This is a genomic window from Mycobacterium sp. 852014-52450_SCH5900713 (assembly GCF_001667075.1).
Lineage (GTDB): Bacteria > Actinomycetota > Actinomycetes > Mycobacteriales > Mycobacteriaceae > Mycobacterium.
This window is the reverse complement of the sequence record NZ_LZIL01000050.1, coordinates 227,213-282,500: the sequence shown is the minus strand read 5'-3', so window position 1 is coordinate 282,500 and position 55,288 is coordinate 227,213. Positions and strand designations below refer to the sequence as shown.

Here is a 55,288-nt window from a genome sequence, read left to right as displayed (position 1 = left end):
TGCCCGGCGAATGAGGGCGCGTATGCCGGCGGGAGTGTGTACCACGCCGGTGATGCCGGCGGCGGTTTGCACTCGAACGTCACCGGATTAAACGACATGTTGTGATCGCACTGCGCCGAACTGATTCCGGGCGTCGCGATCACCGCGACCGCCATCGCCACGAAGGCGACCGCGACGACGGCGGTCAGACGACGAGCAAACCATCTCATGGTGGGCCTCCCGGTGGGGCCATCCTGGCCTTGGCGGTCTCAGTTTATTCCCTTGAAACCGTCATGACCAGGTAAGAGCCGCGGTCACGACGCGATTCCGAACGGACCTGTCCTGCCATGTTCCTTCAGCGGGGAGTTATGCTGCCAACCGGCATATCAAGTACTTCACATTCGGGAGGGCTGGTTGCTCGACGCAGAAAAGATCCTGATCACCGGGGCGACGGGCAAGATTGCGTTTCCCATCGCGCGCGCTCTGGCGGCTTCAAACGAGGTGTGGGGCGCCGCGCGCCTCAAAGACCCCGCCGACCAAAGGAGGCTCGTCGACGCCGGCATCAAACCCGTCCCGCTGGACATCGGCGCGGGTGACTTCTCCGATCTTCCAGAGGATTTCACCTACGTCTTTCACGCTGCGGTGGACACCGGCGCGGGCGACTGGAACCGCTGCGTCGAAACGAATGCGCACATGTCCGGCGAACTGCTGTACCACTGCCGCGCCGCAAAGGGCTTCGTCTTCTGTTCAACTGGCTCGATCTACGCGTACCAAGGTCAGCGACCGTTGGCCGAAACCGATCCGCCGGGTGTGCCGCTGCGCGCCAACTACAGCTTCTCGAAGGTCGCGGCGGAGTCGGTGTGCACCTGGATCGCCAGGCATTATCGAATACCGTTGACCATCATCCGGGTCTGCTCAACCTATGGGCCGGAGGGCGGTGCTCCCGCCGATCGCCTCGATGCCATGTTGGCGCGCAAACCAATTCGGCTGCATCCCGATAAGCCGAACAACTACAACCCCATCTACGAGGACGACTACGTGGAGCTCGGCATCCGCGCGATGGAGGTCGCCGCGGTGCCGCCGGTCGTGGTGAACTGGGCCGGTAGCGAAACGGTCAGCGTCGAGGATTACTGCACGTTCATGGGCCAGTTGATCGGTGTCGAGCCGATCTTCGAATACACGACCGACGCGCACACGCCGCTGTGGCCGGATGTCGCCCGCATGCACGAGATGCTCGGCCGCACGAAAATGCCCTGGCGCGAAGGCTTCCGGCGCATGATCGAGAGCCGGCACCCCGAAATCGCGCTGCCCGAATACGACTCGACGAGATGGTGCGAACAGCCGTGATGCAGCTTCCCGGCACGCCATCGGACCAGGTCGCCGAGATCCTCGCCGCCGGGCGCGGAGAGATCTCCACGTTGTTCGTGTCCATGGCGACTCGCCATCCCGACGGTCTGGACGCCGAGTACCTGCGCTGGCACACCCTAGACCACCGACCCGAGCAACACCGGTTGGCGGCGGTGCGCGCCTCGTTGCGGTTGGTGTCGACGCCGGCCTGCCGCTCTGCGCGGACGATCAGCGGTGGACCGTTGGACGGGGTCGACCACGTCATGACGTACTTTTTCACCGACCCGGCCGGGCTGCGTGGGTTCAACGAACTGTCCTCGGCACTCGGAAACGCCGGCCGCAAGCTCCCGCTGCTGCCACCGGTCGAGCGCGGCGTCTACGAGGTGCGGGCCAAGACGGCCGCGCCCCGGGTCAGAGTGGGGTCGGACGTCCTGCCCTGGCTGCCCGCGCGGGGGGCGTTCCTACTGGTCGAGCGGGGATCGGCTCCGGCGGGCCCGCTGGTGGAAGTGCCCGGTGTCGCCGGCGTATGGTCTGGGACATCGCGGCAAGTCGACGCGAATCTGGCGAGTGCTCAAGCGGGCCAGACCATTACGTATTGCTTCCTCGATGACGATCCCGTCGCCGTCGGGGAACGCCTGCGGCCGGTGTTGTCGGCGCGCTGGGAGGAGCCGGGTGTCGAACCGTTGTTCGCCGCACCGTTTTTCGCGGTGGTGCCGTTTGAGTGGGACCGCTATGTGCCGTAGGCGTAGGGCCGCATCCCGATGGCGTCCAGGAGTTCGTCGCTCTGTCGGGCTTTGTGATCAGCGGGTCAACGGGTAAAGCCCCACTCCGCCTCGTTCTCCTCGGTCTTGAGGCGCTCTGCCGGGTCGTCCGCGTCGGCGAGCGGAGGGCGGGGTGTGGGGTATGTGCGCTCGCCGATCTCGGCGATGGCGTGGACCGGGCAGTCCATCAGCGCGCGCATGACGGCGTCGCGATCCGCCTCTGCCACGGTGCCATCGCCGATGAGGGACGCGTAACCCCAATCGTCGAGCGAAAAGTATCCGGGCGCGTACTTCGCGCAGATGCCGAAACCGTCGCAGACGGTGCGGTCCAGGCGGATTTTCATGCCAGCCTCAAAGTTTCGGCCTCGTAGGGACGGTCGGCGCGGAACGCGCCGCGGGCGCAGCCCTGGCACGTGCCGTCGAGATGTGCGGTGACTTCGCCCGGGAACTGTGTGAGCAGGCCGGCCGCGACGTTGGTGGCGGCGTCCAGCGTCGCGCACGCGCCCCGTCCGCGCAGCAGCACCGACCAGCGGCGCAACCGTTCGACGTCTTCGGTCGTCGCGGCGCCGTCGCGCAGCGCACCGGCGGCGGCCGCCATGGCCGCCGTTCCGTTGAAGCACGAGCCGCACTGCCCGGCGTTTTCACGGTCGAAGTAGGCCAGCACGGACGCCGCGACCGCGACGGGGCAGTCGTCGGTGAGCACCGCGATGGCGCCCGCTCCCAAACCGCTGCCGACACGTCGCATCGTCTCGTGGTCCAAGGTTGTCTCCAGCACGCTCCGGTTGAGCAGGCCGGCAAAGTAGCCGCCCATCAACGCCCCACGTACCTGGTCCGGTGAAACACCGTGCAGGGCAAGCAGGTCGGTGAACGGCAAGCCGTGCGGAAGCTCGTAGAGAACTGGCGGGCGTCCGGCCCCGGTGATGGTGGCCAGGAAGGTGCCAGAGGAGAGCGATGTGCCCTGCGAGCGGAACGCGCTCGCGCCATGCCGCTGCAGGAAAGGCAAATTGGCCAGCGTCTCGACGTTGCTCACCAGTGTGGGCCGATCATCGACGCCGGCTTCGAATGGGCGGGGCGGCTTGTCCGTCGGCTTGGCCGGCCCGCCGTTGATCGCGCGGACGGCGGCGGTCTCCTCGCCGGCCACGTATCCGGGCTGCACGGTCAACATGCTGACGGTGATATCGCCGAGCGCGTCGGAATCGAGCTCGCCGAGCGCGGTTTCGACGCTGTGCGCCGACTCCGGATCGGAGAGGTAGATGTGGGCGCGGTTCGTGCCCACGACCGCGGCGGCCAACCGCAGCCCGTCCAGGATCAGGTGGGGCCGGTTGCGCAGCAGCCAGCGGTCCTTGACCGAAGCCGGTTCGCCCTCTTCGCCATTCGCGACGACCACGGCACCGCCGGCAATGCGCCCGTTATCGCGCACCGTGCGCAACTTGATTGCCAGCGGGAACGCCGCACCACCGCGGCCGACCAACCCGCTGGCCTCCACCTCGCTCAGCAATCCATCGGCGTCGGCAAGCGGGCGGTAGCCGCCGAACCGTCGATACGTCGCGAGGCCCTCGCGGGCTTGGCCGGTTTGTTCGAAGAGCAGCCGGGGTTCCAAACCGGGAAAGTTCGCGGTGGTGATGGTGGTGGATTGGGCGGTGTTCACGGCTGGCCTGCCATCGTCTTAGTTAGGCTTGCGCACATGCGAACTGCGGTCGTGCGCGTCAATGTCGACCCGGAGAGTGTCTGCACGGTCCCACAGCTACGAGACGGCATGGCAGCGCTCCTCGGGCTTGCGCGTGCGGAGGGTGCAGACGTCGTCGAGAACGACCTCGCGTCGATGCCCGCTGGGCGCCGCGAAGTCGAATTGCTGATCGCGGCCGAAGACGTCGACGCGGCGAGAGATTTGGCGATCCGCCTGTGCGGCAGGGTGTTCGCCGCCGAACCGGTTGCGGGAGTCGTCACCTTCATCAGCCGGGGGACCGACGACGACGCCCACGGTGTGTTGTCCGGCTTCGGGCTCACCGGTGACATCGAGCGGACGCCCGGGGGCGACGGTTTCGACATCGTGTACGTAACGCTGCGCGAGAAGGACCTCGAACGCATTCCCGAGAGCCGGGTTCACACGGCTCTCGAGGCCTCGCTCAACTGCGAGGTTCACATTCGCACCGTGTAGGGACATCACGAACCCAGGAACTCGAGGATCGCGGGCGCCGCCTGCACCCACGTGTCGAACATGTTGAAGTGCTTCACCCGCCCGGCCGCGCGGTCCTCGGACGCACGCTCCCATGCGTCCTCCGGCCACGGGGGGTCGATGAGCTTTGATCCCTTGATCAAGCAGCTGACCTCCAGTGACGTTCGCTTCGGGTGATCCATATCGTTCTCGCCGCCACGAATGATCAAGGTGGGCACCTTGATCCGGTCGAACATCTCGTCCTCGACGCCCGGGATCGTCTGTCCAGGCTTGGAAACGAACGCGTTCAGCCAGCGCAGCATCACCTTGAGGAACTCGTCGGAATCGAAGTCGAGGAACCGCTGTTTGTTGTTGGGGTTCTCCCCGATGCGGTCACGCCATTCGGCCACCTTCACCACGCCGTCCATGCCGGTGCCGCGCACCGCGAGGATGCTCGGGATGATGTAGAAGGAACCGAGCACGAAGCTGCCGTAGATGCCACCGACGATGTTCCATACGACGAGCTTGGTGACCATCTCCGGGTAGAGCATCGTGGTCAGCATGGAATCCCTTGCGCCGCCGGAGCCGCCGGCCAGAATGCAGCGCTCGAAGCCCAGCCCGGTCACCAGCTTGTGCAACGTCTCGGCGCGCATGTGTGATTCACTCTGACCGTAGAACTGCACATCGGAAGCACCGCAGTTCGGCCGGTCCCACAGCAGCACGCGGTAGCCGCCGGCGGCGAGCGCGTCGGCAAGCGGACGCAAGCCCTCGATCTCCTTGCTGAACCGGCCGCCGGGCGTCAGGGCAATGAGATCGCCCGAGTCACCGAGGATTTCGTAGACGACATTTCCCCCATTGATCTCGATTGAAGGCACCGATTCTCCTGTGGTTAGGCCTGCACCAGAACGTCGTTGCCGACGATGCGCACCGGATAGGTCCGGATACTCCATTCGGGCTTGACCGCGGTGGTACCGGTCGCCAGCTCGAAACCCCATTGGTGCCACGGGCAATAGATGTACTCCAGGTCGCGCACCATGACCGAGTCTCCGGGCGCGGTCTCGTCCACTATCGTGCGGCCCCGGGCCCGGCCCGAACAGAGCGGACCGCCTTGGTGCGGGCAGTAATTCGCGATGGCATAGAAGCTGCCGTTGACGTTGTATACGCCGACGCCGTGCCGCCCGATTGGCACCAGCTTGTGCTTGCCCGGCGGGATCTCGTCCACGGTCGCAACAACATGCTCGCGGCCCTGGGCGAGACGGGGCTCGGGCCGTTTGGTTTCTTCCGTCAACTCAGAGCACCCTGGTCTGACCCTCGAGGACCGGAACGGTCTCGGGCAGGTGGTAGGTCGCGATGCCGTTCTTGTACATCACGGCGTCGCGGGCGTGCTTGGGCAGGTGCTTGACCAGCCAGCGTGGGTCATCGAACGTCCAGTGCGGGTAGTCCGAGGAGAAGAGCAGGATCTTCTCGCACTCCATCCATTCCAGCGCCCGGGTCAGCTCGGTCTTGTCTTCGGGGTAGTCCAGTGGCTGGGTGGTGAACTTGATGTGGTCCTTGACGTAATCCGACGGCTTGCGCTTGATGTCGACCCACGACTTGCGTGCCTCGTAGATCGAATCCATGCGCCACATCAGCGGCAGGATCCAGCTGAACGCGTGCTCGACGAACACGATCCGCAGCGTCGGGAACCGGTCGAACACGCCGTCGAAGATCAGGCTCATCACCTGGTTGGCGGCCAGCAGCGAGTAGGTCACCATGAAGTCGTGGTTGTAGCTGGGGAATCCCACCGGCGGGATCGGTAGCTCGTCGAACTGGCTGCGCGACAGGTGACAGCTCACCGTGATGTCGTGCTTGGTGGCGGCCGCCCAGATCGGGTCGTATTTCGGATGCCCCCAAGACGGCCGCGGCTCGGCCTTGATCAGAATCTGGGCCATGTAGGGGTGACCGGCCCACTTCTCGATCTCGCGCACGGACTCTGCCGGCTCCTCAATGGCGCAACAAATCGACCCGCGCCAGCGCTGGTGCCAGTTGTTGTGGCTGTCCAGCCAGTGATTGGCCTGCCAGTCGTTCAACGCGCTCGACATCGCGTGCTGCGCTTCGGGCAGGCGGGCCGGGTAGGCGGCCGGTTCGAGAATCGCGATGTCCGAGCCGGCCTCCATGATCAGCTGACGAAACGCCATATCCGGGTCGCTGCAAGGGAATTCGCCGTTGGCGGGGAAGGAGTCCACCCGCATCGCGTAGGAGTGGGCGTAGTCCGGGGCGTCGTAGTAAATCTGCTCACCCACGGCGCGGGTGAGGAAGTATTTGCTGCGCCATGGCTCGGGGATGTACGGCAGGAGCTCTCCGCGCTTGGGTGCGGGGTGGACATCTGAGTCGACGCATCGGACGGCTATGCGCTCGGCAGCGGGAACCCGCTCCTGCGAATGGGTCAACGTCATCTGAAACTCCTCGGTATCAGGTCGTACTTCTACTGTGCGCCCACCCCGGCGGGAATGTCTATGTTGTAGAGCTGCGCCGCGTTGCGCCAGCACAGCTTCTCGCGCTGTTCGGCGGAGAGGGCGCGCGGAAGCTTCTTGATATCGCCGCACTGCCAGTGTGGATAGCTGGAGCCGAACATCACCATGTCGTCCTTGCCGGTGAAGCCGAACCATTCGCCGGCGAACTCGGTGTCGCCAGGACCGTCGAGACTGCCCTGGACGAAATACACGTGACCGGGCAGGTAGTCGCTGGGGATCCGCGGTGCCCACGGTGTCTGCTCGAGGTGCGGACGGCCGAACGTGTCCATCCGCCAGATGAACGGCGTCACGAAGTCCGCCGCGCCGTCGCCCCAGACGAACTTCAGGCCGTCGAAGCGCTCGAACACGCCCTCGGCAATCATGTTCATCAGGTGATAGATGTAGTTCAGCGCCATGAAGCTGACGTACTGCTCGTAGGTACGGGTGTTCCCGTTGGGCGTCGGCGGAAAGGCGATGCCCGACCCGACTTCGATGTGCGCGGCAACGGGAAGTCCTGCGTCGACCGCGGCTTCCCACAGCGGCCAGAACTGTGGCTTGCCGTAGAGCTCGCGGGATTGCAGCGGAACGCCGATCTGCACCACCCGAGGGTGCCCACGCCACCTCTCGATCTCCCGCAGCGCGCCGGCGATGTCATCGGGGTTCACCCGGATGGTGCCGCGGAATCGCTCGCCGAACTCGCTGGACTCCAACCAGTCCGAGACCATCATTTCGTTGTGCGCGGCGTGCAGCGCGCTGCCCAGGTGCCGGTCGGGCATGATGCCGCGGGCCATCGGGTGCAGGACCGCAATGTCGACCCCGCGTTTCGAAAAGAGCTCATTGGCAACGAAATCCGGATCGGAACCGGGGTACTGACGATCCGGGCCCTCGGTATTGGGCGCGTATTCACCGCCTGGGGCGCCGTACCAGTCCATCTCGTAATCGGGGAAGCCTCGGCTCTTGAACGGCTCACGCAGGGTCTTCCGCAGCGCCTTGTTGGAGGGAAAGAAGATGTGCACGCTCGCGTCGATGAGCGGTGTGCTGGTTCCGTCAGCGTGTTCGATCACGAAAGCCATCCTTCGACTCGGGCACTCAGAGCGAACCCAGTCGGGTCATATGATAGATAACCTAACATTCTTCTCGGGGGCCAATCAACGGGTTTCCGGTAAGCGTTTCGTTTAATCAACGTGCCTGGTAGCGACCACTTTCGCGGTCCTCGTGCAAGTACGGTTCTTGAATTGCGATAATACCATTCTCCCGATCGCGGATAAGGGCCATCCGCCTCTATCCAGGGGGACCGGCCGGCTAGGCCGGCGAGCGGCCCACGATCACGCCGGCCGCCTTCTCGAGCGGTTTGATCACCGTCGTGAAGTCCGAGTCGGGGCCCTGGTCATCGGCGGTCGTCTCCCAGAGGCGGGCGATCGTTGTGGCGACGTCCGTTGGCACGCCAAGCGCTTCCGCTTCCTCGAGGTACAGACGCACGTCCTTGACCATCAGGCCGGTAGCGAAGCCGTAATCGAAAGTCCGGGAGAGGATCGAGCGGGGAAATTTGTCCCGGCTCGCGCTCGTCGCCCCCGAGCCGGCGTTGAGCACCTCGATCATCACACTGGGGTCGAGGCCGGCCTTCACGCCCATCACGACGACCTCGGCTGTCGCGGCCAACACGTTGGCGGCAAGGATGTTGTTGGCCAGTTTCATCGTCTGCGCCAACCCCGGTTTGTCTCCCACGTAGAAGGGCCGGCCGATCGCCTCGAGCGTGGTTCGGATGACGTCGAATTCATCGCGCGGCCCCGACACCATGACCGCGAGTGCGCCCTTCTCCGCCCCGCCGACGCCGCCGCTGACCGGGCTGTCGATCGCCACGATGTCCCGCTCGGCAAGTCGGTCAAAGATCTGCCTTGCCGTGCGGCTGCCGACGGTGGACAGGTCGACATAGCGCTTGATTCTTGCGCCCTCGATCACGCCGGCCGCACCCGTCGCCACCTCGAGTGAGGCGTTCGGCGTCGGGAGGCTGGCCATGACGGTTTCGGTACGGTCGGCAACCTCCCTCGACGATGCCGCGGGGCGCGCCCCCAGGGCGACGATGCGATCGAGGGCGGCGGCACGCGTGTCGAAGGCGACGACATCGTCGCCTCTCTCGATCAAGCGGCGCGCCACGGGAAAACCCATGTTTCCCAGCCCGATGAATCCGACCTCCATGCCCGGCCCTAGCCCTCATCCAGTTCGGCGAACGCCTCGCGCGCGATGCGGAAGCTGTCGACCGCGGCGGGCACGCCCGCGTAGATGGCCACCTGCAGGAAGACCTCGCGGATCTCGTCGCGGGTGACGCCATTCGTCAGCGCCGCCTTGACGTGCGTGCGTAATTCGTTGGGCCGGTTCAGTACCGAGATCATCGCCAGGTTGAGCATGCTGCGCGTTTTCCGGGGCAGCTCCTCGCGACCCCAAATCGCGCCCCAGCAGTATTCGGTGACGAGATCCTGCAGAGGCCGGGTGAAGTCGTCCGCGTCGGCGAGGGCCCGGTTGACGTAGTCCTCGCCGAGCACGTCGGAGCGGATGTGCAGCCCCCGCTGATAGGTTTCGCGATCCAATGGCCTTCTCCTTCGTCGTGGAGGCGCTCGTCCCCATGGGCACCCCGTAACCGGTTTGCGAGATTATTACTTCCGCGTGCGAGAATGATATTCTCGCAGCGTCGGTGATGACAGGAGGCGGCGTTCATGCTGTTGGAGTTCGATGCCGATCAGCGGCTGTGGCAGAAGACCGTTCGCGACGCCGTGGCGAAGCAGTGCCCGCCCTCGCTGGTGCGCGGCGTGGCCGAGGACGGTGTCGATCCCAGCCCGTTGTGGAAGTCGTACGTCGATCAGGGCTGGACCGAGCTGAACGATCCGGTCAGCGCCGTCGAACTTGCCATCGTCCTCGAGGAGTTGGGGCGCGCGACCGACCCCACCCCGTTCCTGGCGACGATGACCCAGTTCGCCCCCTTGGCCGCCGAACAGTTCGACCCGCACGAATCGGGCACCGCCGTGTACACCGGGGTGGCGGCACACCGGGACGCCGAGGGTTGGGTGCTGGATGGTACGGCGCGCCATGTCCTCGACGGCGATCGCGTCGACCGCCTGGCGGTGGTGACAGACGCCGGGGTGTTCATCACCGGGTCGAACCAGGTGTCGGTGCGCCGCGCCGCCGTCTTCGACCCCGTCCTGCACGTCGCCGACCTGTCGTTCTGCGGCGTACGGGTGCCCGACAGCGCCCGCCTCACGGTCGATTCCGAACGCGCGCACCACACGGCCCTGACGGGCATGGCGATCACCATGGTCGGTGCCTGCCAACGCATTCTCGATCTGGTGCTCGAACACGTCCGCAGCCGTCAGCAATTCGGTGTGCCGATCGGGTCGTTCCAGGCCGTCCAGCACAAGGCCGCGGACATGCATGTAGCGGTGGAACGGGCCCGTGCCCTGGCGTACTTCGCGGCGCTGACCATCGCGGCCGACGATCCTCGCCGCCGGCTCGCGGCGGCGATGGCCAAGGCGTCGGCGGGGGAGTGCCAGTCGCTGGTGTTCCGGCACGGTTTACAGCTTCACGGCGCAATGGGATTCACGTGGGAGAACGATCTGCAGTTCGCGCTGAAGCGAGCCAAAGCCGGTGAGCTGATGCTCGGCGGCGCCGCCGAGCACCGGGCGCGGATCGCGGAGGAATACCGTGCAGCTGACTTTTGACTCCGACGTCGAGGAGTTCCGCGCGGAGTTCGCGGCCTTCCTCGACGAGAACCTGCCTCCCGCAAGCGAAACGCTCGAGCGGCCGCGGTCGGTTTCCCACATGCCGCAGTGGGCACGCGACTGGCAGCGGCTGCTGTTCGACAACGGCTGGCTACTGCCGAGCCAGCCACCGGAGTTCGGTGGTCGCAACGCGACGGTCATTCAGCAGTTCGTCTATCTTGAAGAGCTCAGCCGACGGCGGATCTACCACAGCTTCAACCCGCAGGGCGTGAACATCGTTGGGGCTTCGCTGTTGTCGTTCGGCAGCGACGAACAGAAGCGGCGCTGGGCGGTCCCGATCCTGCGGGCCGAGATCACCGCGTCACTCGGGATGAGTGAGCCCAGCGCGGGTTCCGACCTGGCGTCGTTGCGCACCCGCGCGGTGCTGGACGGCGATCACTTCGTGGTCAACGGTCAGAAGGTATGGACTTCGGGCGCCCACGACGCCGACGTCTTGCTGACCTTTGTGCGTACCAATCCAGATGCGCCGAAGCACAAGGGAATCAGCGCGCTGATCATCCCGACCGACACCCCGGGCTTGGTGCGCCGTCCGTTCCCGTCGATCTGCGGTGCCGACGATCTTGATTTCAACGAGGTGTTCTTCACCGACGTCCGGGTGCCGGCCGAGAGTCTGGTCGGTGAGCTCGACCAGGGCTGGCGGGTCGCCAACGGATCGCTGGGGCACGAACGGACGATGATGTGGCTGGGCTTCGCCGATCGGCTCGACAACATGATCGACGACTTCCATCCCAGCACCGAGGTCGAGCGCGACCAGTACGCCAGCACGATCATGGACAAGCAGGCGTTGCGCCTGCTCGGTTCGGTGGCGCTGGCTCGCGCGTCGTGCGGCGAAGACGACGTGGCGGCAATCTCGGTGCTCAAGCTGCTCGGGTCCGAGGCCGAGTTGCGTGGCATGGAGCTTGCACTGACGTCGGCGGGCTCCGACGGGCTCGTTCACCCGGGCCTGACCGGGCCGTACGCGCACATGAACCTCGACCACTATTTCGCCAGCTGGTTCGAGCGCTACGCCCGCAGCTTTTCCGGGACGATCGCGGGGGGCACCTCCGAAATCCAGCGCAACATCATCGCCCAACGGGTGCTCGGCCTCCCACGCGGTTAGCGCAGCGGCGCGACGTCGGTTCGCGAGTTCCGCTCTGCGGCAGCGGCATCCGACGGGTCTAGACCGGGTCGAATTTGGTGATCAGCCACTGGCCGTGGACTCGGGTCAAACTCACCAGCACGCTGCTGGACGCCATCGCGGGGTCCGGGTTGTCCTTGCTGGTGGTGCTCTGGTCGACCAGCACCAGCACCACCGCCGAGTCCGGATGTAACTCCGAGACCGCGGCGCCTATCACCCGCGCGCTGGTCTTCAGCGCCTTCTGTTTGGCCGCCGGAGCGACGATCTGGTCGGTGAACTGGTTGTAATACGACAGGAAATCCCCGGAAAGGTGCGACTTTGCGGCGGCGAAGTCTTTGTCGAGAGTGTCAGGCGAATAGGACAGCAAGGCGACCGTTCCGTCCGACGCCGCACCTACGACGGCGCTCGCGACGCCGGGGTCGGTTTGCTTATCGGGCCGGTACTGCTTGAAGTACAGCCAGGTCGCCACGCCACCGGAAAGCAGCAGCAGCGAAATCAGGACGATGGGAACGGCTTTCACGTTGCGCCGCGCGCGGGGTTCGCTGCGTGCGCCGTCTTCGGTGAGTTTGGAAGACGCTTTCCCGGCGTCGCTGCCGTGGTTGTCCTCGCTCATGGAACGAACTCCAGTTTGGACATCTTGTATTGCCCGGCGTCATCCGTGACGGTCACCTTGAGCCGCCAATTGCGCGGTTCGTCTTTGGCGCCCGCGGCGTTGCTGATCCGCGACGACGCCGCCACGAGTACCAGCGCGGACTTCCCATCGATGGATTGGACGGCGGCCGCGTTCACCGTGCCCTGAGTGACCACCTTGGACTGCTCAACGACGGTGGTGAAATCTTTTGCGCGCTGCTGGAAGTCGTCCCTGAACTGGCCGGTCGAGCTGTCGATCACCCGCTGAACGTCCTCCTTGGCCCGATTGAAGTCCATCGAGAACATGTTGACGACGCCCTGTCTGGCCCCCGCGATGAAGTTGGCGGTGCGCTGGTTGCGCTCGGCGGTTTCATGACGCTCCCACATCATGTATCCGCTGGCCGCTACGAAGGCGCAGATGGCGACGACGACGGCCACTTTCCATGTCACGGACCACGATGGCACCCGCGGGCGTCGCCGCGAGCGGCCCGGCTTGGATGTTGACCCCGACTCGTCCGGGTTTTCGTCGACGTCTTCTTCTTTAAGGGCCTCCGCTTGGCCGGCCGCTTCGACGGTGTCGGTGACATCGTCCTTGGTCTCCGGCTCGTCGGAGTCGGCGGTGTCCTCGTCGGCGTCCGGCGCTTCTTCGGCGGTCTCCGCCTCCGCCTCCGCCTCCGGTTCGGCCTCGGCCTCTGCTTGGGCCTGCGCTTCACGCCGGAGCCGGGCGGCACGGGCGCGGGCGCGCGCCGCGGCGGCCAGCGCCTCGGCCTCGGCCGCTTCGGCCTCGGCCTCCTCGAGCAACGCCTGCACGTCGGCTTTCGAGGTCGCCGAATCTTGTGGTCTCTTCGACTCAGCCATCGTGCTCGCTGTCCGTCGCCCTCATCATCGACCGACTCGCTGTGCGCCTCACGCGGCTACCATCGCACGAGCGAGAACGGCCAACTGTTGGTGCCCCCCGGTCCGCCTCCGCAGCCGGTGTCGAACGTCGAGTCCACCTGACCCGCCATCGTCACCGGGTCCCACGAGTAGACGTCGTGCGAGGGAAAGAACTGGACCACGCAGCGCACACCGTCGGGCACATCGACGGCCATGGTGTAGCGGCCGTTGACCAGGTGGGCGTTGGCGTTCCAGAACGCCGCTTGCCCGTTGGGTTGCGGAACCGCCTGGATGGTCAGGCATTCCGGTCCCTGGTCGTATCGGCAGGGTCGGATGGCCCAAATCCAGCTGTGGCCGGGGTCGCGTGGCGTGTCCAGCCGGTAGTTGCCAACCTGGATGTCCGCGTGGGCGGTCGGCTCGAGGGTCAGCGCGGCCATGGCGAGCGCAAGGCTCAGCGCGAAAATCTTCACCGATGCGTCTCCCATCTGTGCACGCGGTTGCTGCAAATATAAGGCGCGGTCACGTTGAACAGGCCTACTCGTAAAAATTGCGGGGGTCAACGGCGCACTTTCGGCTGGGTAACGCGCCCGGCCGCCTGGGGTGGCTCAATCGATTACCGCGGCTTCCTTGCGTTCGGTGATCGGTCGGGCGAGTTCCTGTTCGTCGCAGATGCGCTGCAGCTTCTCCAGGGTTTCGTCCAGGCCGGCGCCGACCCTGCGGCCGGGCGTAAAGGCCGCCGGCAGTTTGCGCATGCCCTGGATGACGCCGATGGTCTCGTAGTGGACGGTGCCTTCGGGGTCGCATCGGTAGTCGGGCATCCGATCGAGCACCGCGGTGAGCATGGATTTGAACACCGTGCGTGCCACGTTCGACCCGGCGCACCGATGGACGCCCAGGCCGAAGCTGAAGTGGCGGTTGCCTTTACGGTCCAGCACGATGTCATCCGGGTCGTGGAACACGGCTGGATCGCGGTTGGCCATCGCCCACGAGATCCACAGCCGCTCACCCTCCTTGAACTGAGTGCCGTCGAGCTCGACATCGTCGGAGAATGTCCGGCCGTCGCCGGGGGCGGGGGTGAAGTAGCGCAGGAATTCCTCGGTGGCGGGGTCGAGCAGCGTTTTGCGCTCGTTGCTGAGCAGTTCCCGCTGCTCGGGATGCTCGGAAAGCCACTCCAACGAATGGGCGGTCAGGGCCGTCGTGGTGTCGAAGCCGCCGCCGATGACCAAGCCGAGGTTCCCCAGAATTTCCAGGTCCGGCGCCGGCTCCCCGTCAATGCGCATCTGCAGCAGGGCATTCACGATTCCCGGCCTCGGATTCTCGCGGATCTCGAGCATGTTGTTCACCATGTCGAGGCCCATCTGCTTGTGCATCTCGGTGACGCGCTCGATGTCGGGGGAATGTTCGGGCGTGTACACCGCGGCGTGGACCGGCTCGCTGTACATGTTCCACTTCTTCAGCGGGATGCCCATCATCGCCAACGTCAGGACGGCCGGAACGATGTTGGCCAGATCGTCGACGAAGTCGATGCTGCCGCCCTCGATCTTTTCGTCGAGGCAGGCGCGCGTCACGTCGTCGATGAACGGCTCCCAGCGCTTGACCGCTGCCGGCGACAGGTAGGGATTGAGCACGGTGCGGTAAATGCGGTGATCGGGATCGTCCATCTCCAGGATGCCGCCGCGCACCACGCTGACCCGGCTGGCGGTGGGGATCGAAATGCCTTTGTAGCCACGGCGTTCGTCGTTGATGTCGTGATCGTTGGAGACGGCCGGGCAGCGGGCCAGCTCGAAGACCTCGTGGCTGCCCGCCGCGACCCAATGCCCACCGTAGGTCTCACTCCACGCCATCGGGCACTTGGCGTGCATCTCCTTGGTGATCGACTTGAACTGCGACCGGTACTCCGGGGAATGCCGATCGAAGTGGTACCGGTTCTTTTTGCGGTCGCTGTCGCTGACGACGTCGTCGACACTCAAAGCTCTGTCTCCCTAGGTATTTCGTCGGTCAGTACCGGGATGCCGGACTCAGGCGTCGTCGGTGATGACGATGGCCTGTTCCGGGCAGGATTGAGCGGCTTCACGCACCTGGTCTTGCCGGTCTACGGGGACCACTTCGTCGATTGCAGAAGAACTGCCGTCGATGTCGCTGAGCTGAAACGACTCCGGCGCGATCATCGCGCACAGGGTGTGGCCCTGGCATCGTTCCGAATCCACCCAAACCTTCACGGGCTGTCTCCTCTCACCTGATCTGGTTTCCGGACACCGCTGACGAATCGTCACCGCTCAGGTGTTGCGACCGCCATTGACGCCCAAGAGCTGACCGGTGATGTAGCCGGCTTCGTCGGACACCAGGAAAGCGCATGCCGCCGCGATGTCTTCCGGCTTACCCATCCGGCGCACCGGGGTCCGCGCGATGGTCTCGTCGATGTCCCCCAGGAATCCGTTCTGCGCCGCGGCGCGCAGCATCGGGGTGTCGATGAAGCCCGGCGGCACCGCGTTGACGGTGATGCCGCTGGGGCCGTACTCGAGCGCCAGGGATTTGGTGAGCCCGTTGACCGCGGACTTGGCCGCCACGTAATGGCTCATGTAGGGAGCCCCGGAATGCGTGCTGGACGAAGAGATGTTGACGATGCGTCCCCACTTCGCCTCGATCATGTCGGGCAAGACCGCCTGAATGGTGTGAAAGACGCCGTTGAGGTTGACGTCGATGACCCGTTGCCAGTCTTCGAACGCGATGTTGTTGAAGCGCTTGAATCCGTCCAGGCCCGCGGCGTTGACGAGAATGGTGATCGGCCCGAGCTTCGCGCGGATCGCGGCGAAGGCCTCGTCCACCTGCGGTCGGTCGGTGACGTCCGCCGTGAAGGAATGGTCGCCGTCCGACGGCCGGAGGTCGATCGTGGCGACGTCGAGACCGTCGGCGCGCAACCGTTGCGCGACGGCAAGGCCGATGCCGGATCCGCCACCGGTGACCACCGCAGTCTTCACGTTGAGGCCTCTACTCCAAAGGTGACCGTCTCAGTCACAAAGAATCTCGCTTACAATTATGAGAACCTTACTCTCACGCCAGAGTGTGGTGCAACACACTCTGGAAACCCTGTTCGGCCTGCGTCAAACTACTCGACACGGCGGCCCGTCGACGTTCGCGTTGCTGGTCAGCCGCCCGTCCTGATTCCTGAGACTTTCTTGAATTATCGAGAGTCGAATGTAAGATTCGCCGGGGAAGAGAATCAAATTATCGTGACCGTCACCACATTAGGGGGTACGGAATGCCTGCCCAGGACACGGCAGAGCCCGCCACTGCGACTGCAGCGACCATCGCGGACGCCGCGCCTGGGTCCACCGCCGACCGCCGACTGTTGATCGGCGGCCGGCTGGTCACCACCGATAAGTCCTTCGCGTCGATCAATCCCGCCACCGGCGCTGTCATCGGGCACGCCCCGGATGCCGGTGCCGAGGAGGCCGAAGCGGCGATCGCCGCGGCCCGGGCTGCGTTCGACACCACCAGTTGGCCCACCGACGTTGAGTTGCGGATCCGCTGCCTCGACCAACTGCACCGGGCGCTGCTCGAACACGCCGACGAGCTGCGGGAACTGACCATCGCCGAAGTGGGCGCCACCCGAGCGCTGACCCAGGGCGCCCAGCTCGACGAGCCGATCGGCATCGTGCGCTTCTACGCGGATCTGCTTCGCAGCTACGCGTTCTCCGAAGACCTCGGCGAGAAAGAATCGCGCGGCATGCTCCACCACCGCTGGGTGGAAAAGGAAGCGGCCGGGGTGGTCGCCGCGATCATCGCCTACAACTACCCAAACCAGCTGGCGCTGGCGAAGCTGGCCCCCGCGCTGGCAGCCGGGTGCACCGTGGTCCTCAAGGGCGCGCCGGATACGCCGTTGGTCACGCTGGCGCTCGGTGAGCTGATTGCCAATCACACCGACATACCCGACGGCGTGGTCAATGTGCTCAGCTCCTCGGGCCCCGAAGCGGGCGAGGCGCTGACCACCAGTCCCGGCGTCGACGTCGTCACCTTCACTGGGTCAACCGCGGTGGGGCGCAAGATCATGGCCGCCGCGAGCGAAACGGTCAAGCGCGTCTTCCTGGAACTGGGCGGCAAGTCGGCCGCCATCGTGCTCGACGATGCCGACTTCGCCGGTGCGGCCATGTTCGCGGCGTTCAGCATGGTGACCCACGCGGGGCAGGGGTGTGCGCTGACCTCCCGGCTGCTGGTGCCCCGGTCGCATCACGACGAGATCGTCGGGCTGATCGCACAGAACTTCGCCAAGGTCCGCCACGGCGACCCGGCCGATCCGAAAACCTACATGGGCCCTCTCATCAACGAGCGCCAGCGGGACAAGGTCGACGGCATGGTGCAGCGGGCTGTTGCCGCAGGCGCGACGCTGGTCACCGGTGGCCGGCGGTTGGAGCCGGGCTACTTTTACGCACCGACGCTGCTGACCAACGTCGATCCCGACAGCGAGATCGCTCAGGAGGAGGTCTTCGGGCCGGTGCTCGTCGTCATCGCATTCGACGATGACGACGACGCGGTGCGCATCGCCAACAACTCGATCTACGGCCTGGCCGGCGCCGTCTTCAGCGGCGACCAGGACCGGGCGCTTGCGGTGGCGCGCCGGATCCGGACCGGCTCCTTCTCGATCAACGGTGGCAACTACTTCGGCGCGGACAGCCCGTTCGGGGGCTTCAAGCAGTCGGGGGTGGGCCGCGAGATGGGTGTGGCCGGGCTGGAGGAATTCTTGGAACGCAAAACATATGCAGTCCCGGCGGTGCGGCGGGCCACGGCGTGAGGCCGCTCGAGGGCATCCGCGTCCTGGAAGTCGCCATGTACGGGTTCGTCCCGTCGGCGGGTGCGGTGCTCGCCGAATGGGGCGCCGACGTGGTCAAAGTCGAGCATGCGGTGACCGGCGATCCGCAGCGAGGGCTGCGACAGACCGGCATGCTGCGCGTCGAAGGTGACCCCAACCCCAACATCGAGCACGCGAACCGCGGCAAGCGCAGCATCGGGCTGGACATGTCCGTGCCCGAGGGCAAGGAGGTGCTCTACGAGCTGGCCCGCCGATCGGATGTGTTCCTCACCAGCTTCCTGCCCGGCGCCCGTCAGAAGTTCGGGATCGACGTCGACGACATTCGGGCCGTGAACCCGAAGATCATCTACGCGCGCGGAAGCGCGCTCGGCCCGCGGGGCGAGGAGGCGGTCAAGGGCGGCTACGACATGACCGCGTTCTGGTGCCGGGCCGGAACCGCAGCGACGATCACCCCCGCCGGCATGCCGGGCATGATCGCGCCGCCCGGTCCGGCGTACGGCGACACCATCTCCGGCACCAACCTCGCCGGTGGCATCGCGGCGGCGCTGCTCAAACGGGAGCGCACCGACGAGCCGTCCGTGGTCGATGTGTCGCTGCTCGGCAGCGGTCTTTGGTCAATGGGGCACACGGTCGCGCTGACGAACCATCTGGGCCAGCGGCTTGAAGCGCCGCCGCCCGGGGTGCACGGCGCTCCCAACAACCCGTTGGTCGGGCTTTACACCACGTCCGACGGTCGCTATATCTCCTTCGTGATGATGCAGCCCACCAAGTTCTGGGCCGACGTCTGCCGGCATGTTGACCTGCCGGAGTTGGCCGAGGACCCGCGCTTCGAAACGGTGGAGAAGATCGCTGCCAACACGGCGGAGGCGGTGGAGATCCTGACCAAGGTCATCGCCACCCGCACGCTCGAAGAGTGGAGCGAACGCTTCGCAACGCTGGCCGGTCCCTGGGCGCCCGTGCAGGACACCCTGCAAGCCGCCAAAGACGCGCAGATCCGGGCCAACGAGTACATCGTGCAGGCAGGCGAACTCGAGTTGGTCGCTAACCCGGTCCAGTTCGACGTCGCGGCCCCACAGACCGGCCCGGCGCCCGGCTTCGCCGAGCAGACCGACGACATCTTGACGGAACTCGGACTCGACTGGGACCGCATCATCGAACTCAAGACGGCCGGCGCCGTCACCTAGAGCCGGAGGTGCCCTCAATGTTTGTGCCGACCGTCGCGTCCGTTGTGCCTCAATCGTCCTGGCTAAGCGGTGTGCTGATGGCTTGTCCGATAACGGTTATGCATTTTCCGTTCCACCCGGACTCAGCATGAGTCATAATCGCCGGACGCTTCAAGACACGGGGCCCCACGTTTTGAAGCGTCTACTCACGCAACAGAACGGAGGTCCTGGCGTGAGGATGGACAGCGCTGTCATGCCCGAGGCATATGCCGGATTCCGGTCGCCCACAGGGCCTTTCGACGTCTCCAACACGCCCCCGTGGCCGACGGTTGAGTCAAATCTACAACAGTCAGTAAGCGAGAACAAGACTGTCAGTCTCGTAACTCGGGAAAGAGCCTGAGGCCGATGGCAACTAAGGGAGCGGACCACTGGTCAGCGGGATTGCCCCAGCTGAGGCTGAAATGGGACATGTCGGGGCCTATGCAGGCCGTCGGGGCCTTGTTCGCAATGTCGGCGGATGCGGTCAAGTTCGCGTTCCGTCGGCCGTTTCAGTGGCGGGAGTTCCTGGAGCAGTCCTGGTTCGTCGCACGGGTGTCGCTGGCTCCCACCTTGTTGGTAGCCATCCCGTTTACCGTCCTCGTCAGCTTCACGCTCAACATCCTCCTGCGCGAACTGGGCGCGGCGGATCTATCCGGTGCGGGCGCCGCGTTCGGTGCAGTCACCCAGCTCGGACCGTTGGTCACGGTTTTGATCGTGGCGGGCGCGGGTGCTACGGCAATGTGTGCGGACCTGGGAGCACGAACGATCCGTGAAGAGATCGACGCGATGGAGGTGCTGGGCATCAATCCGGTGCAGCGTTTGGTCACACCGCGCATGCTGGCGTCCGGATTGGTCGCCTTCTTGCTCAACAGCCTCGTTGTGATCATCGGCGTCCTTGGCGGCTACGTCTTTTCGGTCTTTGTGCAAGACGTCAACCCGGGCGCGTTCGCCGCGGGTATCACGTTGCTCACGGGCGTGCCCGAGGTCATCATCTCGTGCGTCAAGGCAGCCCTTTTCGGCCTCATCGCCGGCTTGGTGGCCTGCTATCGGGGCCTTTCGATCACCGGCGGGGGCGCCAAGGCCGTCGGCAACGCGGTGAACGAGACCGTGGTGTACGCCTTCATGTCCCTGTTCGTCGTCAACGTGGTCGTCACCGCGATCGGCATCAAGATGACGGCGAAGTAGGGGCAGCCAATGGCGCTGAGGGCCACATATCCGCGATTAATCCGCCAATTCGAGAGGCCGGTCGCCTCGTTGGGGCGGATCGGCGACCACACGCTGTTCTACGGTAAGGCGCTGGCCGGAGTGCCCTTCGCCGCCACCCGTTACACGCGTGAAGTCGTTCGGCTGGTTGCCGAGATCAGCATGGGCGCGGGCACTTTGGCGATGATCGGCGGAACCGTTGTGATCGTCGGCTTCCTGACGCTGGCGGCGGGCGGAACCCTGGCCATTCAGGGCTACACCTCGCTGGGCAATATCGGCATCGAGGCGCTGACGGGCTTCTTGTCTGCGTTCATCAACGTGCGCATCGCGGCACCGGTGGTCGCCGGGATCGGTCTGGCGGCCACCTTCGGCGCCGGGGTGACCGCTCAGCTCGGTGCCATGCGGATCAACGAAGAAGTCGATGCGTTGGAGAGCATGGCGATTCGGCCGGTCGCCTACTTGGTGAGCACCAGGATCCTGGCCGGAATGTTGGCCATCACGCCGTTGTACGCGATCGCCGTCATCTTGTCGTTCGTGGCCAGTCAGTTCACCACGACGTTCTTGCTCGGCCAATCGCAGGGTCTGTACCAGCACTACTTCAACACGTTCCTGAACCCAATTGATTTGTTGTGGTCATTCCTGCAGGCCATCCTGATGGCGCTCACGATCCTGCTGATCCACACCTACTACGGCTATTTCGCTTCGGGGGGACCTGCCGGTGTCGGCAACGCGACCGGTAACGCAGTGCGCACCTCGCTGATCGTCGTGGTGTCGGTAACGCTGTTGGTCTCGCTATCTATCTACGGTACGAACGGCAACTTCAACCTGTCCGGTTAGCGAAGGAGGTGGAACGGCAGTGACGCAGAGAGTGCCAGCGGGTCGCGCGGCCGCCGGGCGACCTCCGCGCGCCGGCCATGCCCGGCCCGCCGGGCGAAGCTATCTGGCGCCGTTGCTCGGATTGGCGACTGTCCTCATCATTGGCTTGATTTTCGCCGTGGCGGTCGGTTTGTTTCAGGGCTCTTTCACCGAAACCGTTCCGGTGACCGTGATCTCGCAACGCGCCGGCCTGGTCATGAACCCGGATGCCAAGGTCAAGATGCGCGGCGTGCAGGTGGGTAAGGTCGCCTCGGTCGAATCGCTGCCGAACGGCCAAGCGGCCATTCACTTGGCGATGGACCCGTCGCAACTGCGCTTCATTCCCAGCAACGTGCTTGTCGACATCGCGTCGTCGACGGTGTTCGGCGCGAAGTCCGTCCAGCTGGTGGAACCCGCACAGCCCGCGGCCCAGCGCCTGCACGGTGGCCAGACGCTGGAAGGCCAGCACGTCATGGTCGAAGTCAATACCGTGTTCCAGCAACTCGTTTCGGTTCTCGAGCAGATCGACCCGCCCAAGCTCAACGAATCGCTGGGTGCGCTCGCACAAGCGTTCAGTGGGCGGGGCCCACAGCTGGGCCAGTCGCTGAGCGATCTGGATTCGTTTCTGGCCAAGCTGGAGCCGAGCCTGCCTGCGTTCAGGCATGACCTCTCGGTCTTACCGGTGGTGTCCAACGCCTACGCGGACGCGGCACCGAACCTGGTGAAGACCGCGGCCAACGCGACCCGGATCAGCAAGACGATCGTCGACGAGCAGCGCAATTTGGATGCCTTGCTGATCAGCGCGATCGGCTTGGCCGACATCGGCAACGACGTCTTGTCGACCAACCGCCAACCGCTGACGAACGTGATGCATCTGCTGGTGCCGACGCTCGACCTGACCAACCAATATCACGAGGTGTTCACCTGTGGTTTCGGCGGGTTGATCAACATCTCGCATGGTCCGCCGCTGTCGGAGCCGAGCATCAACATCTCGGCGAGCCTCACCTGGGGCGGTGAGCGCTACCGTTATCCGACGAACCTGCCCAAGGTTGCGGCCACGGGTGGCCCCCAGTGCATGGGTCTGCCGAACCTGCCGTTCAACACACACCCGAAGCAACTCATCGCCGATATCGGTGCCGACCCGGTGGGCTATGGAAACCCGCAGGTACTGATCAACTCCGATCTCCTCAAGCAGCTGTTGTACGGACCGATCGCCGGCCCGCCGCGCAACTCCGCCCAGGTGGGAATGCCAGGATGAGAACACGCGCCACGCTTATCAAGTTCACGATCTTCGCGGTCGTGATGGCGATGCTGACCGCCTTCCTGTTCTTCATCTTCGGCCAGTACCGGACGGGTGCGACGACCGGGTACACGGCGGTGTTCTCCGACGTCTCGCGTCTCAAGGCGGGGCAGTCGGTGCGGGTCGCCGGTATCCGGGTCGGCACGGTCAATAGTGTTTCGCTGCAGCCGGACAAGAAAGTGGTGGTGGAGTTCGACGCCGATCGCAGCGTCGTCCTCACCGAGGGCACCAGGGCGGCGGTCCGCTACCTGAACCTGGTGGGCGATCGTTACCTCGAGCTCGTCGATGGCCCGGGCTCGACCAAGCACCTGCCCGCCGGCGGTCAGATCCCGGTCAACCGGACGGCGCCCGCGCTCGACCTCGATTTGCTGCTCGGCGGACTGAAACCAGTTACCCAGGGCCTGAACGCGCGCGACGTCAACGCGTTGACCGCGGGATTGTTGCAGGTCTTCCAGGGCCAGGGCGGGACGCTCGACTCGCTGTTTGCCAAGACGACGTCGTTCTCAAATGCGTTGGCCGACAACGATCAAACCGTGCAGCAACTGATCGACAACCTCAACGTCGTGATCGGCACGATCTCCAAGGACGGCACCAAGTTCTCCGGCGCAATCGATCGCCTCGAGCGGCTGGTCAGCGGGCTGTCGGACGACCGCAACACCATCGGCTCCGCCATCGACGCCCTGGACAGCGGAACCGCCTCGCTGGCGGATCTGCTGAGCAACGCGCGGCCGCCACTGTCGGGCACCATCGATCAGTTGAATCGGTTGGCGCCGATCCTCGACAACGACAAGGACCGCCTCGACGCCGCAATCGGCAAGGCGCCGAGGAACTACCGCAAGCTGGTTCGGCTCGGCGCGGACGGGGCCACCATCCCGTACTACCTCTGCCAGTTGGAGCTCCGCGGCACGGACCTTCAGGGCCGGACTGTGAAAGCCCCCATATTCAGGTCAGACGCTGGAAGGTGCACTGAACCCTAATGCTCAAGTATCACGGAGCCGGGCTCGTCAAGGCCGGACTCATCGGCGTCGTTCTGGCGGTGCTGGTCATCCTCGTCGGCCTGTCGCCCGACCGGTTCATCTCGTGGGCGACGATGGTCAGGTACCAGGCGCTGTTCACGGAAGCCGGTGGCCTTGCGACGGGCAACCCCGTGATCGTGTCGGGCGTGAAGGTCGGCACGGTGTCGGATGTGAAGCTGCGTCGTGGCGATGCTCTGGTCACGTTCGTGATGAAGGGCAACATCTTGCTCGGGTCGGAGACTTCCGCGCACATCCGCACCGGCACGCTGCTGGGCGAGCGGATGCTGGCGCTGGACTCCGCCGGCAGCGGCACGATGCATCCGATGACGCTGATTCCCGTCTCGCGCACGTCTTCTCCCTACTCGCTGACGGAAGCGGTCAGCGACTTGACGACCGACACGGCTGGAACCGACACCGCGGCGCTGAACCGGTCGCTGGACACGCTGGCGAGCACCCTCGACCAGATCGCGCCCCAAATGGGCCCGGCCTTCGACGCGCTCACCCGGTTGTCCCGTACCCTCAACGGCCGCAACAAGAGTCTGGGCGAGCTGTTCAAGAGCGCCGGCGACGTCACCGGGGTTCTCTCCGAACGGAGCCAGCAGGTCAACAAACTCATCCTCAACTCCGGCTCGCTGCTTCAAGTGCTGGTGGCTCGGCGCCAAGAGATCGTGGACCTGTTGGCGAACACGTCGGTGGTCGCCAAACAGCTCACGGCTCTGGTGCACGAGAACGAAAGCAAACTGGCACCGACGCTTGAGAGGCTGAATTCGGTGACCGCGATGCTGGAGAAGAACCGCGACAACATCGGCAAGGCGATGCAGGGCCTCAAGAAGTTCCAGATCACGGTCGGTGAGGGCATTTCCAGCATGTACGCCTATCAGGCGTTCGTCCCGAACTTCCTTGCGCCGCAACTCTTCCAGCCGATCATCGACTACCTCTGGGGATTCCGCACCTTCGACACTTCGAAGGGCCCCGGCTACCCGTCGCCGCTGCCTCGGTCGTTGACTCCCTGGCCCTACAACGGTATTCCGGTGTGCCCTGGCTGCACGCTGGGCGGCAGGGTCGGAGGATCACAGTGATCCGCCACAACCGACTGACGGCCGTGGTGGGGATCGTCCTGGTCGGGCTGATCGTTGCCGGAGCTGCCGTACTCGTCCGCAACACGTTGTTCCGGCAGCAGACGATCACCGCCTACTTCACCACCGCCACCGCGATCTACCCCAACGACGAGGTGCGGGTTTCGGGTGTCAAGGTCGGCAACATCAAATCCATCGAGCCGCACGGCACACAGGCCAAGATGACCCTGAAGGTCGACCACGGCGTGCCCATCCCGGCGGACGCCAAGGCGGTGATCGTCGCCTCGAATCTGGTGTCTGCCCGCTACGTCCAGCTCTCGCCGGCCTACCGAGACATCGGGCCGGTCATGCACGACGGCGCGGTCATACCGGTCGAGCGGACCGCAGTGCCGGTCGAATGGGATGAGGTCAAGACCCAATTGATGCGGTTGGCAACGGATTTGGGACCCAAGAGCGGTGTATCGGGCACGTCGGTGGGCCGGTTCATCGACAGCGCCGCCAACGCGCTCGACGGTAACGGTGACAAGCTGCGGCAAACCCTGGGTCAACTGTCGGGGGTGGGCCGCATCCTCGCCAACGGCAGCGGCAACATCGTCGACATCATCAAGAACCTGCAGACCTTCGTCGGCGCGCTGCGCGACAGCAACGTCCAGATCGTGCAGTTCAACGACCGCCTGGCGACGCTCACCAGTGTGGTCAACGACAGCAAATCCGACCTCGACGCGGCGTTGACCGATCTGTCGACGGCGGTCGGCGAGGTGCAGCGCTTCATCGCCGGGACGCGGAACCAGACCAGCGAGCAGATCGCCCGGTTGGCCGATGTCACACAGAATTTGGTCGATCACCACATGGACCTGGAGAACATCTTGCACGCGGCGCCCAATGCGCTCGGCAACTTCTTCAACGACTACAACGCCGACACCGGAACCATCGTGGGAGGGTTCGGGATCATGAACTTCGCCAACCCCACGTTCTCGGGTTTGATGGTTCCGGTCCCCGTCCCGGGCTGCACGGCGCTCGGCGCCATCGAGAACGTCACCGCGGTGGAGTCGGGCAAGCTGTGCTCCCTGTTCCTCGGTCCTGGGTTGCGAGTGCTCAACTTCAACAACCTGCCGATCCCCATCAACATCTTCCTGCAGAAGTCGGTGGACCCGGCCAACATCCTCTACACCGAACCGCGCCTGGCGCCCGGCGGCGAGGGTCCGAAACCCGCAGCGCCCGAGATCCCGCCCGCGGTGTCGGCCTACACCGGCTTGCCCGGTGACCCGGTTGGACCCCCGGGAGCCGTGCCGCCAGCGCCGATACCGGGCGCGGCGATGCCGCTGCCGCCCCCGCCGTCGACACCGATGCCGCCCCCACCGCCCCCAGCGCAGAGCACGTCAGACATGCTGTTGCCGGCCGACGGGCCGCAACAATGATCGCCCGGGCTGCGGTGCGGCGGGTGTTCGCCCTCGGTTGTTGCGTGGTGGTGACGGCGACGGGATGTGCGTTCCACGGCCTGAACTCGCTACCCCTGCCCGGCGCAGTCGGGCGCGGGCCGGGGGCAGACATCTATCACGTCGAGCTGCCGAATGTCGGCACGATGGAGTCGAATTCGCCGGTGATGATCGACGACGTCGTCGTCGGCAGCGTCGGCACGATGCGGGTGCGCGGCTGGCACGCCGATGTCGAGATCTCGGTCAAGCGAGATGTCGTCGTCCCGGCCAACGTGGTTGCCACCGTCGGCCAGACCAGCCTGCTGGGGTCGATGCATGTGGAACTCAATACGCCGCTCGGCCAGCCGGGAAGCGGACGGTTGCAGCCGGGCGCCACCATCCCGCTCAGTCGATCATCTGCCTACCCGTCGACGGAGCAGACGCTGTCGTCGCTGGGGGCAGTCGTCAATGGCGGCGGCCTTGGGCAGATCGGGGAGATCATCCACAACTTCTCCGCCGCCCTGTCCGGGCATGAGGGCGCGGTGCGTGATCTGATCACCCGCCTCGACACATTCGTGGGGACGCTGGACGATCAGCGGGACAACCTCGTCGACTCGATCCAGGCGCTGAACCGGCTGGCCAGCACATTCGCCGACCAACGCGACGTTCTCACCCAAGCGCTGCAGAAGATTCCGCCCGCGCTCGATGTTCTGGTCAAGGAGCGCCCCCGGCTGACCGCCGCCCTGGACAAACTCCGCGTCTTCAGCAACACCGCCACCCGGTTGGTCAACGACGCCCAGGCCGACCTGGTCAAGAACCTGAAAAACCTGGAGCCGACCCTCAAAGCCCTCGCCGACGTCGGACCCGAGCTCGGCGTGGCCGTCGCGGCCGCGTTTGTGTTCCCGTTCACCCAGAACTTCGTCGACCGGGCGGTCCGGGGCGACTACTTCAACCTCCACGTCGATTTGGACCTGTCGATTCCACGGCTCAAGCGCGGCTTGATGTTGGGGACCCACTGGGGGCAGCTTGACCAGCCGCTGGTGCCGGCACCCGGAGACCCGTATTACCTGCAGTACACCCACGATCCGATGCATGACCCCCTGCGGCCACCGTGGGTCGACCCCGCGGCCCTGCCTCCGCTGCCGGGTCCTCGGCCGGCGGCCCCGCTGCCCGGGCCTCCGCCGACCGCGGCACCGGCGCCGGACGCGGGTCAAACGCCACCGCCGGCAACGGCGCCGACGGAAGGTGGCGGCTAGATGCTGACCCGCTTCGTCCGGATCCAGCTGGCGGTCTTCGCGATCGCCGGCACCATCGGCGTGATCGCGATGGTGCTCTTCTACATCCAAGCGCCGACCCTGCTGGGCATCGGTCGGATGACGGTGACACTGGAGCTGCCGGCAACCGGCGGCCTGTACCGGTTTTCCAACGTGACCTACCGTGGTGTTCAGCTCGGCAAGGTCACGTCGGTGGGCCTGACGCCGACCGGCGCGAAAGCGACGCTGTCGCTTAGCACTTCACCGAAGGTCCCCGCGGACCTGACGGCGGAGGTGCTCAGCGTCTCCGCGGTGGGTGAACAGTACGTTGACCTGCGGCCCAAGACCGATTCGCCGCCATACTTGCACGACGGTTCGGTAATCTCCGCGCGCGACAGCAGGATTCCACAGCCGGTCGGGCCGATGCTCGACCAGCTCAACGCCCTGGTCCAAAGCATCCCGAAGACCAAACTCGGCCAGCTGCTCGACGAGGCCTTCCAGGGCTTCAACGGCACCGGGTACGACCTGGGATCCCTGATCGATTCCTCGCAGACGTTGTCCCGCGATGCCAACGGCGTCGTCGACCGCACCCGAGCCCTGACCGAAGACACCGGGCCGCTACTGGACACTCAGGCGCAGACCACCGATTCGATCAGGACGTGGGCGCGTAGCTTGGCCGGCATCTCGGATGTGTTGGTCGACAACGATTCCCACTTCCGGACCATCCTGCAAAACGGTCCTGAGGCCGCCAATGAAGCTTCCCGGCTGCTCGAGCAAGTCAAGCCAACGCTGCCGGTGCTGCTCGCCAACCTGACCACCATCGGGCAGATCGGCGTCACCTATCACCCCTCGCTGGAGCAGCTGCTGGTGTTGCTGCCGTCGGCCGTCGCCATCGAGCAGGCCGCGGCGGCGCCAAACCATCCGGAGGGAACGGCCCAGGGCGACTTCGCGCTCACGATCGACGACCCGCCGATCTGCACGGTCGGCTTCATGCCTCCGAACACCTGGCGATCCCCGGACGACCTCACTGACATCGACACACCGGACGGGTTGTACTGCAAACTCCCGCAGGATTCACCGATCGGGGTGCGCGGTGCCCGCAACTATCCCTGCATGGGACACCCCGGCAAGCGCGCGCCCACCGTCGAAATCTGCAACAGCGACAAGCCTTTCATGCCGCTGTCGATGAAGCAGCACGTTCTCGGCCCCTACCCGCTTGACCCCAACCTGCTCGCCCAGGGCGTTCCGCCCGACGACCGGGTTACCGTGAACGACAGGATCTTTGGCCCGGTGGAGGGAACGCCGCTGCCGCCGGGGGCGGTGCCGCGCGGCACACCGGCGGGGCCGCGCGGAGAAAATCCACCACCGGGCACGGTTGGAGCGGCCGTACCGCCCGTGCCGTCGTCGGGACCACCTCCGCTGGCGCCCATGTCGAGAATGTCGGCCGACCTTCCGCCCTTCGCGCCGCTCGACGTCCCCGCAGCCGGGGAACTTCCCCCGCCGCCACCCGCGCCCGCACCGCCCGCTGCCCCCGACGCGGCACCAGCCGACACCGCCGGCGGCGAAGGGCCGCAGGCCGCGCCGAGCTCATTCGGTGGTGGACCGGGTAAGCAGGTGCCGGCCGTCACGGTCGCCCGGTATGACCCGCGCACGGGTCGTTATGTGGGTCCGGACGGGAAGCTCTACCAGCAGTCGGATCTCGTTGCGCCGAAAGCGCCCAAGACGTGGCAGGACATGCTTCCCACCTGAGGCCGCTGCCTGGCGACGCGCGGCGCCCGAGGATGGGGCGAGGTAAGTGAGTGGAAAAGCCCGGTCAGCCGATTTTGTCGAGGCGTAACGGCATCGTGACGTCGAGCCACTGATTCTGCCCGCAGGCACCAGACGGCCCGACCGTCTTGTCCTTCCCCGCGTAGGTGGACGACCCGAGTTGGTATCCGCCGTATTGGTTCACCGGATAGAAATAGAAGGTCTGCTGTCCGGGAAATGCGGTGCCGTCCTCGCACCGCTCCCAGTTGGGCACTTCGCGTTTGACCTTCCACATCTCCCCGTCATTCATATACAGGGGCGCGCTCCATCCCTGGTCGCTGGTCAAGGTGCCGTGGCATTCCTGAAACGTGTCGCACGTCGAGCTGATCGTCCACGTTTGCACGACCGTCGGCTCGCCGAAGTATTGGTCGTTTCTCTGGGCCCAGTCGCCGATGGATGTGGCGCGGAACGTCCCGTTGACGGCCACTTCTTCCTTGGTCGTTGCCCGGGCCATGGATGCCGTGCTGACACCGCCGAACACGGTGGCAGCGACCAGCGTTGCGGTGGTGAGTGTTCGAACTGAACGCATCAGGTGCTCCTCGATCCGCTTCAACTAACCGCCATTATTAATGGGGTATCAACATTGCTGCGGCTTTTCGTGCAATGAGATTAACACCGCTTCGGCTCCGGCAAAATGGCGATCGGACCAACAATGGAAAGCGATCACGACAGCGGATCCATCTTTGAGATCAGCCAGGAACCCTTGACCTTCGTCAACGTCACCCGGGCGGTGTTCGCAGTGGTCTGCGGTTCCGGCTTCTCCTTGCTCGTCGCGGTCTGGTCGATGAACACCAGCACGACGGCCGAATCCGCGTGCAATTCCGAAACGGCGGCCCGAATCACGCGTGCCGTCTCCGTGACGTGCTTCTGCTGGGCCAGCACCGCGATCTGTTCGGTGAATTTGGTGTAGTAGGCGAGGAAATTACCGGTGAGATATGACTTCGCCTTGGAGAAATCGTGGTCCAGGTGGTCGGGAGAGTACGACAGCACCGCCACGGAACCCTCTGACGCCGTTTGGATTGCCCGGTGTGCCGCCGCTTCGGAGACCTGCTGATCGGGTCGGTACACGAAGAAGTAGAGACCGACGGCCAGCCCCATCGCGGCAACGACCAACACAGTTGCGACTATCGAACGCCACCTGCTCGCACAGCGGCCGGTCCAGCGCTTGACCGCGGCCGGACGGTCGGTGCGGGCCCGTTGAATAGCGGGTGGCGATCCCGTCTCGTCGGACGGCGTGGCTTGCACGCCGTCCAGCGAGGAACCATTCTCGATAGTCATCGCAAGAAGTCGACTTTCGACATTTTGAGCTGACCGCCATCCCGCGTGAGGTCGACGCTGATCCGCCACACGACAGGTGGACGATGGCTGTTGTCGGCGTTGATGACATCGGACCTCGCTGCGACAAGCAGGACCGCCGAATTGTCGCTCATCGACTCCACCGCAACGGCTTCGACGGTGGCCTTGCTGCTGACTTTGGATTCCTCCGTCTGCTTGGCCATCAAGGCTGACATCGCCGACATCTGGGCCTTGAAGTCGCCTGTGGAGTCGTCGATGATGCGTTGGTAATCGTCCCGGGCGTGGTTGGCGTCAATCGACATCAGCGTCGTAACCCGTTGCCGCGCCGCCGCAGTGAACTCCGCCGCGAGCTGTTGTTGGTGCACGGTGGCGCGGTGCCGCCACACCATGTAACCGCTCGCGGCGAGGGAAGCGGAGGCGAGCAGGATGCCGACGACGGCGGCAATCGTTCTCCGCCTTGGGCGTCGGAGCCACCGCGGTCTCCCCGGCCGCCGCGGAATCCGCGGTCGCGCCCGGGCCGATTTGGCGGGCCGCTGCTCGCCATCGTGGAAAGCCGCGCCGTCGTCGGCGTCTCTTGCTTCGGCTTCCCCGCGCAGCCTCGCGAGGCGCGCCCGAGCCGCCGCGGCGCGCGCTTCGGCCTTGGCGACCTCGTCTGCTTCGTCCACATCCGGGACGGGCGCTTCGGCGCCGGCGGCGACCCCATCGTCGGGATCAGGTCCATCCGGATCGTGCACGGAGAATGAGCTTATCACCACCGCCCGCCCTCAACGGCGCCATCGGAGGGCCGCAATGGTGGCCCTCACGTGCGCAAATGCCTACCCACCACCTCGCGAAGCGGAGCAGGTGGGGTTGGCCCCGCGCGGGCGGCCGTCCGGTACGCCTGATCTTCTCCAACTAGGAGAATTTTCTTTTCGGGTGTGGCACAGTAATTGCGTGCGATTCGTCGTGGCGATGGCTGGCGCGTTGCTCGGCGCCGGTGTGCTGACCGCGCCGCCGTCCTCGGCGGGGCCGACCGTCTGCGACTACCCCGCGTGCACCCCGGGCATCATGCCGCACCAGGTCTTGGGTGCCCCGTGTGACAACACCACCTACTACGCCTTCGGCGTCGCCGATGGATACGTCTCGTTCGCCTCGGAGCCCGGACGGCTGATGTTCTGTGGCTCGCCGAGGAGGTACCAGCCGCGGTGGTTCCGGTCGCCGCCAATGGCGGGAGTCAAAGAAGAAGGCGCCAACTGCCAGAATTATCAGAACTACGTGGCGCAGGCGCCCGACGGCCTGTTCCTCGTTTGCTTTGCCCACGACGGCATAATGACCTGGGTTCGCGCCGACACGTAGCCGCTGCGTCTCCGGTCAGCCGAGCCCGTCCCGGGGCAGACCGAGCAGGCGCCGGCTCAAATCGGTGACCCTGGCGAGCAACGTCTCGTCGTCGATGTCGACAACCAGCGGATGCATGACAGCGGTGCTGAGCGCGCCGGAGAACATGGCCGCCTCGATCCGCCCGTCCAGACCCGCATCGCTCAGCAGCACCCGGTACAGACGGTCCATGAAGGCTTGAAAGGGTTTGTGCTCGGCCAGCAATCGGACGACTACGGGATCGAATTGCAGCGTGCGCACCAACCGGCGGTCGCGAACGGCCATCTCAATCACGCGCACCAGCAAGGCATCTCGTGCTTGCGGGCCGTCGTCGTACGCTTCGGCCTCCTCGAGAGCCGGCTCGAGCCGGCCGAGTTCCCGCTCGGTCACCGCGATGACGATCTGCTCTTTGGTCCGGAATTGATGGTAGACAGCAGCTTTCGTGACACCGACGGCATCCGCGATCATCTGCAGCGACGTACCGCTGACACCGTGTGTGGCGAACAGGTCCAACGCGGCGTCGAGTACCCGCGTCCGGGCCGGGCTGCGCTCGATCAGCCAGAATTGCTCATCGGAGACCGGTTGCCGCGCTGTTTCCACGAACCGAGACTAGACGACCTTCTTGACCGAAGCTAGCCGATCGGCTAGCTTCGCTGATTATTCGTGTGAGGTAAGGCGATCTCGTAGGGGAGGGGCCGATGGCCGACGTCGGGGCTGGCGACGCACGGTGTCCGGGGTTGACGCGAACCGCGCTGCGGCGGACCAACGGCGAGCTGGTCCTGCTCTGGACGTTGCCGGCGGCGCTTGTCCTCTGGATCGCCGCATTCTTGCTGTTTCCCGGCTTCAATCCGCCGATGTCACCGACGATGCCGGCCGAACAGGTGGCCGCGTTCTATCGCGATCCGGCCCACCTCCCGGAGATCCGGTACAGCATGATCCTGTTCAACTGGTTCGGGGTGTGCCTGGTGCCGATCTTGGCGTTGATCGTCTTGCAGATCCGCAGGATGGCTCATCGGACGCCGATCTTTTCCTATGCGATGCTGGGTTGCGTTGCAGGCGGTCCGACGCTGTTCCTCGTTGCGAACGTGTGCTGGCTACTGGCCGCCTTTCGTCCTGAACGCAACCCCGAGCTGACCCAGTTGCTCAACGATTTTGCCTGGATCACATTCACGATCCTGGTCCCGTTTCTGATCGGGCAAAGCGTGATCCTCGCCCTGGCAATCTATTTCGACGAGCGGCCGTGCCCGGTCTTCAGCCGGTGGGTGGCCCACTTCAACCTGCTGGTGGCCGGCGCGCTGGTGCCCGCGGCGTTCGTCGGCGCGACCCTGACGGGCCCGTTGGCCTGGGACGGCTTCTTGTCGTTCTGGGTGAAGAACGTTGCGATTGGCGTCTGGATCGTGGTGATGGGCGTGGTGTTAGGCCGGGCGATCTATCGCGAGCGTGCCGAAAACACCGGTCCCGGGCAAGAATTGGTGAGTGCATGAGCGCGGTGATTGCGCCCTCGGCCTCCACGCCACCTCCAGGTCCGCTGCTTCGCCGAATCGGCTGGCACCTGCTGCGCGGCCCCAAGCGCGAGCTGTGGGTGGCGTGGGGAATACTCGTCGTCTTTTACAGCCTCTTCTTCCCGGTGTTTTTCATCGTGGCGCAAGTCCAGCCGCCGCCGCAGCCCACCTGGGACCTGGCGACGCAAGTCCATTGGTTCCACGAACGCCACCTCGGGATACCCGTCGGTTTCGGCGTTATCTTCGCCATTAGCGGCATGATCGCGATCAACAACGCGCTCATCGCCTATTCGATGCGGCGGATGTCGGTCAGTCCGGCGTTCGCGTATTCGTATTTGATCATCTACTCGCTCAGTGCTATTCCCGGCATGTTGCTGCTCAACATCGCGCTGATCGTCGGGACGCTTCGCCCCGAACGCGACCCCGAAGCGGTCGGCTGGCTCTACGACTTCGCCTTCCTGTCTTTCGACGGAACGATGGGGGTCTTCCTGATCGGATCGCTGATCTGGATGGTCGCGATCCTGCTCGACCGGAATCGGGTCTTCCCAAAGTGGTTCGGATATCTCAACCTGTGCAACGCCCTCACCGAGGTCGTGGTGGCGCCGTGCTGGATCTTCCAGCGCGGAGTGCTGGCATGGAACGGTCAGATCGCCTGGTGGCTCGACATGGTCGTGTTCGGGGTCTATCAAGTCATTTTCATCGTCATGCTGTTCCGGATGATCCAGCGCGAGGACCTCGGCACCGGGCGCCTGCCAGAGCTCAAGCGGGAGACGGTGGCCGCGTGATGGCCGATGTAGCCGACGAGAAGCAACGGGTGAGATTCGTGCCGGGACAGCCGGACATGTGGGCGTTCGTGCTCTTCGAGACACTGGTTTTCACGGGCTATTTCGGCTTCTACCTGTTCTACCGCGCCCGCAACCCCGAGCTGTTCTTGCATGCGCAGTCGCAGCTCGACCTGCGGGTCGGGGTGTTCAACACCCTGGTCCTGCTGCTGAGCTCGTGGTCGGTGGCGCGGTGTGTCCAGTCCGCCCGGGTGGGCGCCTACAGTGCGGCCCTGCGCGACGTCTTCATCACCGCCGGGTTTGCCGTGGTCTTCCTCTTCTTCAAGGTGTTCGAGTGGGCTCGCTTGGTGCACATGGGCAATGGATTGGACAGCAACGACTTCTTCACTTACTACTTCTTCCTCACCGGCATCCACTTCGTGCACCTGCTGATCGGCTTCGTCGCCCTCGGCGTCGTCGTCTACCAACTTCGCGCGAAGGCGCGAAAGCCCCACGAAACCCCGGAAACCCAGCAGCTCGTCGAAACCTGCGCTACCTATTGGCACACCGTCGATTTCCTGTGGGTGCTCATCTTCGCGCTGCTCTACGTGGTGAGGTGATCTCCGATCAAGTTCAACAAACGACTGCTGGTGGTATGGACGATCCTGGCGACCCTCACCCTCGGCTACCTCTGGCTAGACCGCTGGGCAGGCCATGCCGGGACGTTGAAATCCAGCGCGGTGGTCACGTCGAGCGTCATCGTGATCGCACTTGTCAAGGTGCGCATCATTTTTCGTGAATTCATGGAGGTGCGAAACGCTCCGGTGCTGCTGTGCCGGCTCACGGACGCGTGGGTGTTGCTGATGGCCGTCGCCCTGCTCAGCTGCTACTTCGTCGGCATGAACCTTTGATTCAGCCCGCGACAGCGACCGCGTCCGCGGTGGTGAAGGTGAGATGGAGTTCGCTCAGGCCACGCAGGATGTACGTCGGCTCGTAGCTGTAGCGACGCTCGGCGGCCGGTCCGTGATGGGCTTCGTCGATCTCGATGCGCGGCATCCGGTCCAGGATGCGCTCGATCGAGACGCGGCCCTCGACGCGGGCGAGCGGACCGCCCGGGCAGGAGTGGACACCCCGGGCGAAGGCCATGTGCTCGCGAACGTTCTTGCGGCGCAGGTCGAATTCGTGCGGATTCTCGAAGCGTCGCGGGTCGCGGTTCGCGGCGCCCGGCAGGACCATCACGACGGTGCCGGCGGGGATGTCGACGCCCCCGACGGTGGTGGCCTTGCGGGCAAGCCGCGAGTCGCTCTTGACGGGGCTGTCCATCCGCAGCGATTCCTCGATGAACCCGGGGATCAGGCTGCGGTCCTCGCGCAGCTCCTGCTGGATGTCCGGCCGGTCGCCGAGCACCTGCAGGGCGGCGCTGAGCAGCTTGGCGGTGGTCTCCTGACCGGCTGCGAATAGGAACGTCGCCGAGCGGACCACCTCGATGACCGGGGGCGTCGAGCCGTCCGGATACTTCGCCGACGCAAGCGACGTCAGCACGTCGTTGCGGGGCTCGCGCCGCCGGTCCTCGATGTAGTTGCAGAACTTTTCGTCGAGCCACTCCAGCGGGTTGATGCCGACCGACTGGTGATCGAGTGCCCCGACCCGCGCTCCGGGGCGGTCGGCGCCCAAGACGGTGCGGAACTCCTTATGGTCCTCCTCGGGGACGCCGAGTAGGTCGGCGATCACCAACGTGGCGAAGGGCTTTGAGTACTCGGCGATGAACTCGCACTCGCCGTTGCTCAGGAATTCGTCGAGCTGACGGTCGGCGAGGCGCCACATGAACTCCTCGTTCTGCTTCAGCCGGCTCGGGGTCAGCAGCTTGGCCAGCACGGACCGGGCCTTGGTGTGGTCCGGCGGATCCATCGTCACCATATGCTCGTTCATCGGAAAGGAGCTGCGGTGCGCATCGATCTGAGCGCTGATGTCGTCGCCTTGGGGCGTGAACGGCAGCGGCGGGAACGGGCCGCCCAGCGCGACGATGTTGGAGAACGTGTCGGGGTCCTTGTAGATCTCGCAGGCTTCGTCGTACCCCGTGACCGCGATGACGCCATAGTGCGGCAGGCGCAGCACCGGGTTCTGACTGCGCAGGTAATCGAAGTAGGGGTGCGGATCAGGTACCAGAGACGGGTCGGTGAAGAAGTCGATCGACTCGTAGTCGCTCATCGGATTGCGTCTCCCTGGGCTTGGATTACCGGCTGTGTTCGGCGGCAGGCTATGGGGCCGCGCGATTCGGAAAACCGAAAATGTGCTGAGCACCTGCTTAGCATGGCGGTAATGTCAGGGTCAAGGTCGCAACGCCGAGGCATCGCGCTGACCTGGCTACGATCTGACTAGGTCGACACCGGAGTCTCGAGAGCATGGAGTGACGGCATGACATCTGCTTCTGCGGCCCGCCGGATCGGGGCGCCGGACGCGAAGAATCGCGGCCTGCTGCTCGACGCGGCCGAGCAGCTGATGCTCGAAGAGGGCTACGCCGCCGTGACGTCGCGCCGTCTCGCGAACAAGGCGGGGCTGAAACCGCAATTGGTGCACTACTACTTCCGCACCATGGAGGAGCTGTTTCTGGAAGTCTTCCGCCGCCGCGCCGACGAAGGGCTGCAGGCGCAGGCCCAGCTACTGCAATCGCCGCAACCACTGTGGGCGCTCTGGCGGTTTGGCACCGACCCGGCGTTCACCCGGATCTCGATGGAATTCATGGCATTGGCCAACCATCGCAAAGATATGCGGCGCGAAATCGCCTACTACGCCGAGCGTTTCCGCGAGGAGGAGCGCAAAGCGGTGGCCGCCGCGTTGCAGCGCTACGGCGCCGAGAACGACGACGTGCCCGCGGTGGTCTGGACGGTGCTGATGAGCAGCTTGTCGCGAATGCTGGTGCTCGAGCAGGCGATCGGCATGTCCGGCGGTCACGCCGAAACCGTGGAGTTGGTCGAAAAATATCTGCGCCGCCTAGAAGGCGAGCCGCGACCCATCGAAGGTATCCCGCCGACCTGGGTGGTTCACCAGTTGCGCAGCGAGCAGAGCACGCCCTTGGGGCCGTCCTTGGATACGACGACGGCTCCGTCCACCGCCAGATCACAGTGAAGCCCGGGCGTGCCGGGCTCCGTGCCCGTGCTCGCCACGACCATCGCGTAGTCATTGGGGTTCGACATGTCCAAGTCGAAGCTCCACGGTTTGCCCGGGGCGAGGTCGACATCCACATGCGGCGTGAAGGAGTAGGGGTTGTGGCTGTAATCGGAGAATTTCTCCGGCTGGTGGTCCAGGTAGTAGATGTCGGTGTAGATCGGATTCTGCGCGGTGACCGTGTACGTGACGTGATGCATGGCCGGGTCGGCATGGGCGTGGCCCGCGCTCACGAGTGAACCGGTCGCACCCGCCAGCACCGCCGACAAACTCACTGCGCCCACACTCAACCGTCTGACCGTCATTTCGCTCCTCCGGCTGCCCGTCGCGCACTCGTGGTGCGGTTCATCACCCGCTCTGCGGCCCGCCAGTGTGCGTCGGCGACCCACAGCCGTGCGAAGGATGCTATCGCTTCGTCCGCCGAAACTCCGCTGATCACGCGCTTTATCTCGGTCGCCGGGTGGCGAGCCAGCGACCTCGCGATGGATTGCCATCCCTCGTCGAACGACTCGCGGGGGAACACCCGGTCCACCAGGCCGATTCGCTCGGCCTCGTCCGCGGTGAGGGCGGTACCGGTGCCGGCCAACAACAGCGCCCGGCTCTTTCCGACGAGCTCGGCCAGCCGCTCGGCGCCGCCCCAGGCCGGCATGATCTCGAGTTCCACCTGGTTGAAGGCGATCTTGACGTCGTCGGCTGCCAGCCGGATGTCGGCGGCGACCGCGACCTCGGCGCCACCGCCGAAGGCGTGGCCGTTCAGCGCGGCGATCACCGGGGCGGGGAAGCTGGCCAGTTGGTCGCAAATCGCGCGCATCCGCTTGGCCATCGCCGCGGCATCCTCTTCGGTCCGCAGCGCGCGCAGCTCCTTGAGGTCACCGCCGGATACGAAAGCCCGATCTCCCGCCCCCTTGATCACCAGGGTCTTGGCGCCCGCCGCGGCGTCCAACGCCTTCTCCACCTGCTGCATGGTGTCCAGCGCGATGGCATTGCGCGCGTGCGGCCGATCGATCGTCAGCACCGCCAACCCGTCGTCGATCTCCAGGTCCACCATGCGTTATTGCTCCTAGGACGAGAACAGACGATATTGGCATTCTCTCGGTGCGAGAATAACATCGTCGCCGCAGGCCGAAGAGCTATCGTCAGCGAAGACAGGGGCGCCCACATGCGGGATCGAATTGCGGCAGTGCTCGCGGCGTCACTCGCGGTCAGCATGCTCGGCGCATGCACCCCGCGGCCGCCGACTCAAATCTCCAGCACTGCTTCCGTGACCGTCAACGGGATCGACACGAAGTTCAACGTCGTCAAATGCAGTCAGAGGGAATGGACCCGGACGATCGACATCGGCGGCGACTTCGCCGGAGCTAATGTCATCGTCGACGAGCGGGCCGAACCGGTTTCCGCCGAGTCGGTCCGCATCCGCAATCTGGGCAACTTCACCGGCATGTACTCGCGCGGGGGGGAGGGGGATGTGGACATGAGTTCGAGCGGCGGCAGGTTCACCATCACCGGCACCGCACACGGCTCCAAGGCCGACAAACCCAACGAACCCACCACGGCCACGTTCAAAATCGTCATCGCTTGCTGATCCGCCCCTTTGGCGAACCAGGGGGTACGTTGCGGTTCGACGCCTGCAGAGAATACAATTCTCAAAAATCGCGAAGGAGGATTCCATGGGTCAGTTGTCGCACAAGGTGGACGTCCCGTTCCCCATCTTTGATGCGGATAACCATCTCTACGAGCCGCCGGAAGCGCTGACGAAGTTCTTGCCCAAGGAGTACAAGGACTTCGTCCAGTACGTGCAGGTCAACGGGCGGACCAAGATCGCGATCCGCGGCCAAATCAGCAACTACATTCCCAACCCGACCTTCGAGGTTGTCGCCCGGCCGGGCGCTTGGGAGGAGTACTTCAAATTCGGCAACCCGGACGGCAAGACCAAGCGCGAGTTGTTCGGTGAGCCGATGCGCGCGATCCCGGCGTTCTTCGAGCCCGGCCCGCGCCTGGAGAAGATGAACGAGCTGGGCTTGGACCGCACCCTGATGTTCCCGACGCTGGCCAGCCTCCTCGAGGAGCGGCTGTCGGACGACCCCGTTGCCATCCACGTTCTGGTGCATGCGCTCAACGAGTGGCTCGACGAGGTCTGGGGCTTCAACTACCAGAACCGCATCTTTACCACCCCGGTCATCACCCTGCCGATCGTCGAGAAGGCGATCGAGGAGCTGGAGTGGGCGGTCAAGCGCGGCGCGCGTTGCATCCTGGTCCGCCCGGCTCCGGTCCCCGGCTTCCGCGGTCCCCGGTCGTTCGCGCTGCCCGAGTTCGACCCGTTCTGGGAGCGGGTCGTCGAGCACGACGTGCTGGTCGGCATGCACTCCAGCGACAGTGGCTACTCCCGGTACACCTCGGAGTGGGATGGTGCCAACGCAGAGATGCTGCCGTTCCAGACGAATGCGATGGGCATCCTCAACGAGTGGCGGCCGATTCAGGACTCGGTGGGGTCGTGGGTTATCCACGGTGCGCTCTACCGCCACCCGAAGCTGAAGGTTGCCATCGTCGAGGCCGGTTCGAAGTGGATGACCCCACTGCTTGACGGCCTGGCCGAGGTCTTCCGGAAGGCCCCGGAGGCGTTCCCCAGCGACCCCGTCGAGATGGTCAAGAGCCGCATCCACGTCAGCCCGTTCTTCGAGGACGGCATCGACGATCTGGTCAAACTCGTCGGTGTGGATCAGGTGCTCTACGGCTCGGACTGGCCGCACCCCGAGGGGTTGGCGGAGCCGACCTATTACATCGAGGCGCTGTCGCACCTGCCCGCCGACGACCAAGCAAAGATCATGGGCGGCAACCTCGCCCGGCTTGTCACGGTGTGACAGGCACGCAACTGTGGGAGACCATCCCCGAGATGGTCTTGAGCGCGGCGGACCGGTTCGGCGACGCGGAAGCGGTGGTCGACGGTCCGCTGCGCCTCACATTCACCGAAGTTGTCGAGCGGATCCGTTGCGCCGCAGGCGCCTTCGCTGACCTCGGCGTCGAGAGGGGCGATCGAGTCGCCCTCTGGGCGCCCAACTCCGCGGAGTGGATCGTCGCGGCGTTCGGTCTGCTCACCGCCGGCGGCGTGCTGGTACCCGTCAACACGCGGTTCAAGACCGACGAAGCCGGCGACATCATCGCGCGCAGTGGGGCGAAGGCCGTCCTGGCGCGCAAGGGATTCCTGGGCCAGGACTACACCGCCCCCGCGGGGATACCGGTGATCGACCTGGCATCCGACTTCCTGTCCAGCGGTTCACCATTCGAGCGGGCGGTAAGCGGCAGCGACATCTCCGACATCATCTTCACCTCCGGGACGACCGGCCGCCCGAAGGGCGCGATGATGAACCACGGTCAGACGCTGCGTATGTACGAGGAGTGGGCGACGCTGGCGGACCTGCGCCGCGGTGACCGCTACCTGCAGATCAACCCGTATTTCCACACGTTCGGCCTGAAGGCCGGGCTCATCACGTCGTTCCTGCGCGGCGCGACGATGCTGCCGCTCGCGGTCTTCGACATCGACACCGTCGTCGATCTGGTTGAGCGCGAACGCATTACGATGCTGCCCGGCCCGCCGACGCTCTACCACTCCTTGCTGACGGTCCCCGACAAGTCCAGGCTTGCCACGTTGCGCGCCGGCGTGACCGGCGCCGCCGACATCCCCGTCGAGCTGGTCCGGCGCATCCATGACGAGCTGCCGTTCCAGACGCTGATGACCGGATACGGGCTGACCGAGGCCGGCAACGTGACCCTCTCGCGGCCCGGTGACTCCTTCGAGGATGTCGCGACCACGGCGGGCCTGCCATGCGAGGGCGTCGAGGTCCGCATCGCCGATGACGGCGAAGTGCTGGTCCGCGGCTACGGCGTCATGCAGGGCTACCTGGACGATCCGGCGGCTACCGCCGAGGCGATCGACGCCGAGGGCTGGCTGCACACCGGGGACTTGGGCAACATCGACGACACGGGCCGGCTGCGCGTCATCGGACGCAAGAAGGACATGTACATAGTCGGCGGCTTCAACGCTTACCCGGCCGAGATCGAGGGCTTCCTGCTGAACCACCCGGCCGTCGCCCAGGCCGCCGTCATCGGGGTGCCCGACGGGCGGCTGGGACAGGTCGGCAAGGCCTTCGTTGTCGCGAAAGGCCCTCTCAGCGCTGAGGAATTGATGGACTGGTGCCGCGAACGCATGGCGGGCTTCAAGGTCCCTCGGTCGGTGGAGTTCCTCGAGGCCCTGCCGCTCAACGCCACCGGGAAGGTGGTCAAAGGCCTCCTGCGTTGAGACGGAGTCCGCCAGCGTGCCTTTTGGCGTGTCCTCAGCTCACCCGGATGACCAATTTGCCGACGTGCTTGCCATCGCGCAGTCGCTCGAACGCCGATTTAGCCTGTCCGAAGTCGACAACATCGTCGATGACCGGTGTCAGTCCCGTCGTGGCCACGGCGCGGACGAGATCTTGTAAGTCGGCGCGGTCGCCGACGGTGATGCTGCGCGTGGTCGCGCCACTGCCCTTCAGCAGAAAATAGTCAACGCCGGGGTTGTCATCGCTGAGGAAACCGATCAGGGTGACCTCTCCGCTGACTGCGACCGCCCGCAACGACTGCTCGATGGTGGCCGGCCCGCCGACTTCGACGACACGGTCCACACCGCGTCCTTCGGTGACGTCACGGACCTGTTCACCCCAGTTCGGGTTGCTGCGGTAATTGATCACTTCCGCGGCGCCGAGCGCCCGCAGTGTCTCGGCCTTTCGCGCGCTCGAGGTGGTCGCGATGACCCGGGCGCCCGACACCTTGGCCAACTGCAACGCGAAGACCGACACCCCGCCCGAACCAAGGGTCAGCACCGTCTGGCCCGCCCGCACCGGCGTGGGTCCGCCGAGCGCGTTCCACGCCGTGACCCCGGCGCAGGGCAGCGTCGCCGCCTGTTCGTCGGGAATTGCCGCGGGGATGCCGACGACCGCTTCCCGCGACACCACCTTGTATTCGGTGAGCCATCCGTCCTGCCCGCTGCCGTAGCTGTCGGAGTTGGCGGTGGCCGGCATCGGGCCGCCGAACCACCTGGGGTGGAAGGCGCTGACGACCCGGTCACCCGGGCGGTAGTCGTCGACGCCCTCACCCACCTCGACGACTTCGGCGGCGGCGTCGCTGCAGGGCACCAGACCATGCCGGGCGTCGCGCACGTAACGACCCAGGGGGATGGCGATGTCCCGGTAGTTCAGCGAGACAGCCGTGACGCGCAGCAGCAGCTCGCCCCGCTGCGGCGACGGGACGGGTTCGTCGCGTAGCGCCAACCCGTCGAGTCCTCCGGCGGCGCCATCGAACCGGTACACGTGCATCGTCGAATACCTCTCTCCCGGTTACGGTGTCAACAAAGTGTGAGTTTGTGTCGGCCCTCGTCGTAGGGGATCAGCGCGTCGTTGTGTCCGGCGCGGATCTTGTTGACGAAGTCGAGGTTGGCCAGGGCGGCCCGGCCGATCGCGGCGATGTCGAACTCGCCGCGATCGAATTGGTCGACGAGTTTCTCCAGCGAGGCGATGTCGGCGTGTCCATCGGGCGTGTTACCTTGCCCTTCAATGGTTTTGGTAAGACCGATTGAGCCCACGACGATGGTGGGCCGTCCGGTGAGCTTCTTGGTCCATCCCGCCAGACTCAATTCGCCGTCTATGCCGCTACGTTCGGGGAAGGCCGGTTGGTAGTGACGGCGGGTGGACGGATGGAAGATATCGACACCGGCTTCGGCGAGCGGGTGCAGGAGCGTCTCCAATTCGTGCGGGGTCTCGACGAGTCTCGCGTCATACAGGTCGGCTTTCCATTGGGAGAACCGGAAGCTGATCGGCGTCTGCGGCCCCAGCTCCGCGCGCAGGGCCGTCACCAGTTCGGAGGCAAACCGTGTCCTGTCGGGCAACGGGCCCCCGTAGAGGTCGACGCGCCGGTTGGTGCGATCCCACAAGAACAGGTCCGGTAGGTATCCATGGGCCCCGTGCACTTCGATACCGTCGAAACCCGCCCACTGCGCATCGCGGGCGGCTCGCACGTAGTTGCCGATGATTCTTTCGATGTCGTTGACAGACAGTGCTTTCCCGACCGGCTCACAGTAGAGGTCGATCCCGGACGGACTGACGGTCGGGACATCGGGAAACCTCTCAGGGTTGGGCCCGCGGTATACCCCGGCGTGCAGCAGTTGCGAGAAGATCGCCGCACCTTCGTCGTGGACGCCGTCGACCACGGTCTTCCAGGCCGCTTTCGCCTCGTCGCGGAAGTAGCTCGCCATGTCGAAGTCCAGCGCGGTGCTCGGATCGGGGATCAGTGTCGCCTCGGTGATCAACAGGCCCATGCCGCCGGCGGCGCGCCGACGGAAATACCCCGGATACTCCGCCGTGGGCACACCGTCAGGCGTTGCGTATCTGGTCATCGGCGCGAGCGCGAACCGGTTGGGCAACCGCACCGATCGCACCGTCAGCGGGGTGAGCAAGCCGGTGATGTCGACCATATCGTCTGCCATCGGAATTCCTTCCTGAGATCGTCAGCGGCAATGTGCCGTCGCCACCGCAAGCGGCGCGAGTCACCAGGTGAGCACCAGGCGCCCGCGGAGTCCGCCGGCTTCCAGTCGCCGATGCGCGTCGGCGGCCCGCTCGGCGGGCAGGGTGTCGGCGACGCGCAGGGTCAAGGCACCGGCCTCCACGAGATCTCGCAGAGTGCTGAGCACATCGGTGCGCGTGGTGTGCTCGGTCACGGACACCACGTGCCAGCTGATGGACCGTTCACCGGCGCCAACGTGCTGGCGGGCCGAGGTGACTGCGCCCCCGTCCCGGATCGCGGGCACGATGGCGTCGGTGTACAACGCCGCATCGACGACACCGTCCACCCCCGGGGGTACCCACTCGCGGATGCGCTCGGCCAGTCCGTCACCGCGGCGTACGACGACGTCTGCCCCCAATTGTTTGACGAGTTCGTCGTCGGTCTCGGCGGCGTCGGCAACCACCCGCAGCCCTTGATGTTTCGCCAGTTCTACCGCGTAGCCCCCCAGGGCTCCGGCGGCCCCGGTCACCGCGACGGTGCCGCCGGCGGGAACGGCCAGCGCTTCGAGCATCGCGTACGCGGTCACGGCATTCATCAGAAGAGTGGACGCCGCAACGGTTGTGGCGTCGCTCGGCGCCCGCACCACCGACCTGGAATCGGTCACGACGTATTCGGCATACGCGCCGACCTTGCCCATCGGGCTCAGCGTGAGTCCGACGACTCGCTCGCCAATGCCGATCGGACCACCGTCGGGGGCCTCGTCGAGAACACCGCAGAAGTCCCAGCCCGTCACGTACGGTGGATCGGGATAGCGGCCTCCCGGGAGAGTATCTGGCGGATAGTTGCGTTTCATCCATCCCGACCGTGCCGCCGTGTCGGCGGGATTGACCGCCGCCGCATGCACGCGTACCCGGACCTGCCCGGGCCCGGCATGGGGCTCCGGTAACTGCAAGGCCCGCAGTACTTCTGGGCCACCGAAATCGGTGTAACCGATTGCTTTCATACCCACCCCCAACCACATCTGTGTGGCCGATATTCCGGCATTTCTGGAGTATTCGCGGTACCTTTACATCTAATTCATGTGGGGGAGAAGCGCATTGGTGCATCTATCACTCGCCCATCGCGTAGAGCGATAGGCGTCTTTCGAAAGGTGTTCTGGTGGAGATGCTTACGCTGGAGCCGGTGACCGCTCGGGGACATTGAGCACCTTCTCGATGGCGGCGGGAACGTTCTCGACAGCCTCGGGGCCGCCTAGGGCCAACCGCATGAGATAGCCCGGCAGCACGCACAGCAGCAAGTCGGCGACGGCGGTCGGGTCGATTCGGACACCGGACTGAGGCGGCGCATCGGTGCTCAGCTTGGCGAGCGCGGTGCCGATGGCCTCGCGCAGATGCGCGGCCAGCGTCGCGTTGCGCAGGGCTTCCGACCACACCAGCACGGCGATGGCGGCGAAGCCGTCCTCGCCGTGACGGCGGGTGACGAAGTCGAGCACGGTCGCGATGGCCGCCTGCGGGGTGGCGCCATCGTCGATGGCTTGTCCGATGACGGCGACGACCCGCTCGAGGTTGTCGGCGGCGATCGCCTCGATGACAGCGTCCTTGCTGGGGAAGTAGCGGTACACCGCACCGGAGGACATTCCCGCCTCCTCGACCAGGTCGTGCATCGAGGCGGCGTGGAACCCGTTACGGATGAAGCAACGCCGCGCGGCCGCCAGGATGTGCGCGCGCCGCTCCGCGCGGTATTCGGGCGTGACTTTCGGCATACGGCTCAGCGTAGCACAAAAAAGCATGAACGTTCGCGTTTGACATCGTCCGACTCAGGGCACACCATAAAAGTGAATGTTCGTTCGCGTTATCCGACCCCTCGACCAGCAGCGGAGGTGACGGGCAGATGAGTGAGGCAAGCGACTTCGGGACGTTCGGCCGGTTCGTGGAGACACCGGTCGACCAGATGGACCCGGCCATGAAACAGGCCTACGAGTTCACCCGCGTGCTGCGCGGGCTCGTTCCGGGCCCCCACAAGATCTGGCTGGCCAACCCGGCGTTGTCCACGACGATCGCGCCGACCGGCGCCTATTTTCAGCGGCACTCCACGTTGAGCAAAGCCGAGATCGAGATCGCCACCCTCGTGGTCACCGCGCAGTGGCGCAGCGCGTACGCCACCTATGAGCACGAGATCATCGCCGAGCGCGCCGGCCGCCTCGACCCCCGGCGGGTCGAAGCGCTCATCGCGGGATCGCCGGCATCGTTCGACGACCCGCGAGAGCAGGTGGTCTACGAGTTGGCGTCCGCATTGGTCGCGCCACGGGTGGTGCCGACGGGTTTGTACCGGCGCGCCAGGGACCTCTTGGGCGACGCGGGCATCGTCGACGTGGCGGTGCTGCTGGGCTGGTTCACCATGGTGTGCCTGACGCTGGCCGCCTTCGACGTGCCGGCCAATGCCGAGGGGCTGGAGCAGTGAGCGGCCCCGCACATGGTCTGGGCGGCCGCCTCGACCTGGCCGACCGGGCCGCTCTCGACGACACCGCGCGGGAGTTGTTCGACGACATCACGGCCAACGCGCTGGCATGGGCGCGGCGCTGCGGATTCGCGGCGGCCACCGCAGACGGGCGCCTGATCGGGCCTTTCAATCCCAGCCTGCTCAACCCGGGGCTGTCCGCGGCATTCCTGAAACTGCAAGCGGCCGAACAGCAATGCACGTCGCTGGACCAGCGCACTCGGCAGGTGGTGCTCCTCACCGTCGGTTCGGTGTGGCGCGCCCCCTACGAGCTGTACGCCCACTCCGCGGTGGCCCGCCACGTGGGATTGTCGGAGTCGGTGATCGCCGAACTGGTCGCCGGCACCGAACCCGAGGCGCTCACCGACGACCAACGCGCCGCCCATCGCCTGGCCTGGGCGCTGTCCACCGATCATCACGTCGACGACGCGCTGTATGACGAAGCGAGGCAACGGTTCGGCGCCGCAGGGGTTTTCGACATCACCGTGCTGACCGGGATCTATCACACCGTCTGCGGCATTCTCAACGCCTTCGCAATTCCCGCTCCGGACGACCACTGACCATCGAGGATCACCATGCCGCTCCCACCGCTGCCCACCGTGACGCTCACCCCCGTGGCCCACTTCCCCCAAAAGTACTTCCTGGAGAACCTCGCCGTGCGCGCCGACGGCTCGCTGCTGATCACCGCCGTCCTACAGCGCGAACTGTGGTGGGTGCCGCCACCCCGGCCCGGCGCACTCGTCGACCCGGTTCTGCTGCACACCTTCGATTGCCCGGTCACGGGGATCGTCGAGGTCGCGCCCGACGTCTTCGTCGTCAACCTGACGCTGGCCTACACCACCGGGGAATCACACCTGGCCAGAATCGATCTCACCGACTGGGCGCCCGGACGACCCATGACGCCAGAGCTCATCTACACCTTCGACGAGCGAGCCCGCGGACTCAACGGCAGCTGCCTGCTCGCGCCGGGGGTGCTGGCGGTCGCCGACTGCTTCGCCGGCCTGATCTGGCGAGTCGACCTCGACCAGGATGCGCGGCAAGCCTCCGCGCAGGTCTGGCTGGCCCACGACACGATGGCCTTCGATCCCGACAGCGAGGTGCCGCCGCCCCCGCAACCGGGGGTCAACGGCGTACGTTACGGCCCACGCACCGGCTACCTGTACTACACCTCGACCGCGCAGAAGGTGTTCATGCGCGTCCCGGTCGACCCGTCGACGCTAAGCCCGGCTGGTTCAGCGGAATTCGTCGCCGCGATCGACAACGCCGACGACTTCTGCCTCGACGAACGCGCCGGGTTCGCATACGTCACCAGGCACCGCGCCAACACTCTCGACCGGGTGCCGTTGCAGCTGCGGCACGGCAGCGAGGTCCGCCACATCGCCGGTGACCCGTTCGACGACATCCTGGTCGGGCCGTCGAGCGCCGCCTGGGGCCGGGCGGACGGGGAGCGCGGCCGAATCGCCTACGTGACCACCGACGGCGGCACCACGGCCCCTCCCGACGGAGTGGTCCGGCGCGCCGCCGTGCTTCGCGTCGAATTGGACTACGCTGCAACGGCCCCGACGGGCGGCCCGGACGCATGACCCGGCACGTCGTCACTACCGCGCAGGCGTCGATCGACACCGTCGTCGACGGACACGGACCCGCCGTCGTCGTCATCCCGTCCTATGGACGCGACGCCGGCGGCGACTTCGACGCGTTGACCGCCGCGCTCGTCGCCGCGGGATACCGGGTGCTGCGTCCGCAGCCGCGCGGGGTCGCCGGCTCCTCCGGGCCGATGAGCGATGTCACCTTCGCCGACATGGCTGGTGATATCGCCGGGGTGATCGACGACTTGGCCGACGGGCCCGCGGTGATCCTCGGGCACGCCTTCGGCAACTTCGTCGCCCGCGTCACCGCCGTGCACCATCCCGACAAGGTGGAGGCGGTGATTCTGGCCGCTGCAGCCGGGAAAACCGTGGATCCACAGATTAATTCAGCCCCGATGCGCGCCGGTGACCTCAGCCTTCCCGACGCGGCCCGGCTGGACGCGCTGCGGACCGCCTTCTTCGCGCCCGGCCACGACGCCTCGATATGGCTGACCGGCTGGTACCCCGAAACCCTTGCAATGCAAGTGGCCTGCGTACACCACACCGATGTCACGCACTACTGGGACGCGGGGAACGCGCCGGTGTTCGAGATCATCGCCGCCCTCGACCCGTTTCACCACCGCGCCGAATGGGGCGACCTGCGCGCCCGCAATGGCGACCGCGTCAGCACCACCGTCATCGACGACGCCAGCCACGCCCTGTTCCCCGACAGCCCGGCGCCGTTGGCGCCGCGATCATCGAGTACCTTCGTCGTTGAATCCGGTGTGAGGCGGCGGTGATGACGAACGACATTCATTCGATGGTGATCGCGTCGGACTACCGCGTCCCGGACCCCAGCCGGGTATGGCCGCTGCTCGAGCGCAGAAAGGCGGCCCTGTCCGACATCGGCGCCCACCACGTCCTGGTCTACACCTCGACGCATGACTACGGCCGCGTGCTGGTGATGATCGGAGTCCACAGCCGCGAGCCGATCGTGGAGCTGCTGCGCTCGCGGGTCTTCTTCGACTGGTTCGACGCGGCCGGCGTCGACGACATTCCGGCGGTCTTCGCCGGCGAGATCGTCGACAGGTTCGTCCCGGCGCCCACCGCGACGCCCGAGGCGCCAGGCGTCGTGGTCGCCACCATCGCGTCCGTCCACGACGTGTCGGCCCTTACCGCCGAAGTCGCCTCGGCCACCGACAGATTCGTCGCGGCCGGCATCCGCAAGACCTGGATCTTCCAGGCCTTCGATGATGAGCACGAGGTGCTGATCATGTCGGAGCTGCCCGACGAAGAGAGCGCGCGGCGATGGATCGAGCATCCCGACGCCGCGGCCGAGTGGATGTCCGGCGCCGGAATGGGCCCCTACCCACCGATATTCGTCGGCCGATTCACCAACATGATGCGCATCGAGGCGGACTGAGCGGCCGGCGCGATGTTCGTGTGCCTGTGCAACGGAGTCACCAGCCAAGCGGTGACCGAGGCGGTCGAAGCCGGGGCCTGCACCACCAAGGATGTCGCCCAGGCTTGCGGAGCAGGCGCCGACTGCGGGCGTTGCCGGCGAACCGTCCAGGCGATGCTGCGCTCGTCCGACCCGGCCGGCGGACCCACTCGCTCCGGGCCCGGCTGACACGGCGCCCCTAGCGGCGAACGCTGCCGTCCGGCGATGTCGGCTGGACGAGTTCGACGAGCAGCGGCGGGATTTCGAGCCGCGGCAGGACCACCTCGACAAGCACCATGCTGTCGCGGTGCAGCGCGGCCGCGGTCAAGGCGTCATCGAGCTCGCCGTAGGTCCGCACCCGGAACGCCAGGTGATCGGCCACCCCCAGCGCGTTGGGAATGTCCGTCCACTTCCAATTCACGATGTCGTTGTAGGGCGCCGTCTCTCCGTGGATCGCCCGTTCGACGGTGTAGCCGTCGTTGTTGACCACCACGATCACCGGAGACAGCCCCTCCCTCGAGAAGGTGCCGAGCTCTTGGACGGTCAGTTGGGCGGCGCCGTCGCCGATCAGCAGCACGGTCCGGCGGTCCGGATGTGCGACCCCGGCGCCCAGTGCGGCGGGCAGCGTGTAACCGATTGAGCCCCAAAGGGGTTGGCCGATGAATGTGACGCCCTGGGGCAAGCGGTGGTCGGCCATGCCGTAGAAGGACGTGCCCTGGTCGGCGAGGACCACGTTGCCCGGTGTGAGGGCTGTGCAGAGGCGGTCCCACAGCATCTCTTGCGTCAGGGGTTGATCGCGCGGCGGGGGCGGGGGTAGATCGCCGGCGGTGGGCGCCGCCACCGGCCGCGACGTGATCGGGCGCCGGGTCAGGATGGTCGACAGCGCCTCCAGTGCGGCGCCCATCTCCAGCGGCGCGAAGACCTCGCCGGCCACACTGCTTTGGTACTGCCCGACATCGATGGTTCGCGCCGGGTCGATCCGCTGGCTGAAGAAGCCGCTGACCATGTCGGTGAATACCACGCCGGCGGTCACCAGCACCGGTGCCTCCTCGATCGCGGTGCGCACCGCCGGGACACTGGCCGAACCGGCGTAGATCCCCAGGTAGTTGGGCGAGCTTTCGTCCAGCAGGCTCTTCCCCCACATCAGCGTGGCGTAGGGCACCACGTCGGCCGTCAGCAGCGCCTCGAGTTCCTTGACCACCTGCAACCGGTGCACCAGCAAGTCGGCCAGCACGGTCAGCTTGTGGTCGGCGATGAGCTCGGACGCGGCCTCGGCGAACAGGGACAGCGCGCGCGGGCTGGTGCCACCGGCGTAGCGGGGCAGCGGATCACCGGGCGGCTCGGTGGGGAAGCGGGCCACGTCGGTGGACAGCAGGATGTATCCGGGGCGCTTCTGCTCGCGCACCTCCGAGAGCACCCGGTCGATCTCCCGGCGGGCGTTCGCGGGCATGAGGTTGGCCTGGGCACAGGTGATCTCGCGGCTGACCCGGAAGAAGTGCTCGAAGTCGCCGTCACCGAGCGAGTGGTGCAGCGCGCGCCGGGTGCCCTGCGCGTCTTTGGACGGTCCGCCGACGATGTGCACCACGGGCACCTGTTCGGCATAGCTGCCCGCGATGGCGTTGGCCGCCGAAAGTTCACCGACGCCGAAAGTCGTTACCACGGCTGACATTCCGCGTAGCCGGCCGTACCCGTCGGCGGCGTAGCCGGCGTTCAGCTCGTTGGCGTTGCCACCCACCGGATCCTGCGGTGGGCGACGATGTGGTCGAGGAATTCCAGGTTGTAGTCGCCGGGAACGCCGAAGATCTCGGTGACGCCGAGTTCGGCGAGGCGGTCCAACAGGTAGTCGCCGACGGTGTAGACGGGCTCGGTCGCTGCCTCAGGCACAAGCACGACGGTACCTCGGTCGAATCCGTTCCGGGCGGGACGCCGTTTCAGTATCGTGCGGGCCATGGCACTCAAGGAATCCCGCGACATCGTCATCGAAGCCAGTCCGGAGGAGATTCTGGACGTCATCGCCGATTTCGAGGCGATGCCCGAATGGTCCGAACCCCATCAGAGTGCGGAGGTCCTCTCGACCGGCGACGACGGGCGGCCCAGCCAAGTGAAGATGAAGGTGAAGGTCGCCGGGATCACCGACGAACAGGTGGTGGCCTACACCTGGTCGGACGACGCGGTGAGCTGGACGCTGGTGAGCTCCTCGCAGCAGAAGGCGCAAGACGGCAAGTACACCCTGATACCGCAGGGCGACGCGACTCTGGTCAAGTTCGAGCTCCTTGCGGACCCGAATGTGCCACTGCCCGGCTTCGTCCTGAAACGCGCCGTGAAGGGCACCATCGATTCGGCGACCAAGGCGCTGCGCGAGCGGGTGCTCAAGGTCAAGAAGGGCAACTAACCGCGGTGGGCGACGGCGGTCCCCTCGCCGGGGTGAAGGTGATCGAGCTCGGCGGGATCGGCCCGGGGCCGCACGCCGGGATGATGCTCGCCGACCTGGGCGCCGACGTGGTGCGCGTGCGGCGCCCGGGCGGCCTCACAATGCCGCCCGAGGACCGCGATCTGCTGCATCGCGGGAAGCGAATCGTCGACCTGGACGTCAAGGCGTACCCGCAGGCGCTGCTGGATCTCGCCGCCAAAGCCGACGTGCTGCTGGACTGTTTCCGTCCGGGCACCTGCGAGCGACTCGGCATCGGTCCCGACGAATGCGCGGCGGTCAATCCGCGACTGATCTTCGCGCGGATCACCGGCTGGGGGCAGGACGGGCCGCTGGCCCAGACGGCGGGGCACGACATCAATTACCTCTCGCGGACCGGCGCGCTGTCGGCTCTGGGCTACGCTGACCGGCCCCCGATGCCGCCGCTGAATCTGGTAGCCGACTTCGGTGGCGGTTCGATGCTGGTGCTGCTCGGCATCGCGGTCGCCCTCTACGAGCGTGAACGTTCTGGTCAGGGGCAGGTCATCGACGCGGCGATGGTGGACGGCGTCAGCCTGCTCGCCCAGATGATGTGGACGATGAAGTCGACCGGGGCGCTGCGTGACCGGCGCGAGTCGTTCCTGCTCGACGGCGGTGCCCCGTTCTATCGCTGCTACGAGACCTCCGACGGCAAATACCTGGCCGTCGGCGCCATCGAGCCGCAATTTTTCGCGGCGCTGCTGACCGGCCTCGGCCTGTCGCCCGACCAGGTGCCCGGCCAGCTCGACATCGGGTCCTACCCGCAGATGTACGAGGTCTTCGCGAAACGGTTCGGCAGCCGGACCCGTGACGAGTGGACGACCATCTTCGCCGGCACCGATGCGTGCGTCACTGCGGTGTTGACGTGGAGCGAGGCGGCGGCCGACGAACACTTGCGGGCGCGGTCCACGGTGATCACCGACCACGGCGTCGACCAGGCCGCGCCCGGTCCACGCTTCTCGCGCACCCCGGCCGCACCGGTGGGTCGGCCACCGGCGGCCACCACGCCGCTCGCCGAAATCGACTGGTAGCCAGCCTGTTACGCCGAACCATTCCGCACCGGGGCCGGCATTGCTAGGTTGAGCGCAGTGGCCGTAAAAGCATCACGGGAATTTGTCGTCGACGCGCCGCCAGAAGTGGTCATGGAGGCGCTGATCGATGTCGGCGTGCTGGCATCGTGGTCACCGCTCCACAAACACATCGAAGTAATCGACCGTTATCCCGACGGTCGGCCCCACCATGTGAAAACCACGATCAAGATTCTCGGGCTCGTCGACAAGGAGATCCTGGAATATCACTGGGGTCCCGATTGGGTCGTCTATGACGCCAAAGGGACTTCCCAGCAGCACGGTCAGCACGTCGAGTACAACCTCAAACCCGAAGGTCTCGACAAGACCCGCGTGCGCTTCGACGTGACGGTCGAGCCCGGCCGGCCGATGCCCGCCTTCATCGTCCGGCGGGCCAGCGAAAGCGTTCTTGACTCATCGGTAAAGGGCTTGTGCGAATTGGTAAAGCACTTCAAAGGTTCGACGGAGCCGGAATAGTCAGCGGCTCGCGCTTTTGCCTTCGTCTGCGGCTGAGCGGTTGCTAACTTATTAGTAGTGGCCGTTCAAGCGTCGTCGGAAATCGTCATTGACGCGCCTCCGGAAGTGATCATGGAGGCGCTGGCCGACATGGACGCCGTGCCCTCATGGTCGTCGGTGCACAAGCGGGTCGAAGTCGTCGACAAGCACCCCGACGGCCGACCGCACCACGTGAAGGTCACCATCGCGGTCACCGGCATCCACGACACGGAACTGCTCGAATACCACTGGGGGCCGGACTGGATGGTGTGGGACGCCCAGAAGACTGCCCAGCAACGTGGCCAGCACGGGGAGTACACCCTGACCAGGGAGGGCTACGACAAGACCAGGGTGCGGTTCGCCATCACCGTCGAGCCATTTGCGCCGCTGCCCGAGTTCTGGGTCAACCGGGCCCGCAAGAAGATCCTCGATTCCGCGCTGGAGGGGCTGCGCAAGCGAGTGGTCGGGGGCCTCGGCTCGGCCGGGTAGCCGGCCCGTCACCGCAGGGCGGCCAGCCGCCTGATCGCCTCGTCAAGGGTGTCTTCGCGTTTGCAGAAGGTGAACCGCACCAGGTGATTCCACACGTCGGGATGCGAGCCCGCCGGATCGCAGAAAGGCGACAGGGGAATGGCCGCCACCCCGACCTTTTCCGGCAGCGCCGCGCAGAACGCGGTGCTGTCGTCGTAGCCCAGGGGGCGGGGGTCGGCGCACAGGAAGTAGGTGCCGGCGCTGTCGTGCACCTCGAAGCCGATCTCGGACAGCCCGGCGGCCAGCCGATCGCGACGGGCCTGCAAAGAGCTGCAGAGCGCGGCCACCCACGCGTCCTCGGTGTCGAGCGCGAGAGCCACCGCGGGCTGGAACGGCGCGCCGCCGACGTAGCTCAGGTACTGCTTGGCCGCACGTACCCCGGCGATGAGTTCTGCTGGGCCGCAAGCCCATCCGATTTTCCAGCCGGTGCAGTTGAACATCTTGGCCGCGCTGGAGATGGTGATCGTCCGCTCGGCCATGCCGTCGAAGCCGGCCAGCGGCAGATGCCGGTGGTCCCCGAACACCAGGTGCTCGTAGACCTCGTCGGTGATCACCAACAGGTCGGCGGCGACGGCGACCTCGGCGATGGCGGCCAGCTCGGCCGCGCTGAGCACCGTGCCGGTCGGGTTGTGCGGGGAGTTGACGATCAGCGCACGGGTCCGTGGCGTCACCGCCCGGCGCAGGGCCTCGACGTCCAAGGCAAAGCCACGACCATGGGGCACCAGGGGCACGGCCACCCGGTGCGCGCCGGCCATCGCCAGCACCGGCGAGTAGGAGTCGTAGAACGGCTCGATCAGCAGGACCTCCGAGCCGGGCTCGATCAGGCCCAGCACCGCGGACGCGATGGCCTCGGTGGCCCCGACCGTCACCAGCACTTCGGTGTCGGGGTCGTATTCGATGCCGAAATGCCGCTGGGCCGCTGGGCGGCGATGGCGCGCCGCAGCGGTGCGACGCCGATGCCGGGCGGGTACTGGTTTTTTCCCTCGGCGATGGCGTCTTGGGCGGCCTTCAACATGGCCGCGGGCCCGTCCTCGTCGGGGAAACCCTGGCCGAGGTTGACCGCGCCGACCCGAGCGGCCAGCGCCGACATCTCGGCGAACACCGTCGTCGCGTACGGACGCAGTCGCGACACCGTCATGCTGGTCGAGCTTAGGGGGCTTCGGTGCCCGAGTGTCACGCCAGTGTGGCGCTCGCCGTCCAGCGTCACGCCAGCGTGTCCCCCGCAAGCGGGGGTTCCCCAGCTCGGCTCACTGACCAGCGGTGATCGGCCCAACCAACAGGTTGGCCGGGCACTTTGTTAGGGTGCGGTATCTGGACCTACCTTTAATACGGATCCGAAACCCACTTGCGAAGAGGAACTCGACATGTCCGAAGAAGCCTTCATCTATGAGGCCATCCGCACGCCGCGCGGCAAGCAAAAAAACGGTTCGCTGAACGAGGTCAAGCCGGTGAACCTGGTCGTCGGGCTGGTCGACGAGCTGCGCCGGCGCAACCCCGACCTCGACGAGAACCTGATCAGCGACCTGATCCTGGGCGTCGTGTCCCCGGTCGGTGACCAGGGCGGCGACATCGCCCGGACCGC

General features: G+C 65.8%; 61 protein-coding genes and 2 pseudogenes (2 of these 63 cut by a window edge). 35 read left to right on the top strand and 28 right to left on the bottom strand.

What is annotated here, in order from left to right; genetic code table 11:
- Positions 1-209: the 5' portion of a hypothetical protein gene (locus A5773_RS15570; protein ID WP_066957752.1), read on the bottom strand. It extends 112 nt beyond the left edge of the window; only the first 209 of its 321 coding nucleotides appear in the window; it begins with the start codon at positions 207-209; the stop codon falls past the left edge of the window.
- A 184-nt stretch (positions 210-393) separates the two neighbouring features.
- Here A5773_RS15570 and A5773_RS15565 point away from each other — a divergent pair, with 184 nt between their 5' ends.
- A complete protein-coding gene (locus A5773_RS15565) occupies positions 394-1,326 on the top strand; it encodes an NAD(P)-dependent oxidoreductase (protein WP_067261190.1) in 933 nt (310 codons plus the stop codon).
- Positions 1,326-2,069, top strand: coding sequence for a hypothetical protein (locus A5773_RS15560; RefSeq protein WP_066957748.1), 744 nt, complete (start codon positions 1,326-1,328; stop codon positions 2,067-2,069). The genes A5773_RS15565 and A5773_RS15560 overlap by 1 nt, the downstream gene beginning before the upstream one ends.
- 65 nt (positions 2,070-2,134) lie before the next feature.
- Here A5773_RS15560 and A5773_RS15555 read toward each other — a convergent pair whose 3' ends face one another.
- A complete protein-coding gene (locus tag A5773_RS15555) occupies positions 2,135-2,431 on the bottom strand; it encodes a ferredoxin (protein ID WP_066957746.1) in 297 nt (98 codons plus the stop codon).
- Entirely contained in the window at positions 2,428-3,735 is a 1,308-nt protein-coding gene (locus tag A5773_RS15550; protein ID WP_066957744.1) for an NADH-ubiquinone oxidoreductase-F iron-sulfur binding region domain-containing protein, read from the bottom strand. The genes A5773_RS15555 and A5773_RS15550 overlap by 4 nt, the downstream gene beginning before the upstream one ends.
- A 36-nt stretch (positions 3,736-3,771) precedes the next feature.
- On the opposite strand from A5773_RS15550, the gene A5773_RS15545 reads away from it, so the two are divergent.
- Entirely contained in the window at positions 3,772-4,245 is a 474-nt protein-coding gene (locus A5773_RS15545; RefSeq protein ID WP_066957742.1) for a hypothetical protein, read from the top strand.
- A 5-nt stretch (positions 4,246-4,250) separates the two neighbouring features.
- On the opposite strand, the gene A5773_RS15540 is transcribed toward A5773_RS15545, so the two are convergent.
- The 6 genes from A5773_RS15540 to A5773_RS15515 form a co-directional block, all read right to left on the bottom strand.
- Positions 4,251-5,117 (bottom strand): alpha/beta fold hydrolase, encoded by an 867-nt coding sequence (locus tag A5773_RS15540; RefSeq protein WP_066957740.1) that lies wholly within the window; start codon positions 5,115-5,117, stop codon positions 4,251-4,253.
- A gap of 14 nt (positions 5,118-5,131) precedes the next feature.
- Positions 5,132-5,530 (bottom strand): Rieske 2Fe-2S domain-containing protein, encoded by a 399-nt coding sequence (locus A5773_RS15535; RefSeq protein ID WP_066957738.1) that lies wholly within the window; start codon positions 5,528-5,530, stop codon positions 5,132-5,134.
- Between the two features lies 1 nt (position 5,531).
- Positions 5,532-6,677, bottom strand: a complete 1,146-nt coding sequence (locus tag A5773_RS15530) for an amidohydrolase family protein (RefSeq protein ID WP_066957736.1) — start codon at positions 6,675-6,677, stop codon at positions 5,532-5,534.
- A gap of 29 nt (positions 6,678-6,706) precedes the next feature.
- A complete protein-coding gene (locus A5773_RS15525; protein ID WP_066957844.1) occupies positions 6,707-7,798 on the bottom strand; it encodes an amidohydrolase family protein in 1,092 nt (363 codons plus the stop codon).
- 238 nt (positions 7,799-8,036) lie between these two features.
- The gene (locus A5773_RS15520; protein WP_066957734.1) at positions 8,037-8,930 is read right to left on the bottom strand and encodes an NAD(P)-dependent oxidoreductase; all 894 of its coding nucleotides are present in this window, start codon (positions 8,928-8,930) and stop codon (positions 8,037-8,039) included.
- A gap of 8 nt (positions 8,931-8,938) precedes the next feature.
- Positions 8,939-9,319, bottom strand: coding sequence for a carboxymuconolactone decarboxylase family protein (locus tag A5773_RS15515; protein WP_066957733.1), 381 nt, complete (start codon positions 9,317-9,319; stop codon positions 8,939-8,941).
- A 126-nt stretch (positions 9,320-9,445) separates the two neighbouring features.
- Here A5773_RS15515 and A5773_RS15510 point away from each other — a divergent pair, with 126 nt between their 5' ends.
- Positions 9,446-10,444: an acyl-CoA dehydrogenase family protein gene (locus A5773_RS15510; protein ID WP_066957731.1), complete on the top strand. Its 999-nt coding sequence runs from the start codon at positions 9,446-9,448 to the stop codon at positions 10,442-10,444.
- Positions 10,428-11,603 carry an acyl-CoA dehydrogenase family protein gene (locus A5773_RS15505; RefSeq protein ID WP_067791468.1) on the top strand — a complete coding sequence of 392 codons (1,176 nt, stop codon included), beginning with the start codon at positions 10,428-10,430 and terminating at the stop codon, positions 11,601-11,603. Before A5773_RS15510 ends, A5773_RS15505 begins: the two co-directional genes overlap by 17 nt.
- A 58-nt stretch (positions 11,604-11,661) precedes the next feature.
- On the opposite strand, the gene A5773_RS15500 is transcribed toward A5773_RS15505, so the two are convergent.
- From A5773_RS15500 to A5773_RS15475, 6 genes are all read right to left on the bottom strand, one after another.
- Positions 11,662-12,234, bottom strand: a complete 573-nt coding sequence (locus A5773_RS15500; protein WP_066957727.1) for a hypothetical protein — start codon at positions 12,232-12,234, stop codon at positions 11,662-11,664.
- On the bottom strand, positions 12,231-13,109 hold the full coding sequence (locus tag A5773_RS15495) for a hypothetical protein (RefSeq protein ID WP_066957725.1): 879 nt from the start codon (positions 13,107-13,109) through the stop codon (positions 12,231-12,233). Before A5773_RS15495 ends, A5773_RS15500 begins: the two co-directional genes overlap by 4 nt.
- A gap of 56 nt (positions 13,110-13,165) precedes the next feature.
- Positions 13,166-13,612 (bottom strand): hypothetical protein, encoded by a 447-nt coding sequence (locus A5773_RS15490; RefSeq protein WP_082948252.1) that lies wholly within the window; start codon positions 13,610-13,612, stop codon positions 13,166-13,168.
- 120 nt (positions 13,613-13,732) lie between these two features.
- Positions 13,733-15,097: a cytochrome P450 gene (locus tag A5773_RS15485; protein ID WP_066957723.1), complete on the bottom strand. Its 1,365-nt coding sequence runs from the start codon at positions 15,095-15,097 to the stop codon at positions 13,733-13,735.
- 48 nt (positions 15,098-15,145) lie between these two features.
- The gene (locus A5773_RS15480) at positions 15,146-15,346 is read right to left on the bottom strand and encodes a ferredoxin (RefSeq protein WP_066957721.1); all 201 of its coding nucleotides are present in this window, start codon (positions 15,344-15,346) and stop codon (positions 15,146-15,148) included.
- A gap of 57 nt (positions 15,347-15,403) precedes the next feature.
- The gene (locus tag A5773_RS15475) at positions 15,404-16,105 is read right to left on the bottom strand and encodes an SDR family NAD(P)-dependent oxidoreductase (RefSeq protein WP_066957719.1); all 702 of its coding nucleotides are present in this window, start codon (positions 16,103-16,105) and stop codon (positions 15,404-15,406) included.
- Positions 16,106-16,386: 281 nt separating this feature from the next.
- Here A5773_RS15475 and A5773_RS15470 point away from each other — a divergent pair, with 281 nt between their 5' ends.
- The 10 genes from A5773_RS15470 (at position 16,387) to A5773_RS15425 (ending at position 29,003) form a co-directional block, all read left to right on the top strand.
- The gene (locus A5773_RS15470; RefSeq protein WP_066957717.1) at positions 16,387-17,916 is read left to right on the top strand and encodes an aldehyde dehydrogenase family protein; all 1,530 of its coding nucleotides are present in this window, start codon (positions 16,387-16,389) and stop codon (positions 17,914-17,916) included.
- Complete coding sequence (locus A5773_RS15465; protein ID WP_066957714.1) at positions 17,913-19,118, top strand: CaiB/BaiF CoA-transferase family protein; 1,206 nt, start codon at positions 17,913-17,915, stop codon at positions 19,116-19,118. Before A5773_RS15470 ends, A5773_RS15465 begins: the two co-directional genes overlap by 4 nt.
- Positions 19,119-19,502: 384 nt before the next feature.
- Positions 19,503-20,321: an ABC transporter permease gene (locus tag A5773_RS15460; protein ID WP_066957712.1), complete on the top strand. Its 819-nt coding sequence runs from the start codon at positions 19,503-19,505 to the stop codon at positions 20,319-20,321.
- A gap of 9 nt (positions 20,322-20,330) precedes the next feature.
- Positions 20,331-21,176: an ABC transporter permease gene (locus tag A5773_RS15455; protein ID WP_066957710.1), complete on the top strand. Its 846-nt coding sequence runs from the start codon at positions 20,331-20,333 to the stop codon at positions 21,174-21,176.
- Between the two features lie 19 nt (positions 21,177-21,195).
- Positions 21,196-22,452, top strand: coding sequence for an MCE family protein (locus A5773_RS15450; protein ID WP_066957708.1), 1,257 nt, complete (start codon positions 21,196-21,198; stop codon positions 22,450-22,452).
- Positions 22,449-23,471, top strand: coding sequence for an MCE family protein (locus A5773_RS15445; RefSeq protein ID WP_066957706.1), 1,023 nt, complete (start codon positions 22,449-22,451; stop codon positions 23,469-23,471). Before A5773_RS15450 ends, A5773_RS15445 begins: the two co-directional genes overlap by 4 nt.
- Positions 23,471-24,589, top strand: a complete 1,119-nt coding sequence (locus A5773_RS15440; RefSeq protein WP_067791466.1) for an MCE family protein — start codon at positions 23,471-23,473, stop codon at positions 24,587-24,589. The genes A5773_RS15445 and A5773_RS15440 overlap by 1 nt, the downstream gene beginning before the upstream one ends.
- Positions 24,586-26,004: an MCE family protein gene (locus A5773_RS15435; protein ID WP_197507882.1), complete on the top strand. Its 1,419-nt coding sequence runs from the start codon at positions 24,586-24,588 to the stop codon at positions 26,002-26,004. The genes A5773_RS15440 and A5773_RS15435 overlap by 4 nt, the downstream gene beginning before the upstream one ends.
- On the top strand, positions 26,001-27,257 hold the full coding sequence (locus tag A5773_RS15430) for an MCE family protein (protein ID WP_066957702.1): 1,257 nt from the start codon (positions 26,001-26,003) through the stop codon (positions 27,255-27,257). The genes A5773_RS15435 and A5773_RS15430 overlap by 4 nt, the downstream gene beginning before the upstream one ends.
- Positions 27,258-29,003, top strand: coding sequence for an MCE family protein (locus A5773_RS15425; protein WP_067791464.1), 1,746 nt, complete (start codon positions 27,258-27,260; stop codon positions 29,001-29,003).
- A 64-nt stretch (positions 29,004-29,067) separates the two neighbouring features.
- Here the strand turns inward: A5773_RS15425 and A5773_RS15420 are convergent, their stop codons facing one another.
- From A5773_RS15420 to A5773_RS15410, 3 genes are all read right to left on the bottom strand, one after another.
- A complete protein-coding gene (locus tag A5773_RS15420) occupies positions 29,068-29,589 on the bottom strand; it encodes a hypothetical protein (protein ID WP_067791497.1) in 522 nt (173 codons plus the stop codon).
- Between the two features lie 134 nt (positions 29,590-29,723).
- Positions 29,724-30,338: a hypothetical protein gene (locus A5773_RS15415; RefSeq protein WP_066957697.1), complete on the bottom strand. Its 615-nt coding sequence runs from the start codon at positions 30,336-30,338 to the stop codon at positions 29,724-29,726.
- The gene (locus A5773_RS15410) at positions 30,335-31,090 is read right to left on the bottom strand and encodes a hypothetical protein (protein WP_067791495.1); all 756 of its coding nucleotides are present in this window, start codon (positions 31,088-31,090) and stop codon (positions 30,335-30,337) included. Before A5773_RS15410 ends, A5773_RS15415 begins: the two co-directional genes overlap by 4 nt.
- A gap of 217 nt (positions 31,091-31,307) precedes the next feature.
- On the opposite strand from A5773_RS15410, the gene A5773_RS15405 reads away from it, so the two are divergent.
- Positions 31,308-31,691, top strand: coding sequence for a hypothetical protein (locus A5773_RS15405; protein ID WP_197505495.1), 384 nt, complete (start codon positions 31,308-31,310; stop codon positions 31,689-31,691).
- A 15-nt stretch (positions 31,692-31,706) separates the two neighbouring features.
- On the opposite strand, the gene A5773_RS15400 is transcribed toward A5773_RS15405, so the two are convergent.
- Positions 31,707-32,309, bottom strand: a complete 603-nt coding sequence (locus A5773_RS15400; protein ID WP_066957695.1) for a TetR/AcrR family transcriptional regulator — start codon at positions 32,307-32,309, stop codon at positions 31,707-31,709.
- 98 nt (positions 32,310-32,407) lie between these two features.
- On the opposite strand from A5773_RS15400, the gene A5773_RS15395 reads away from it, so the two are divergent.
- From A5773_RS15395 to A5773_RS15380, 4 genes are read left to right on the top strand one after another with little or no spacing between them, the layout of a single operon-like run.
- Positions 32,408-33,193 (top strand): hypothetical protein, encoded by a 786-nt coding sequence (locus tag A5773_RS15395; protein WP_067791462.1) that lies wholly within the window; start codon positions 32,408-32,410, stop codon positions 33,191-33,193.
- Complete coding sequence (locus A5773_RS15390) at positions 33,190-33,996, top strand: hypothetical protein (RefSeq protein WP_066957691.1); 807 nt, start codon at positions 33,190-33,192, stop codon at positions 33,994-33,996. The genes A5773_RS15395 and A5773_RS15390 overlap by 4 nt, the downstream gene beginning before the upstream one ends.
- A complete protein-coding gene (locus tag A5773_RS15385; protein WP_066957689.1) occupies positions 33,996-34,592 on the top strand; it encodes a cytochrome c oxidase subunit 3 family protein in 597 nt (198 codons plus the stop codon). Before A5773_RS15390 ends, A5773_RS15385 begins: the two co-directional genes overlap by 1 nt.
- Before the next feature lie 6 nt (positions 34,593-34,598).
- Entirely contained in the window at positions 34,599-34,883 is a 285-nt protein-coding gene (locus A5773_RS15380; RefSeq protein WP_066957687.1) for a cytochrome C oxidase subunit IV family protein, read from the top strand.
- A 1-nt stretch (position 34,884) separates the two neighbouring features.
- On the opposite strand, the gene A5773_RS15375 is transcribed toward A5773_RS15380, so the two are convergent.
- Complete coding sequence (locus A5773_RS15375) at positions 34,885-36,180, bottom strand: cytochrome P450 (RefSeq protein WP_066957684.1); 1,296 nt, start codon at positions 36,178-36,180, stop codon at positions 34,885-34,887.
- A gap of 207 nt (positions 36,181-36,387) precedes the next feature.
- Between A5773_RS15375 and A5773_RS15370 the strand changes: the two genes are divergently transcribed.
- Positions 36,388-37,098 carry a TetR/AcrR family transcriptional regulator gene (locus A5773_RS15370; protein ID WP_066957682.1) on the top strand — a complete coding sequence of 237 codons (711 nt, stop codon included), beginning with the start codon at positions 36,388-36,390 and terminating at the stop codon, positions 37,096-37,098.
- Here the strand turns inward: A5773_RS15370 and A5773_RS15365 are convergent.
- Entirely contained in the window at positions 37,014-37,337 is a 324-nt protein-coding gene (locus A5773_RS15365) for a hypothetical protein (RefSeq protein ID WP_082948258.1), read from the bottom strand. The two genes, A5773_RS15370 and A5773_RS15365, sit on opposite strands and share 85 nt — an antisense overlap.
- Positions 37,338-37,438: 101 nt before the next feature.
- Complete coding sequence (locus A5773_RS15360) at positions 37,439-38,185, bottom strand: enoyl-CoA hydratase/isomerase family protein (protein WP_067791460.1); 747 nt, start codon at positions 38,183-38,185, stop codon at positions 37,439-37,441.
- A gap of 111 nt (positions 38,186-38,296) precedes the next feature.
- Between A5773_RS15360 and A5773_RS15355 the strand changes: the two genes are divergently transcribed.
- The 3 genes from A5773_RS15355 (at position 38,297) to A5773_RS15345 (ending at position 41,431) form a co-directional block, all read left to right on the top strand.
- On the top strand, positions 38,297-38,719 hold the full coding sequence (locus tag A5773_RS15355; RefSeq protein ID WP_066957676.1) for a lipoprotein LpqH: 423 nt from the start codon (positions 38,297-38,299) through the stop codon (positions 38,717-38,719).
- Positions 38,720-38,804: 85 nt separating this feature from the next.
- Positions 38,805-39,995, top strand: coding sequence for an amidohydrolase family protein (locus tag A5773_RS15350; RefSeq protein ID WP_066957674.1), 1,191 nt, complete (start codon positions 38,805-38,807; stop codon positions 39,993-39,995).
- Positions 39,992-41,431 (top strand): FadD3 family acyl-CoA ligase, encoded by a 1,440-nt coding sequence (locus tag A5773_RS15345; protein ID WP_255360757.1) that lies wholly within the window; start codon positions 39,992-39,994, stop codon positions 41,429-41,431. The genes A5773_RS15350 and A5773_RS15345 overlap by 4 nt, the downstream gene beginning before the upstream one ends.
- 34 nt (positions 41,432-41,465) lie before the next feature.
- On the opposite strand, the gene A5773_RS15340 is transcribed toward A5773_RS15345, so the two are convergent.
- The 4 genes from A5773_RS15340 to A5773_RS15325 form a co-directional block, all read right to left on the bottom strand.
- Positions 41,466-42,482 (bottom strand): NAD(P)-dependent alcohol dehydrogenase, encoded by a 1,017-nt coding sequence (locus A5773_RS15340; RefSeq protein WP_067265520.1) that lies wholly within the window; start codon positions 42,480-42,482, stop codon positions 41,466-41,468.
- A 29-nt stretch (positions 42,483-42,511) separates the two neighbouring features.
- Positions 42,512-43,648 carry a 12-oxophytodienoate reductase gene (locus A5773_RS15335; RefSeq protein ID WP_156659763.1) on the bottom strand — a complete coding sequence of 379 codons (1,137 nt, stop codon included), beginning with the start codon at positions 43,646-43,648 and terminating at the stop codon, positions 42,512-42,514.
- 60 nt (positions 43,649-43,708) lie between these two features.
- Entirely contained in the window at positions 43,709-44,668 is a 960-nt protein-coding gene (locus tag A5773_RS15330) for an NADP-dependent oxidoreductase (protein WP_066957671.1), read from the bottom strand.
- 165 nt (positions 44,669-44,833) lie between these two features.
- Positions 44,834-45,427 carry a TetR/AcrR family transcriptional regulator gene (locus tag A5773_RS15325; RefSeq protein ID WP_066957669.1) on the bottom strand — a complete coding sequence of 198 codons (594 nt, stop codon included), beginning with the start codon at positions 45,425-45,427 and terminating at the stop codon, positions 44,834-44,836.
- Positions 45,428-45,555: 128 nt separating this feature from the next.
- On the opposite strand from A5773_RS15325, the gene A5773_RS15320 reads away from it, so the two are divergent.
- Genes A5773_RS15320 through A5773_RS15295 form a run of 6 tightly spaced genes read left to right on the top strand, consistent with a single transcriptional unit; the run spans position 45,556 to position 49,359 of the window.
- Positions 45,556-46,125 (top strand): carboxymuconolactone decarboxylase family protein, encoded by a 570-nt coding sequence (locus A5773_RS15320; protein WP_066957666.1) that lies wholly within the window; start codon positions 45,556-45,558, stop codon positions 46,123-46,125.
- A complete protein-coding gene (locus A5773_RS15315; RefSeq protein ID WP_067791458.1) occupies positions 46,122-46,721 on the top strand; it encodes a carboxymuconolactone decarboxylase family protein in 600 nt (199 codons plus the stop codon). Before A5773_RS15320 ends, A5773_RS15315 begins: the two co-directional genes overlap by 4 nt.
- Before the next feature lie 15 nt (positions 46,722-46,736).
- On the top strand, positions 46,737-47,744 hold the full coding sequence (locus A5773_RS15310; protein ID WP_066957662.1) for a hypothetical protein: 1,008 nt from the start codon (positions 46,737-46,739) through the stop codon (positions 47,742-47,744).
- Positions 47,741-48,529, top strand: a complete 789-nt coding sequence (locus A5773_RS15305) for an alpha/beta fold hydrolase (protein WP_067791456.1) — start codon at positions 47,741-47,743, stop codon at positions 48,527-48,529. Before A5773_RS15310 ends, A5773_RS15305 begins: the two co-directional genes overlap by 4 nt.
- A complete protein-coding gene (locus tag A5773_RS15300; RefSeq protein WP_197505491.1) occupies positions 48,526-49,152 on the top strand; it encodes a fatty-acid--CoA ligase in 627 nt (208 codons plus the stop codon). Before A5773_RS15305 ends, A5773_RS15300 begins: the two co-directional genes overlap by 4 nt.
- A 12-nt stretch (positions 49,153-49,164) precedes the next feature.
- Positions 49,165-49,359 carry a bacterioferritin-associated ferredoxin gene (locus tag A5773_RS15295; RefSeq protein WP_067791454.1) on the top strand — a complete coding sequence of 65 codons (195 nt, stop codon included), beginning with the start codon at positions 49,165-49,167 and terminating at the stop codon, positions 49,357-49,359.
- A 10-nt stretch (positions 49,360-49,369) separates the two neighbouring features.
- Here the strand turns inward: A5773_RS15295 and A5773_RS15290 are convergent.
- Positions 49,370-51,054 (bottom strand): annotated as a pseudogene (locus A5773_RS15290) (alpha-keto acid decarboxylase family protein).
- Between the two features lie 64 nt (positions 51,055-51,118).
- On the opposite strand from A5773_RS15290, the gene A5773_RS15285 reads away from it, so the two are divergent.
- From A5773_RS15285 to A5773_RS15270, 4 genes are read left to right on the top strand one after another with little or no spacing between them, the layout of a single operon-like run.
- Positions 51,119-51,562: an SRPBCC family protein gene (locus A5773_RS15285; protein WP_066957657.1), complete on the top strand. Its 444-nt coding sequence runs from the start codon at positions 51,119-51,121 to the stop codon at positions 51,560-51,562.
- Positions 51,563-51,567: 5 nt separating this feature from the next.
- Complete coding sequence (locus A5773_RS15280) at positions 51,568-52,647, top strand: CaiB/BaiF CoA-transferase family protein (RefSeq protein WP_082948250.1); 1,080 nt, start codon at positions 51,568-51,570, stop codon at positions 52,645-52,647.
- A gap of 57 nt (positions 52,648-52,704) precedes the next feature.
- The gene (locus tag A5773_RS15275) at positions 52,705-53,160 is read left to right on the top strand and encodes an SRPBCC family protein (protein WP_082948249.1); all 456 of its coding nucleotides are present in this window, start codon (positions 52,705-52,707) and stop codon (positions 53,158-53,160) included.
- A 57-nt stretch (positions 53,161-53,217) separates the two neighbouring features.
- Entirely contained in the window at positions 53,218-53,667 is a 450-nt protein-coding gene (locus A5773_RS15270) for an SRPBCC family protein (protein ID WP_066957654.1), read from the top strand.
- An 8-nt stretch (positions 53,668-53,675) separates the two neighbouring features.
- Here A5773_RS15270 and A5773_RS15265 read toward each other — a convergent pair.
- A pseudogene (locus A5773_RS15265) lies at positions 53,676-54,844 on the bottom strand (pyridoxal phosphate-dependent aminotransferase).
- 226 nt (positions 54,845-55,070) lie between these two features.
- On the opposite strand from A5773_RS15265, the gene A5773_RS15260 reads away from it, so the two are divergent.
- Positions 55,071-55,288 carry the start of an acetyl-CoA C-acetyltransferase gene (locus A5773_RS15260; RefSeq protein ID WP_067265506.1) on the top strand. 994 nt of this gene lie beyond the right edge of the window, so 218 of the gene's 1,212 nt are visible here — the first part of the coding sequence; its start codon is at positions 55,071-55,073; the stop codon falls past the right edge of the window.

Coding starts and splice junctions, on each gene's coding strand:
- A5773_RS15425 (WP_067791464.1), top strand. CDS start 27,258: ATGCTGACCCGCTTCGTCCGGATCCAGCTGGCGGTCTTCGCGATCGCC.
- A5773_RS15325 (WP_066957669.1), bottom strand. CDS start 45,427: ATGCCGAAAGTCACGCCCGAATACCGCGCGGAGCGGCGCGCGCACATC.
- A5773_RS15470 (WP_066957717.1), top strand. CDS start 16,387: ATGCCTGCCCAGGACACGGCAGAGCCCGCCACTGCGACTGCAGCGACC.
- A5773_RS15365 (WP_082948258.1), bottom strand. CDS start 37,337: ATGCATCACGTCACGTACACGGTCACCGCGCAGAATCCGATCTACACC.
- A5773_RS15560 (WP_066957748.1), top strand. CDS start 1,326: ATGCAGCTTCCCGGCACGCCATCGGACCAGGTCGCCGAGATCCTCGCC.
- A5773_RS15295 (WP_067791454.1), top strand. CDS start 49,165: ATGTTCGTGTGCCTGTGCAACGGAGTCACCAGCCAAGCGGTGACCGAG.
- A5773_RS15420 (WP_067791497.1), bottom strand. CDS start 29,589: ATGCGTTCAGTTCGAACACTCACCACCGCAACGCTGGTCGCTGCCACC.
- A5773_RS15460 (WP_066957712.1), top strand. CDS start 19,503: ATGGCAACTAAGGGAGCGGACCACTGGTCAGCGGGATTGCCCCAGCTG.
- A5773_RS15285 (WP_066957657.1), top strand. CDS start 51,119: ATGGCACTCAAGGAATCCCGCGACATCGTCATCGAAGCCAGTCCGGAG.
- A5773_RS15340 (WP_067265520.1), bottom strand. CDS start 42,482: ATGCACGTGTACCGGTTCGATGGCGCCGCCGGAGGACTCGACGGGTTG.
- A5773_RS15545 (WP_066957742.1), top strand. CDS start 3,772: ATGCGAACTGCGGTCGTGCGCGTCAATGTCGACCCGGAGAGTGTCTGC.
- A5773_RS15440 (WP_067791466.1), top strand. CDS start 23,471: ATGCTCAAGTATCACGGAGCCGGGCTCGTCAAGGCCGGACTCATCGGC.
- A5773_RS15305 (WP_067791456.1), top strand. CDS start 47,741: ATGACCCGGCACGTCGTCACTACCGCGCAGGCGTCGATCGACACCGTC.
- A5773_RS15430 (WP_066957702.1), top strand. CDS start 26,001: ATGATCGCCCGGGCTGCGGTGCGGCGGGTGTTCGCCCTCGGTTGTTGC.
- A5773_RS15445 (WP_066957706.1), top strand. CDS start 22,449: ATGAGAACACGCGCCACGCTTATCAAGTTCACGATCTTCGCGGTCGTG.
- A5773_RS15520 (WP_066957734.1), bottom strand. CDS start 8,930: ATGGAGGTCGGATTCATCGGGCTGGGAAACATGGGTTTTCCCGTGGCG.
- A5773_RS15385 (WP_066957689.1), top strand. CDS start 33,996: ATGGCCGATGTAGCCGACGAGAAGCAACGGGTGAGATTCGTGCCGGGA.
- A5773_RS15500 (WP_066957727.1), bottom strand. CDS start 12,234: ATGAGCGAGGACAACCACGGCAGCGACGCCGGGAAAGCGTCTTCCAAA.
- A5773_RS15555 (WP_066957746.1), bottom strand. CDS start 2,431: ATGAAAATCCGCCTGGACCGCACCGTCTGCGACGGTTTCGGCATCTGC.
- A5773_RS15510 (WP_066957731.1), top strand. CDS start 9,446: ATGCTGTTGGAGTTCGATGCCGATCAGCGGCTGTGGCAGAAGACCGTT.
- A5773_RS15310 (WP_066957662.1), top strand. CDS start 46,737: ATGCCGCTCCCACCGCTGCCCACCGTGACGCTCACCCCCGTGGCCCAC.
- A5773_RS15375 (WP_066957684.1), bottom strand. CDS start 36,180: ATGAGCGACTACGAGTCGATCGACTTCTTCACCGACCCGTCTCTGGTA.
- A5773_RS15350 (WP_066957674.1), top strand. CDS start 38,805: ATGGGTCAGTTGTCGCACAAGGTGGACGTCCCGTTCCCCATCTTTGAT.
- A5773_RS15405 (WP_197505495.1), top strand. CDS start 31,308: ATGGCTGGCGCGTTGCTCGGCGCCGGTGTGCTGACCGCGCCGCCGTCC.
- A5773_RS15530 (WP_066957736.1), bottom strand. CDS start 6,677: ATGACGTTGACCCATTCGCAGGAGCGGGTTCCCGCTGCCGAGCGCATA.
- A5773_RS15490 (WP_082948252.1), bottom strand. CDS start 13,612: ATGGGAGACGCATCGGTGAAGATTTTCGCGCTGAGCCTTGCGCTCGCC.
- A5773_RS15320 (WP_066957666.1), top strand. CDS start 45,556: ATGAGTGAGGCAAGCGACTTCGGGACGTTCGGCCGGTTCGTGGAGACA.
- A5773_RS15335 (WP_156659763.1), bottom strand. CDS start 43,648: ATGGCAGACGATATGGTCGACATCACCGGCTTGCTCACCCCGCTGACG.
- A5773_RS15415 (WP_066957697.1), bottom strand. CDS start 30,338: ATGACTATCGAGAATGGTTCCTCGCTGGACGGCGTGCAAGCCACGCCG.
- A5773_RS15455 (WP_066957710.1), top strand. CDS start 20,331: ATGGCGCTGAGGGCCACATATCCGCGATTAATCCGCCAATTCGAGAGG.
- A5773_RS15370 (WP_066957682.1), top strand. CDS start 36,388: ATGACATCTGCTTCTGCGGCCCGCCGGATCGGGGCGCCGGACGCGAAG.
- A5773_RS15330 (WP_066957671.1), bottom strand. CDS start 44,668: ATGAAAGCAATCGGTTACACCGATTTCGGTGGCCCAGAAGTACTGCGG.
- A5773_RS15390 (WP_066957691.1), top strand. CDS start 33,190: ATGAGCGCGGTGATTGCGCCCTCGGCCTCCACGCCACCTCCAGGTCCG.
- A5773_RS15360 (WP_067791460.1), bottom strand. CDS start 38,185: ATGGTGGACCTGGAGATCGACGACGGGTTGGCGGTGCTGACGATCGAT.
- A5773_RS15495 (WP_066957725.1), bottom strand. CDS start 13,109: ATGGCTGAGTCGAAGAGACCACAAGATTCGGCGACCTCGAAAGCCGAC.
- A5773_RS15395 (WP_067791462.1), top strand. CDS start 32,408: ATGGCCGACGTCGGGGCTGGCGACGCACGGTGTCCGGGGTTGACGCGA.
- A5773_RS15355 (WP_066957676.1), top strand. CDS start 38,297: ATGCGGGATCGAATTGCGGCAGTGCTCGCGGCGTCACTCGCGGTCAGC.